47 protein-coding genes and 3 pseudogenes (1 of these 50 running past the window's edge) are annotated in these 57,671 nt (G+C 61.0%); 21 read left to right on the top strand and 29 right to left on the bottom strand.

Annotated features, from left to right (window positions below; translation table 11 throughout):
* The 3 genes in view from ACE10W_RS27630 to ACE10W_RS27640 are tightly spaced (at most 3 nt apart) and all read left to right on the top strand, a layout consistent with a single transcriptional unit that may run on beyond the window.
* Nucleotides 1–799, top strand: the 3' portion of a protein-coding gene (locus ACE10W_RS27630; RefSeq protein ID WP_110116763.1) for a class I adenylate-forming enzyme family protein. Its footprint begins 737 nt before the window's first position; 799 of the gene's 1,536 nt are visible here — the last part of the coding sequence; its start codon lies off the left edge, out of view; it ends in the stop codon at nt 797–799.
* The gene (locus ACE10W_RS27635) at nt 796–1,884 is read left to right on the top strand and encodes an NAD/NADP octopine/nopaline dehydrogenase family protein (protein ID WP_375762205.1); all 1,089 of its coding nucleotides are present in this window, start codon (nt 796–798) and stop codon (nt 1,882–1,884) included. The genes ACE10W_RS27630 and ACE10W_RS27635 overlap by 4 nt, the downstream gene beginning before the upstream one ends.
* A 3-nt stretch (nt 1,885–1,887) precedes the next feature.
* A complete protein-coding gene (locus ACE10W_RS27640) occupies nt 1,888–2,880 on the top strand; it encodes a 3-hydroxybutyryl-CoA dehydrogenase (RefSeq protein WP_110116765.1) in 993 nt (330 codons plus the stop codon).
* Here the strand turns inward: ACE10W_RS27640 and ACE10W_RS27645 are convergent.
* From ACE10W_RS27645 to ACE10W_RS27670, 6 genes are all read right to left on the bottom strand, one after another.
* The gene (locus ACE10W_RS27645) at nt 2,877–3,923 is read right to left on the bottom strand and encodes a peptidase M29 (RefSeq protein ID WP_060908321.1); all 1,047 of its coding nucleotides are present in this window, start codon (nt 3,921–3,923) and stop codon (nt 2,877–2,879) included. The genes ACE10W_RS27640 and ACE10W_RS27645 overlap by 4 nt on opposite strands.
* Nucleotides 3,924–3,961: 38 nt before the next feature.
* Nucleotides 3,962–4,729 (bottom strand): ABC transporter permease, encoded by a 768-nt coding sequence (locus ACE10W_RS27650; RefSeq protein WP_011088830.1) that lies wholly within the window; start codon nt 4,727–4,729, stop codon nt 3,962–3,964.
* On the bottom strand, nt 4,726–5,511 hold the full coding sequence (locus ACE10W_RS27655) for an ABC transporter permease (RefSeq protein ID WP_110116767.1): 786 nt from the start codon (nt 5,509–5,511) through the stop codon (nt 4,726–4,728). The genes ACE10W_RS27650 and ACE10W_RS27655 overlap by 4 nt, the downstream gene beginning before the upstream one ends.
* Entirely contained in the window at nt 5,508–6,353 is an 846-nt protein-coding gene (locus ACE10W_RS27660; protein WP_110116768.1) for an ABC transporter ATP-binding protein, read from the bottom strand. Before ACE10W_RS27660 ends, ACE10W_RS27655 begins: the two co-directional genes overlap by 4 nt.
* A 125-nt stretch (nt 6,354–6,478) precedes the next feature.
* Nucleotides 6,479–8,173 (bottom strand): dihydroxy-acid dehydratase, encoded by a 1,695-nt coding sequence (gene ilvD / locus ACE10W_RS27665; RefSeq protein ID WP_110116769.1) that lies wholly within the window; start codon nt 8,171–8,173, stop codon nt 6,479–6,481.
* Between the two features lie 77 nt (nt 8,174–8,250).
* Complete coding sequence (locus tag ACE10W_RS27670; RefSeq protein WP_161537025.1) at nt 8,251–9,234, bottom strand: ABC transporter substrate-binding protein; 984 nt, start codon at nt 9,232–9,234, stop codon at nt 8,251–8,253.
* Between the two features lie 177 nt (nt 9,235–9,411).
* Here ACE10W_RS27670 and ACE10W_RS27675 point away from each other — a divergent pair, with 177 nt between their 5' ends.
* Complete coding sequence (locus tag ACE10W_RS27675; RefSeq protein ID WP_162603682.1) at nt 9,412–10,320, top strand: NAD(P)-dependent oxidoreductase; 909 nt, start codon at nt 9,412–9,414, stop codon at nt 10,318–10,320.
* Nucleotides 10,321–10,345: 25 nt separating this feature from the next.
* Here ACE10W_RS27675 and ACE10W_RS27680 read toward each other — a convergent pair whose 3' ends face one another.
* The 5 genes and pseudogenes from ACE10W_RS27680 to ACE10W_RS27700 all read right to left on the bottom strand — a co-directional run bounded on the left by ACE10W_RS27680 (nt 10,346) and on the right by ACE10W_RS27700 (nt 14,629).
* Complete coding sequence (locus ACE10W_RS27680; protein WP_011088836.1) at nt 10,346–10,909, bottom strand: flavin reductase family protein; 564 nt, start codon at nt 10,907–10,909, stop codon at nt 10,346–10,348.
* A 9-nt stretch (nt 10,910–10,918) separates the two neighbouring features.
* Nucleotides 10,919–12,148: an acyl-CoA dehydrogenase family protein gene (locus tag ACE10W_RS27685; RefSeq protein WP_060908323.1), complete on the bottom strand. Its 1,230-nt coding sequence runs from the start codon at nt 12,146–12,148 to the stop codon at nt 10,919–10,921.
* Between the two features lie 185 nt (nt 12,149–12,333).
* Nucleotides 12,334–13,596: a CaiB/BaiF CoA-transferase family protein gene (locus ACE10W_RS27690; RefSeq protein WP_060908324.1), complete on the bottom strand. Its 1,263-nt coding sequence runs from the start codon at nt 13,594–13,596 to the stop codon at nt 12,334–12,336.
* A 220-nt stretch (nt 13,597–13,816) separates the two neighbouring features.
* A pseudogene (locus tag ACE10W_RS27695) lies at nt 13,817–14,251 on the bottom strand (GNAT family N-acetyltransferase).
* A gap of 78 nt (nt 14,252–14,329) precedes the next feature.
* On the bottom strand, nt 14,330–14,629 hold the full coding sequence (locus ACE10W_RS27700; RefSeq protein WP_097532519.1) for a hypothetical protein: 300 nt from the start codon (nt 14,627–14,629) through the stop codon (nt 14,330–14,332).
* Nucleotides 14,630–15,339: 710 nt separating this feature from the next.
* Here ACE10W_RS27700 and ACE10W_RS27705 point away from each other — a divergent pair.
* Complete coding sequence (locus ACE10W_RS27705; protein WP_271553629.1) at nt 15,340–16,935, top strand: FAD-dependent monooxygenase; 1,596 nt, start codon at nt 15,340–15,342, stop codon at nt 16,933–16,935.
* A 406-nt stretch (nt 16,936–17,341) separates the two neighbouring features.
* Here the strand turns inward: ACE10W_RS27705 and ACE10W_RS27710 are convergent, their stop codons facing one another.
* Both ACE10W_RS27710 and ACE10W_RS27715 read right to left on the bottom strand, forming a co-directional pair.
* A complete protein-coding gene (locus ACE10W_RS27710) occupies nt 17,342–19,156 on the bottom strand; it encodes a caspase family protein (RefSeq protein ID WP_028172959.1) in 1,815 nt (604 codons plus the stop codon).
* A 461-nt stretch (nt 19,157–19,617) separates the two neighbouring features.
* Nucleotides 19,618–21,462, bottom strand: coding sequence for a caspase family protein (locus ACE10W_RS27715; RefSeq protein WP_097532517.1), 1,845 nt, complete (start codon nt 21,460–21,462; stop codon nt 19,618–19,620).
* Between the two features lie 388 nt (nt 21,463–21,850).
* Between ACE10W_RS27715 and ACE10W_RS27720 the strand changes: the two genes are divergently transcribed.
* Nucleotides 21,851–22,294, top strand: coding sequence for a cytochrome c (locus ACE10W_RS27720; RefSeq protein WP_011090283.1), 444 nt, complete (start codon nt 21,851–21,853; stop codon nt 22,292–22,294).
* 593 nt (nt 22,295–22,887) lie between these two features.
* Here ACE10W_RS27720 and ACE10W_RS27725 read toward each other — a convergent pair.
* Nucleotides 22,888–23,919 carry an IS110 family transposase gene (locus ACE10W_RS27725; RefSeq protein WP_375762206.1) on the bottom strand — a complete coding sequence of 344 codons (1,032 nt, stop codon included), beginning with the start codon at nt 23,917–23,919 and terminating at the stop codon, nt 22,888–22,890.
* Nucleotides 23,920–25,519: 1,600 nt separating this feature from the next.
* Between ACE10W_RS27725 and ACE10W_RS27730 the strand changes: the two are divergent.
* Nucleotides 25,520–26,583, top strand: a pseudogene (locus ACE10W_RS27730) (IS110-like element ISBj4 family transposase).
* Nucleotides 26,584–27,239: 656 nt separating this feature from the next.
* On the opposite strand, the gene ACE10W_RS27735 reads toward ACE10W_RS27730, so the two are convergent.
* The 5 genes from ACE10W_RS27735 to ACE10W_RS27755 all read right to left on the bottom strand — a co-directional run bounded on the left by ACE10W_RS27735 (nt 27,240) and on the right by ACE10W_RS27755 (nt 32,867).
* The gene (locus tag ACE10W_RS27735; RefSeq protein ID WP_060908327.1) at nt 27,240–28,217 is read right to left on the bottom strand and encodes a peptide ABC transporter ATP-binding protein; all 978 of its coding nucleotides are present in this window, start codon (nt 28,215–28,217) and stop codon (nt 27,240–27,242) included.
* Nucleotides 28,214–29,242 carry an ABC transporter ATP-binding protein gene (locus ACE10W_RS27740; protein WP_060908328.1) on the bottom strand — a complete coding sequence of 343 codons (1,029 nt, stop codon included), beginning with the start codon at nt 29,240–29,242 and terminating at the stop codon, nt 28,214–28,216. Before ACE10W_RS27740 ends, ACE10W_RS27735 begins: the two co-directional genes overlap by 4 nt.
* A gap of 18 nt (nt 29,243–29,260) precedes the next feature.
* The gene (locus ACE10W_RS27745) at nt 29,261–30,172 is read right to left on the bottom strand and encodes an ABC transporter permease subunit (protein ID WP_060908329.1); all 912 of its coding nucleotides are present in this window, start codon (nt 30,170–30,172) and stop codon (nt 29,261–29,263) included.
* Complete coding sequence (locus ACE10W_RS27750; RefSeq protein WP_097532595.1) at nt 30,169–31,179, bottom strand: ABC transporter permease subunit; 1,011 nt, start codon at nt 31,177–31,179, stop codon at nt 30,169–30,171. Before ACE10W_RS27750 ends, ACE10W_RS27745 begins: the two co-directional genes overlap by 4 nt.
* An 86-nt stretch (nt 31,180–31,265) precedes the next feature.
* The gene (locus ACE10W_RS27755) at nt 31,266–32,867 is read right to left on the bottom strand and encodes an ABC transporter substrate-binding protein (protein WP_060908331.1); all 1,602 of its coding nucleotides are present in this window, start codon (nt 32,865–32,867) and stop codon (nt 31,266–31,268) included.
* Between the two features lie 351 nt (nt 32,868–33,218).
* Between ACE10W_RS27755 and ACE10W_RS27760 the strand changes: the two genes are divergently transcribed.
* The 4 genes from ACE10W_RS27760 to ACE10W_RS27775 all read left to right on the top strand — a co-directional run bounded on the left by ACE10W_RS27760 (nt 33,219) and on the right by ACE10W_RS27775 (nt 36,151).
* The gene (locus ACE10W_RS27760; protein WP_143279781.1) at nt 33,219–33,464 is read left to right on the top strand and encodes a hypothetical protein; all 246 of its coding nucleotides are present in this window, start codon (nt 33,219–33,221) and stop codon (nt 33,462–33,464) included.
* A gap of 128 nt (nt 33,465–33,592) precedes the next feature.
* Nucleotides 33,593–34,045, top strand: a complete 453-nt coding sequence (locus tag ACE10W_RS27765) for a hypothetical protein (RefSeq protein WP_060908333.1) — start codon at nt 33,593–33,595, stop codon at nt 34,043–34,045.
* Nucleotides 34,033–34,809 carry a lytic transglycosylase domain-containing protein gene (locus ACE10W_RS27770; RefSeq protein WP_049823476.1) on the top strand — a complete coding sequence of 259 codons (777 nt, stop codon included), beginning with the start codon at nt 34,033–34,035 and terminating at the stop codon, nt 34,807–34,809. The genes ACE10W_RS27765 and ACE10W_RS27770 overlap by 13 nt, the downstream gene beginning before the upstream one ends.
* A gap of 340 nt (nt 34,810–35,149) precedes the next feature.
* Nucleotides 35,150–36,151: an ABC transporter substrate-binding protein gene (locus tag ACE10W_RS27775; RefSeq protein WP_375762207.1), complete on the top strand. Its 1,002-nt coding sequence runs from the start codon at nt 35,150–35,152 to the stop codon at nt 36,149–36,151.
* A 99-nt stretch (nt 36,152–36,250) separates the two neighbouring features.
* On the opposite strand, the gene ACE10W_RS27780 is transcribed toward ACE10W_RS27775, so the two are convergent.
* From ACE10W_RS27780 to ACE10W_RS27795, 4 genes are all read right to left on the bottom strand, one after another.
* On the bottom strand, nt 36,251–36,892 hold the full coding sequence (locus ACE10W_RS27780) for a hypothetical protein (RefSeq protein ID WP_129557354.1): 642 nt from the start codon (nt 36,890–36,892) through the stop codon (nt 36,251–36,253).
* A gap of 78 nt (nt 36,893–36,970) precedes the next feature.
* On the bottom strand, nt 36,971–37,201 hold the full coding sequence (locus tag ACE10W_RS27785; protein WP_375762208.1) for a methyltransferase family protein: 231 nt from the start codon (nt 37,199–37,201) through the stop codon (nt 36,971–36,973).
* A gap of 397 nt (nt 37,202–37,598) precedes the next feature.
* Nucleotides 37,599–37,823 (bottom strand): DUF6894 family protein, encoded by a 225-nt coding sequence (locus tag ACE10W_RS27790; RefSeq protein WP_271553241.1) that lies wholly within the window; start codon nt 37,821–37,823, stop codon nt 37,599–37,601.
* 461 nt (nt 37,824–38,284) lie between these two features.
* Nucleotides 38,285–41,623 carry an AAA family ATPase gene (locus ACE10W_RS27795; protein ID WP_375762209.1) on the bottom strand — a complete coding sequence of 1,113 codons (3,339 nt, stop codon included), beginning with the start codon at nt 41,621–41,623 and terminating at the stop codon, nt 38,285–38,287.
* A gap of 396 nt (nt 41,624–42,019) precedes the next feature.
* On the opposite strand from ACE10W_RS27795, the gene ACE10W_RS27800 reads away from it, so the two are divergent.
* The 3 genes from ACE10W_RS27800 to ACE10W_RS27810 all read left to right on the top strand — a co-directional run bounded on the left by ACE10W_RS27800 (nt 42,020) and on the right by ACE10W_RS27810 (nt 45,241).
* Nucleotides 42,020–42,259 (top strand): hypothetical protein, encoded by a 240-nt coding sequence (locus ACE10W_RS27800; protein ID WP_162603685.1) that lies wholly within the window; start codon nt 42,020–42,022, stop codon nt 42,257–42,259.
* Between the two features lie 571 nt (nt 42,260–42,830).
* Nucleotides 42,831–43,574: a Crp/Fnr family transcriptional regulator gene (locus ACE10W_RS27805; protein WP_304564191.1), complete on the top strand. Its 744-nt coding sequence runs from the start codon at nt 42,831–42,833 to the stop codon at nt 43,572–43,574.
* Between the two features lie 1,490 nt (nt 43,575–45,064).
* Nucleotides 45,065–45,241, top strand: coding sequence for a hypothetical protein (locus ACE10W_RS27810; protein ID WP_171463796.1), 177 nt, complete (start codon nt 45,065–45,067; stop codon nt 45,239–45,241).
* 791 nt (nt 45,242–46,032) lie between these two features.
* On the opposite strand, the gene ACE10W_RS27815 is transcribed toward ACE10W_RS27810, so the two are convergent.
* Complete coding sequence (locus tag ACE10W_RS27815; RefSeq protein ID WP_271553190.1) at nt 46,033–46,362, bottom strand: hypothetical protein; 330 nt, start codon at nt 46,360–46,362, stop codon at nt 46,033–46,035.
* Nucleotides 46,363–46,837: 475 nt separating this feature from the next.
* Nucleotides 46,838–47,776 (bottom strand): metallophosphoesterase, encoded by a 939-nt coding sequence (locus ACE10W_RS27820; protein WP_097532616.1) that lies wholly within the window; start codon nt 47,774–47,776, stop codon nt 46,838–46,840.
* Nucleotides 47,777–47,990: 214 nt separating this feature from the next.
* On the opposite strand from ACE10W_RS27820, the gene ACE10W_RS27825 reads away from it, so the two are divergent.
* Nucleotides 47,991–48,479 carry a CDP-archaeol synthase gene (locus tag ACE10W_RS27825; protein WP_097532615.1) on the top strand — a complete coding sequence of 163 codons (489 nt, stop codon included), beginning with the start codon at nt 47,991–47,993 and terminating at the stop codon, nt 48,477–48,479.
* 6 nt (nt 48,480–48,485) lie between these two features.
* Here ACE10W_RS27825 and ACE10W_RS27830 read toward each other — a convergent pair whose 3' ends face one another.
* The gene (locus tag ACE10W_RS27830) at nt 48,486–49,424 is read right to left on the bottom strand and encodes a metallophosphoesterase (protein WP_097532614.1); all 939 of its coding nucleotides are present in this window, start codon (nt 49,422–49,424) and stop codon (nt 48,486–48,488) included.
* A gap of 274 nt (nt 49,425–49,698) precedes the next feature.
* Here ACE10W_RS27830 and ACE10W_RS27835 point away from each other — a divergent pair, with 274 nt between their 5' ends.
* The 3 genes from ACE10W_RS27835 to ACE10W_RS27845 all read left to right on the top strand — a co-directional run bounded on the left by ACE10W_RS27835 (nt 49,699) and on the right by ACE10W_RS27845 (nt 51,279).
* The gene (locus ACE10W_RS27835) at nt 49,699–49,905 is read left to right on the top strand and encodes a hypothetical protein (protein ID WP_271553192.1); all 207 of its coding nucleotides are present in this window, start codon (nt 49,699–49,701) and stop codon (nt 49,903–49,905) included.
* Nucleotides 49,906–50,068: 163 nt separating this feature from the next.
* Nucleotides 50,069–50,260: a hypothetical protein gene (locus tag ACE10W_RS27840; RefSeq protein ID WP_271553193.1), complete on the top strand. Its 192-nt coding sequence runs from the start codon at nt 50,069–50,071 to the stop codon at nt 50,258–50,260.
* Between the two features lie 716 nt (nt 50,261–50,976).
* Nucleotides 50,977–51,279, top strand: a complete 303-nt coding sequence (locus ACE10W_RS27845; protein ID WP_060908346.1) for a hypothetical protein — start codon at nt 50,977–50,979, stop codon at nt 51,277–51,279.
* Nucleotides 51,280–51,418: 139 nt separating this feature from the next.
* On the opposite strand, the gene ACE10W_RS27850 is transcribed toward ACE10W_RS27845, so the two are convergent.
* Nucleotides 51,419–52,255 (bottom strand): choice-of-anchor tandem repeat GloVer-containing protein, encoded by an 837-nt coding sequence (locus ACE10W_RS27850; protein ID WP_333937963.1) that lies wholly within the window; start codon nt 52,253–52,255, stop codon nt 51,419–51,421.
* Nucleotides 52,256–52,437: 182 nt separating this feature from the next.
* On the opposite strand from ACE10W_RS27850, the gene ACE10W_RS27855 reads away from it, so the two are divergent.
* Nucleotides 52,438–53,466 carry an IS110 family transposase gene (locus ACE10W_RS27855; RefSeq protein WP_182872211.1) on the top strand — a complete coding sequence of 343 codons (1,029 nt, stop codon included), beginning with the start codon at nt 52,438–52,440 and terminating at the stop codon, nt 53,464–53,466.
* A 264-nt stretch (nt 53,467–53,730) separates the two neighbouring features.
* Nucleotides 53,731–54,474, top strand: a complete 744-nt coding sequence (locus ACE10W_RS27860; RefSeq protein ID WP_271553199.1) for an SOS response-associated peptidase — start codon at nt 53,731–53,733, stop codon at nt 54,472–54,474.
* A 28-nt stretch (nt 54,475–54,502) separates the two neighbouring features.
* On the opposite strand, the gene ACE10W_RS27865 is transcribed toward ACE10W_RS27860, so the two are convergent.
* On the bottom strand, nt 54,503–54,751 hold the full coding sequence (locus tag ACE10W_RS27865; RefSeq protein ID WP_027545907.1) for a hypothetical protein: 249 nt from the start codon (nt 54,749–54,751) through the stop codon (nt 54,503–54,505).
* A 353-nt stretch (nt 54,752–55,104) separates the two neighbouring features.
* Between ACE10W_RS27865 and ACE10W_RS27870 the strand changes: the two genes are divergently transcribed.
* The gene (locus ACE10W_RS27870; RefSeq protein WP_271553197.1) at nt 55,105–56,127 is read left to right on the top strand and encodes a methyltransferase; all 1,023 of its coding nucleotides are present in this window, start codon (nt 55,105–55,107) and stop codon (nt 56,125–56,127) included.
* Between the two features lie 95 nt (nt 56,128–56,222).
* Here the strand turns inward: ACE10W_RS27870 and ACE10W_RS27875 are convergent.
* Nucleotides 56,223–57,658 (bottom strand): annotated as a pseudogene (locus ACE10W_RS27875) (IS1182 family transposase).
* Between the last annotated feature and the right edge of the window lie 13 nt (nt 57,659–57,671).

Genomic DNA, 57,671 nt, shown 5'->3' on the forward strand with positions numbered 1-57,671 from the left:
CCCCACGCTGACGGTGATGGTGCCGGCCATCATTCAGGCCGTCAGCGAGCATCCCGCCTGGACCACGGCCGATCTCTCATCGCTCAAGGCCGTGGCCACCGGTTCGACCATCGTGCCGCCGCACCTGATCGACCGCTTTGTCGCGCGCGGCGTTCCCGTGCTTCAGGTTTATGGCTCGACCGAAACCTGCCCCATCGCGATCTATACGCGGCTTGGCGGCGATCTCTCGCGAGAGGGATCAACCGGACTTGCGGGCCTGTGCTGCGAAGCGCAAGTGATTGATCAGGCCGGCCGTGAGGTGCCGGCGGGCACGCCAGGGGAGATCGCGGTGCGCGGCCCCAACGTGTTCTTCGAATATTGGGGGAATGCGGACGCCACGCACGATGCGCTGAGCGATGGCTGGTATCGCACCGGCGATATCGGCCTGTGCGATGCCGACGGCTATTTCTGGATCCGCGACCGCAAGAAGAACTTGATCATTTCCGGCGGGGAGAATGTCTACCCGGCCGAGGTCGAGCGCGTCCTGTTGGAACACCCCGATGTCAGCGAATGCGCCGTGATCGGCAGGCCGGACCCGCGCTGGGACGAGGTACCGATCGCCTATGTGATCCGGCGATCCGGCTGTCGGCTCGAAGCGGAGGAACTGAGGGCGCATCTCCAGGCGCAGCTTGCTCGCTTCAAGGTTCCGCGCGAGATCGTCTTCGTCACCGACCTGCCGCGCACGGCGCTGGGCAAGGTCCAGCATTTTCTGCTGAAGCAGCTTGACGCGCAGTCGCGCGCACGGGGAGAAACCTCTTGAAGATTGCAGTTCTGGGCGGGGGAAACGGCTCTTTCGCGGCCGCGGGCGATTTTGCGCTGTCGGGACATGAGGTCCGGCTCTGGCGCCGCGACGCGGATCAGGTCGCCGCGCATCGCGCCGACGGCTCGCGCATCCTGGTGAAGGACCATAACGGCCGCCACGACATGAAGCTGGCGCTGGTGACGACCGACATCGCCGAAGCCATGGACGGTGTCGAACTGATCCTGTGCCCTGCCCCTGCCTTCGCACAGCCGGATATTGCCAGGCTCGTCGCACCGCACCTGCGGGACGGCCAAGTCGTGTTTCTGCCGCCCGCGACATTCGGCTCGATGATCTTCGCGAAGGCCGCGCAGGACGCCGGCAACCAGGCCAAGGCGAGCTTTGCCGAAACCGGCACGCTGCCCTGGCTCACCCGCAAGCACGGGCCGTTCGAGGTCGCGATCACGATCCGCGCGAAGCGGCTACCGGTTGGCGTCTTTCCGCTCGACCGGGCGCCGCACGCGCTCGACGTGATCGGACGCGCCTTCCCCGACGCAATCGAACCATGCGGAGATGCGCTGTCCGGCGCGCTGATGAATGCAGGTCCCATCATCCATCCGCCACTGATCGTGATGAACACCGGCCCGATCGAACATTTCGAGCGATGGGACATCCACAAGGAAGGAACGCAGGCCTCGATCCGCCGGGTGACCGACGCGCTCGACGCCGAGCGGATCGCGGTGCGGGAGGCGCTCGGCTACGGTGCACCGCATTTCCCGCTCGCTCACCACTACGCGAAGGAGGGCGAAATCTGGATGTATGGTCGCGGCTCGCATGACCGGCTGACGGACTCCGGCGACTGGCGCGAACGCATCGTGCTGACCGAGCACCGCTACATGCGTGAGGATTTGCGGCTTGGATTGTCGCTGCTGGTGTCCGTCGCCGGCCTCGCGGGCGTGGCTACGCCGCTGGCTAAGGCTTTCCTCGCCATCGGTGGCGCGATCTGCGGTGAAGATTTTGCCCAAGGCGGCCGAACCCTCGATACGCTGGGTCTCGGCGGCCTCGGCAAGGCCGAATTGCAGACGCTGCTTCGCAATGGATTCTAATCGATGACCAGTCGCGCCAACATCGCATGTCTCGGGGCCGGCCGCATGGGGCGCGGCATCGCCGTCGCGTTCGCCTATGCCGGGCACAGGGTCACGATGATCGACGTCAAGCCCCGTTCCGCCGAGGACTTCGCCAAGCTCGAAGCGGATGCGCTCGGCGAAATCAGGAAGACATTCGCGAGCCTCTCGAACCTGGGGCTGCTGACCGAGGCAGATGTCGATCCGCTCATCGCGCGCGTCTCGGTTGTGACGGCTAGCCAGAGCGGCGCAGCGCTTGCCGACGCCGGAATGGTTTTTGAGGGCGTCCCTGAAGTCGTCGAACTCAAGCGGGAGGTGCTGGGGGCGGCCTCAAGACAGGTAAAGCCCGACACGATCATTGCATCGACCACGTCGACCATTCTGGTCGACGATCTGTCCGGCGCGATCGTGAACCCTCGCCGCTTTCTCAACGTCCACTGGCTCAACCCGGCCTATCTGATCCCGCTGGTCGAGGTTTCGCCCGGCAAAGCCACCGATCCAGCCATCATCGAGGAGGTCAAGGCGCTGCTTGAAGGGATCGGCAAGGTTCCGGTGGTCTGCGCGGCGACGCCCGGCTTCATCGTCCCGCGCATCCAGGCGCTGGCCATGAACGAGGCCGCGCGCATGGTCGAGGAAGGCGTCGCCAGCGCGGAGGAGATCGACAAGGCGATCCGCTACGGCTTCGGCTTCCGCTACGCCGTGCTAGGGCTGCTCGAGTTCATCGACTGGGGCGGCGGCGATATCCTCTACTATGCGAGCCGTTATCTCGAAGGTGCCCTCGGCAACGACCGCTATCGCGCGCCGGACGTCATCTCGCGCAACATGCACGAAGGCCGGATCGGCCTGCGAACCGGCGCAGGCTTTCTCGATTATTCCGGGCTCGATGTCGACGCCTATCGGGCAAAGCGGCTCCAGGCCATGGTCGACCTGCTCCGGCATTTCGAGCTGGCTCGCCCGCCAGTGCTCGACCGCGACTAGCCGAAGACGTCCTGAAGCACGCCGTCCCGCACAACCGCGACGCCGTCCAGCTCGATAGTGGTTCCCATCATCGGCAGGTCGAAATGACCTGCGGTGTAGCGGCCGGCGAATTCGTTCGCGCCGGTCGAGAACAGGAAATTGCCGGAGACCGCACGTATCTCCGTGCCATTGGTGTCGCGCTGATCGTACATCGACAGCGCTTCATAGCGCGCGCCAGGGTTCATGCCGAAACCGACATGCGATACGGCGTAAGCCTCGCGATCGCCCCAGGCCGCGAGATAAGCACGCATCATTGCGGCATCCGTGCCCTCCCCTTCCAGCTCGACGACGTAATCGTCCTTCAACGTCATCTTCACAGGTGACGTCAGGTAGCGCTTGAATGTCAGGTTGATGTCGCCGGGCGCCATCACCAGCGTACCGTTGATCGTCCCGCTCTTGGGAAAGCTGACGACGATGCCGCCCGGCCAATGCGCGAGCGTGCCGGGCTTGTCGGTCCAGCCCCACACGCCGACCGTTGAAGCACCGATCATGTCCACGTCGAGCGCCGAGCCGGCTTTCGAGGTGACCCGCATCCGCTTGGTCCCGCGCAGCATCTTCGCCGCCGCGCGAACGCGCTTCTCGAGTGCGGGGTCCGGCACCATCCGCTCCAGCGCCTCCGGGTGCTCGTTGGAGATCACCAGGATCCGCGCGCCTGCCTTGAGGATCTCGGGCGTCTCCACCGCGTGCATCAGGCCCTCGATGGTGCAATCAACCACAAAGCCGGCCTGCTGAAGCGCGCTTATTACCGGGCCGAGCCGTTGGATCGCCTCGCTCGCGCCTGTCGAACGAACCGGAACGATATTGCGATTGCGCGGCGTCGGCATCACCACATGAAATGGCCGCGCGCCCATCCGCAGCAGCGCGAGTTCCGCCAGATGTACATTCAGCGCACGCGATTGCGTCTCCGAGAGGATCGCCGCGGTATCGCCGGCCTTGACGGCGCATCGTTCGAAAATCTCACAAAATGCGTCGATCCATTTTGCTTCGATGCGATCAGCCAGCATGGTTCACTCCCGGTATCGTGGTTTCTTGTTCCGTCAGATCACGCTTCGGGAAAGCCCCGTAGGAGGTACGATCGCACGACGCCCAGCAGCGCGTTCAGGATCAACCCGAGCAGCGAGATCGTGATCAGCGGCACGAACATGTCGACGGCCTGGAACGTCCGGGCCGCCGTGACGAGGGCATGGCCCAGCCCGTCCGTCGACGTGATCATCTCGGCCAGAAACACCACGATGCAGGAAATGACAAGGCCGATCCGGCAGCCGGTCAGGATCGACGGCATCGCCGCCGGCAGCACCACCTTGAAAAGGACTTCATAGCGCGGCGTTCCCGCCGCCATGGCCGACCAGATCAGCTTCTGCTCGACGGTCGAGGCGCCGTAATAGGTGGACAACAGAATAGGGAACAGCGCATCCGCGGCCACCAGCGTGATCTTCGATCCGTGGCCGAAGCCGAGCAGCAGCAGGAGCGCCGGATAGAGCGCAACCTTTGGCAACGGCGCCAACACGCGGACGATCGGCCGAACCACAGCATCGATCGCGGGACTGGCAGCAGCAGCGATGCCGATGCTGACACCAAGTACGACCGCAATCGCGAAGCCGGCAAACAACCGGATCAAGGTCGCCGCGATCTCCTGCTGAAATGTCCACGTCACGAGCTGCTGGAGCAACCGGCTGAAGACGAACCCGGGCGGCGGCAGCAGGACCGCAGGCGCAAAGCCGAATGACACCAGGCCTTGCCAAACCGCGATCACCAGCACGATTGGCGCGATTCCGAGAAGGACATTTGATGGGAGAATACGCGGCGTCATGAGAAGCTCAACGGTATGTCGAACTGAGGCTCGGACCAGCGCACGAGCCTTGCGCGGACCCGCTCGAAGATCGCATCGAGGCAGATTCCCATCGCTCCCACGATGATGATCATCGCAAAGACGGTGTCGTATTGACCCATGTCGAGCGCGTTGAACAGGATGTTGCCGGCGCCGGACTGGCGGGCAATCATTTCGCTGGTGATCATTGTGATCAGCGCCAGCACCAAGCCCGTGCGGCAGCCAGTCAGGATCTCCGGCAGCGCCGCCGGCAACACGATGCGAACCAACCGTTGCAAGGGCGAGAGCCCCATGGCCGCACCTGACCACAGCATCTTCTCCTCGACCGCCCTGGCGCCCTCGAAGCTATGATAGATCACGGGCAGGCTGACGCCGAGGAAGATCACCAGCGTCTTGGCGATATCACCGACCCCCAGCCACAGCATGATGATCGGCATCAAGGCCGCTTTCGGTACCGGGTAGATCACCATCAGAAGCGGATTGAAGAAGGCCGCAACTGCGCGGCTGCGTCCCATCAGCAGGCCGAGAGGAATCGAAACAAGCACTGCAACACCGAACCCGATTGCCATGCGGCGGAGCGAGGCCAGGATATTGATCAGCGACTCCTTGTCGCCGAGAATATCCGGAATCGCCCGGATCGCCTCGATCGCCGTCGGAAAGCTGTCGTTCTTCAGCGCGAGCGAGGCGACCTGCCATATCGCCAGCAGCCCGATGCAGGCGAACACCGGGGCAGCACGTCTGGCGGAGGTAGCCAGCAATGTCATGACGGCGATCCGGTCTCGTCGACCTCGTCGAACATGCGCTCGATGTCGACGACGTACTTCTGGTAGCGCGGATCGAGCAACAGCTCGTTGCGGCGGCGCGGCCGCGGCAGATCGATATCGATCACCTGCCGGATGCGGCCGGGCGACTTCGACATCATCACGACCTTGTCCGACAGAAAGACGGCTTCGTCCACCGAATGTGTGACGAACAGCACCGTCTTGCGGTCGCGCTCCCAAATGTTCAGGAGATCGTTCTGCAAGCGCGTCCGGGTGTGGGCGTCGAGCGCGCCGAACGGCTCGTCCATCAACAGCACTTCGGGATGGTAGGCAAGCGTTCGGGCCAGCGCCACGCGCTGCTTCATGCCGCCCGACAATTCCTTGGGATAGAAGTTCTCGTAGCCCTTGAGGCCAACCATCTCGATCAGCGCCCGGCTCTGCGCTTCGGCCTCAGGGGTCCGCACGCCCTGCTGACGCGGCCCGTACATCACATTGCCCAGCACGGTCTTCCAGGGGAAGAGCGCAAACTCCTGGAACACCGGCCCGCGATCAGGACCGGGTCCTGTGATCGCCCGTCCCTTGATCTTCGCCGCGCCGCTGGTCGGGCTGACGAAGCCCCCGACGATGTAGAGCAGTGTCGACTTGCCGCACCCCGACGGACCAAGGATGGAGACAAAGGCGCCCTCGGCGATCGTCAGCGAGATGTCAGATAGCGCCAGATGATCCTTGCGCGCCGAGGTCTGAAAAACCTGCGAGACGCGGTCGATCTCGATGATCGCAGAAGCCGGCTTTTGTGACGTCACCGGTCCCACCCATTCGCTCGATCTCGAAGGCACGACCTTCATCCCGTCTCCCACTTCACCCGCGCACGAACGTCGCGCAACTTGTCTGCTGGATGTCCTCCGTCAGCGGCAGGAGCTTAGCAAGAAACTTGCCAGACAGGTGGCCGTTCTCGCACAGGTACGCCGCGTCATTCGAACCAGGGCCATTCTGCCGGCCCCTCATGGGTAACCGCTCCGCCCGGCGCCTGGCCGACCAGTCGCGCATATTTTGCGAGCGCGCCTGCGCGGTGACGCGGCGGGCGTGGTTTCCAATCACGTCGGCGCGCCGCGAGCTCCGGCTCGTCGACCAGCATATCCATACGCCGATTTGTAGCATCAATCCGGATCTTGTCGCCGTCGCGAACGAGGGCCAACGGACCGCCAACGAATGCTTCGGGGGACACGTAGCCGATGCACATGCCGCGGGTCGCGCCGGAGAACCGCCCGTCGGTGATCAGGGCCACCTTTTCGCCCATGCCCTGCCCGTAGATCAGCGCGGTGACGCCGAGCATCTCGCGCATGCCGGGGCCGCCGACCGGCCCTTCGTTGCGGATCACCAGGACCTCACCTGCCTTGTAGCTGCGGTCACGAACCGCTGCGACACAGGCCTCCTCGTCCTCGAAAACGCGCGCGACACCCTCGAAGAACTGGCTCTTCAAACCTGCGACCTTGATGACCGCACCGTCCGGACAGAGGTTGCCCTTCAGCACCGCGACACCGCCATCCGGCATGATCGGCGCACTTGCCGCGTAAACGACCTCGCCGTCCGGCGCGTTGGCCGCGCCATATTCTTCGGCAAGCGTCCGGCCGGTGATGGTGATGCAGTTACCGTCGATGTGACCGCTTCTGATCAACTCCTGGATCACCACGGCGGCGCCACCTATGTCGTAGACATCCTTCGCCGTGTATTTGCCTCCGGGCCGCAGGTTTCCGATCAGCGGCGTCCTGGCAAAGACCTCGCCGACATCGTCGATCGTGAATGCGATGCCGGCCTCGTTCGCGATGGCGGGCAGATGCAGCGCGGCGTTGGTCGAGCCGCCCGTAGCGGCGACGATCGCCGCGCCATTCTCCAGGGATTTCCGCGTCACGATGTCCCGTGGCAGAGGCCCGCCACGTTCCAGCATTTCCATGATCAGCCGCCCGGCGCGTCGCGAGATCTGCGCGCGCTCGGCGTAGACACCAGGCACCATCGAGACGTTGGGAATGGTGAGCCCCATCGCCTCCGACACCATTCCCATGGTGTTCGCAGTAAACTGGCCGGCGCACGCACCGATGGTCGGCAGGCAGGCGCGCTCGATCCGCTCCAGTGTGGCGCCGTCGATCTCTCCGGTCATGAAGCTGCCGACAGCCTCGTAGGAGTCGAGCACGGTCAGCGTTCGCCCGTCCACGCGCCCCGGCAGCGAACTGCCGCCGTAGATGAAAATCGACGGCACGTTGCAACGAACCATGCCCATCATCACGCCGGGAAGCGTCTTGTCGCATCCGCCGTATCCGATCAACGCGTCATAGGCGAGACCATGAACGACAGCCTCGATCGAGTCGGCGATCAGCTCGCGCGAAAAGAGGGAGAACTTCATTCCCTCGTGATTCATGCTGATCCCGTCGGAGACCGACACGGTGGAGAATTCGCGCGGCGTGCCGCCGGCCTCCTCGATACCCGTCTTGGCCGCGGCCACCTGGAAGTCGTGGGTCATGTTGCAGGGCGTCTGCTCGCCCTTCATGCTGACAATGCCAACCATCGGCTTGGCGATTGCCGCATCGTCCAGCCCCATTGCGCGCATGAATGCGCGGTGCGGGGCCCGGTCGAGGCCGTCGGTCGTTATCCGTGATCGCAACTTCTTCATATTTGCATCATCTTCGTGCGATGTCCCACACGCGGCGGGACATTGCCACTTCGTCTCTCAAAAGACGGCGCGAACACTTATTGCAGCGGTGCGACGATCGTCGGATGTTTGAATTGTGCGACGTCCAGCTTCGGCAGCATTCCTGTCTCCGCGTAGATGTCCAGCATCTTCTGGATCGCGGGGAAGTTCGGTGCCGCCCCCGGATCACGGCCAAAGTCGTTGTCCTTGAGCAGGTAGGTCTCGAGCACCGGAACAGGCGCTTTCAGCACCTCGGACACGACCTTCAGGGTCTCTTCGCGGTTCGCCAGCGCCTTCTTCATGCCCGAAGTGATGTCGCGAACATAGGCTTTGACCAGCTCCGGGTTCTTGTCGACGAAATCGGCACGGCAGGCTTCCAGGATGTGCACGATGTTCGGCATCGCCTGGGACAGCGAGAACAGTTTCCTTGTGCCACCCTTTGCTTCAGCGCGGGCGGCAAACGGCTGATTCATGTTGACCGCGTCGACGCGGCCCTGGCGCAACGCGTCCTCGGAGACGGCAAAGCCGACCTCGACCAGCTTGATATCCTTGGCCGGATCGACGCCATTCTGCTTCAGGAGCAGGTTGAAAGGCCCTTGCGTGCCGCCGCCGATCACGGAAATGCCGACGGTCTTGCCCTTGAGATCGGCAATGGTCTTGATTGGCGAGTCATCCATGACAGCCCAGTAGACCGAGAAGCCGCCGGGCTTCTCAAAGACGTGCTGAGCCACGATGTAAGCCTTGAGATTGCCGCCGACCACGCCGTTGGAGAGCGACAGCGGTGCCTGCGTCGCGCAATCCAGTGCGCCTGCCGCCAATGCCTGCGTCATCGGCGCGGTGCCCTGAAATTGGGTCCATTCAATGTTGTAGGTCTTGCCGATATTGGGAAATTCAGCCGGCCTGCGCATCATCCAGTATTTGGATTCCTCGGCCGGGATGGTCCAGCCAACGCGGATCGTCTGCTGCGCCCGCGAGGGGCTTGCGCCCGCAATCAGGGCCGCCACCGCCCCCGTCGCCAGCATCAACCTCGAAACCGTTCGCATCGCGCCCACTCCGTTGCTCCGGCGCCGACCGGCGCCACCCAACCCGACCGGCCCAAATGTTTCATGGTTCAAACAATCAGGCAAGCCATGCAAGCGGTCCGGTTTCGCCGCGGGACGCGCCATGTATGGTAAAGCGGCGGTCGCGTGACGTTGTGCTGCGACAGGAGGAGGCAACCTATGGCTGATGCGAGCAAGGCAAACCCGCAACGCGACGAGCGGTTCGGCTATCTCGGCCTTGGACTCATGGGAACGCCCATGACCCGGCGCCTGCTCAAGGCCGGCTATCAGGTCAGTGTTTGGAACCGATCAGAGGGCAAGGTCGCTCCACTCGTCGAAGCTGGCGCAAGGCACGGAGCCAGGCCCCGCGACGTTATGGCGAGCTCGGACATCGTCTTCATGTGCGTGACGGATGCCGCGGCCGTGGAAGAGGTGATTTTCGGAGCCGAAGGTCTTTCAACCGCTCCCGGCGCGGGCAAGCTCATCGTCGATTTCTCGTCAATCCATCCCGACGCCGCGCGCGACCTCGCAACGCGACTGAAAGCTGCGAACGGCGCAGGCTGGATCGATGCACCGGTGTCCGGTGGCACCAAGGGCGCCGAGGAAGGCACGCTTGCCATCATGGCCGGTGGAGACGCTTCCGACATCGAGAGGGTGAGGCCCTATGTGCTGACTATGGCCCGCAGGTTCACTCACATGGGCCCCACCGGCGCCGGCCAGACCGCAAAGCTCTGCAACCAGGTGATCGTCGGATGCGCCATGGCCGTTCTCGCGGAAGCAACGCGTCTCGCCGTGAACGCCGGAATTGATGCCAATAGGCTGCCCGAAGCACTCGCGGGCGGATTTGCGGATTCGATCCCGCTTCAGCTCTTCGTCCCGAGGATGGTCCAGGGCATTCACTCACCGCCGCTCGGCCATATCGCCACGATGCTCAAGGACCTCGATACGGTTGCCGATGTTGCGCAGACGACGTCGACACCGGTGCCGATGGCTACGCTTGCGGGACAGCTCTTCAGGCTGGCCAAGGCCGCGCGAGGCGCGGATGCGGACGCGCTGGAGATCTACAAGCTTTCAGCAACGGAATATTGAGCCACCGGGTGCGACCTGAAACGCGTTACGGTGTTTTCTTGCGTTCATCGTTGGCCACGAACCGGCCATACGCCCCGCGTGCAAACAGCAATGTATCCTTGGCATTGTAGGCATAGGCCTCGACCGCCCCAAGAAAGATCACATGATCGCCGCCATAATAGCGGTTGACGGAACGGCATTGAAAATTGGCGACGCTCTCGGCAAGCACGGGAGCGTTGCCGAGCCCTGGCGTCCAGTCGACGCCAGCGAATTTATCGTCGGACGATTTCGCGAATATATTTGCGAGCGCCTGTTGCGAAGCGCCGAGCACGTGGACGGCAAAATGGCTCGCGTTCTGAAACACGGTCAGGCTCGAAGAATAAACTCCGAGGCTCCAGAGGACGAGAGGAGGATTCAAGGAGACCGATGCAAAGGAATTGCAGGTGATGCCATAGGGTCTTCCGTCGGGGGCCACGGCAGTGATGATCGTGACGCCTGTTCCGTAGGTGCCGAGCGCGCTACGAAAATCACGGGGATCAATTGGCGAGCTGTCGCTCGCGAGCTCGTTGGCTGGATCTGGAACGGCCGGCTGCTTCGGCAGATCATTCATCGGCCGGCCTCACAGCGTGAGATTCTCGGACGGCAGGCCCAGTGCCACGCGTCCATAATTGGTCCCGGCCGCATCGAAATTGAATGCGAGATGCGAGTTGATCGCGTGCGCATCGCGAAACTGCCGCTGCAACACGCCCGCCGTGAAGAGCCCGCGCGCCCCGCTCGCCGCAAATAGCATTGAGACCGCGTCGGTACATAGATTGACCGAGAAAGCACCGTCACGTCGGTACCTGGTCTTGGTCGCCATGTCTGGAATGTGGCTGCGTCGTGCATCCTCCATGGCATCGATACACGCCGAACGCATGGTCCGACGTGCAGCATCGATCTTGGCCGAGGCCTCCGCGATCTTGATCTGCGTGCTTTGGAAGTCGCTCAGCTTGGCGCGGTTGTAGGTGGAAATGCGATGACGGACGACCTCGATATAGTCGTTCAGGCACGCCTGCGCGTTCCCCAGCGCGACGCCGGACAGGACGTAGGGAAACAGCGAGAACACGGGTAGCGCGTATAACGGATTGGGATTGACCTTGCTTCCGGGCGTCGGGCCGCCGGCAAGCTCACCGACGGCAACCGTCATATGGTCGGCCACGAAGGCTTCCCTGACCTCCACGTCGCAAGACCCCGTACCGCGCAATCCTGCGACATTCCAGGTGTCGAGCACCTTGTAGTCATGTTTCGGAAGCAAGAAGATCCGGTATTCGATGCCGTCTGCTTCATCATCAGAGGAAACCACGCTTGCGAGCATGTTCCATTCGCAAGACGCAACGCCCGAGGAGAACGGCCAGCTTCCGTGCAATTGGTATCCGCCCTCGACCCTCGTGGCGCGGCCCGCAGGAAAGATGAATGAGGATGCAATCAGCACATCCGGGTCGCTGCCCCAGACCAGATCCTGCGCCTTTTGCTCGAACATGCCGAGCATCCAATGATGGCTCGCCAGATTGGCGAGATTCCAGGCCGCCGACGCGTCCGCTTGTCCGAGAAGATCGGCGCAATCAATCAGGGCGACATAGTCGAGTTCGGCGCCGCCAATGCGCTTGGGCTGGAGCATCCGGAACAGGCCGGAGTCGTGCAGATCCCGTTCGGTCTCGGGCGGAAGGTAGCGTAGCTCTTCGGTTCGGGCTGCCCGCTCTCGCAGTCGTGGCACGAGCGCCCGAGCCTTCGCGATCATTGCCGCATAGGCGCGTTCGCCGGATTCCGGCCCCGCAGGCTGGCCCACGCTGGGTTCTTGACCAGGCGCCATTCGCATCCCTCGCTTTCCCACACTTATGCGGCGGGAACCTTGCCAAATCAAGCCGATGCAACACTAACACAGTGGCGTCGCCTGAACCCGGGCTGCTTGAAAGGATGCGATGTCGCGAACAGCCGTGTTGCAAAGCAGCGATCGGTACGCCGCGATGCCCGCCCCTCAAGGTTAACCACTCGGGCTCAGACCGAGGGCTTGCCTGATCCAAAGACACCCCTCTGGGTGAGCTCCGTGATCCGACGCTGGTCGTAACCCAGCGTGTCGCGCAAGACGTTCTCGGTATGCTCGCCCAACAGGGGGGCGGCAACCGGATCAATCGCGCCGGTCAGACTCATGGAAATCGGCGTTTCGATGTTGGGGACCCAGTCTGCTGTAGGATGCGGAATCCGGCTCAAGCGATGGCGGTCGCGGGCCTCGGGTGCATTAAAGCCCTCTTCGACGGTGCGGAGATAGCCGACCGGAATATTGGCCAGCTTCATTTTCGTCATCCAGTTCTCGAGGGTATCGCTCGCAAAGACCTCCGCAATGGCTGCCCGCAAGAGCTCCTTGTTCTCGGAGCGTGCTTTGCGCGTCGCAAATTGCGGATCGGTGATGAGGTCGGGCCGGTTCAGCACCTCGACGACCAGCCGGCGATAGAGCCGGTCGTTGGCGCAGGCCATGTAGAGCGGTCCATCGGAAGCCTCGTAGACGCCGACGGTGGGAGACCCGCTCGGCGAATTGCCGAACCGTCCGGGGTTCTCACCGTTGATCAGATAGGCCATGCCGTAGAAGCTCGTCATCGCCATGGCGATGTCGAACAGGGCCACCTCGACATGCTGGCCGCGGCCGAACCGATCCCGCGCCAGCAGGGCCAAAAGGATAGCGTTACAGGCCGTCATCCCCGTCGCAATATCCACGATGGGCGGGCCGGTGCGGACTGGAGGACCGTCGGCAAATCCGTTGAGGGACATGAAGCCGCTTTCCGCCTGTGTGATCGGGTCAAAACCGGGACGCGAAGCGAACGGCCCGGTGCGCCCATAGGCGGAAATCGAGCAATAGACCAGCCGAGAATTGAGCGGCGCGACCGCTTCGTAGTCTAGGCCAAATTTCTTCATGACCCCGCTCGAAAAATTCTCGACGACCACGTCGGCTTTGCGGATCAGATCCAGCGCGATCTCGCGGGCTTCGGGCACGGCGAGGTCGAGTGCGATACCGCGCTTGTTGCGGTTCAGGCTGAGATAAGCGGCGCTCTCGCCGCCGGTTTCGGCGTGTTCATACGCGCGCGTGTCGTCGCCGCCGTCCGGGTTCTCGATCTTGATGACGCGCGCGCCGAAATCGGCAAGCGTCTGGGTGCACGCCGGCCCAGCAACCACCCGCGTGAAGTCGACGACCAGCAGACCATCGAGCGCCGTAGGCCCTCCCGCCACTCGCGACGAACGTTCCGGCAATTGAGGCTTGGTGGACATCGATAGCGCTCCCTTACATCGGCTTATAATCGCCGAATTTCCTGCAAGGGGAAACTTAAAGCCCGGCGCCGCCGACTTCGCAAGTGCTTCAGCCACGTCGTCTGAAAACGCAAAAAGGGCCCGGCAGCTGTCAAGCTGCCGGGCCCTCGACATTATGGGCGTGCAGGCCGGCACCGCGTCTCGCGCGCCCAGTTCTACGCCGCGACCGCCGCGTTCCGCATCACGGGAAACACCGGCGCCCCCAAACTCGGCGCAGCCGTTTTCGCCAGTAAAGCGTATGCGACCAGGCCCAGGGTACCTCGGGCTCATAGAGCCGATAGCCAGCCTGCCGGGTTGTCCGTTGTATCCGAGACGATGCTGCCCCATCCGATGCGCCGCCCCCTCGCCTCGATCGCCCGCATCAGCCTGAGTTGAAGCCCCCGCCCCCAATGCCGACGTAGGACACCGACCTGGAGAAGTACCCGCTGTTTCGCGCATACGTCGACGTCAGAACGCCGGCGAAGGCGACCGGATCATCATTGTGATAGGCGAGCCACCACGTACCCAACTCGAATTGCGGCATGACGGCACAATCGAAGAATGTGAGCAGGTGCAGATCGCCGAGGGTTTCGGCGGTCTCCTTGTCGTCCGCATGGACGATGCGAATTCTGTACATCGAATGCCCATACATCGGTTGCCCAACGGGATTGGCTGCTCCTGAGCGCGAACGACGGCGGCCTCGCGCCGTGTACATCTATTTGCCCAATACGACCTTGACGCCGAGCCAGACGGCCCCCATCAGACCGGTGGCAATCACCGTGATCACCGCCTTGAATGTGTAGCTTTGCGCCTGCTCCACACTCTTCCGCCAGCGTCGCAGGTGCTGAAAATCCGCCCGCAACTCCTTCCGGTCATCATCTTCGATTCCAAAAGTAGCCAGCACCGACGCCACCGCCTTCAATACGATCGCATCGATGCTGTCCTGCTGGAATCTGTGCTGCTCAGCCAGCGTTTCGACGACAAGTGCCTTGATTTCGTCTTCCGGCATCTTCACCGCTTGATGATCCTTGCAACATTTTCGAAGCCGCGCTTGGCGAAGTAGAAGGAGACCACGAGATTGGCGGTAATCGCCGCAAAGCCCGCCAGAGCATCAGTGGAGCCAAAGCCAAGAACAGACCGGGAGCTTTGCGAAATAGAGCGCCACGCAATAGCCCATCAGCTTGCCCGGCTCGTACCAGTGCCCGATCTCCGCACCCCAAAGGTCGCAGCGGCGCGGCGCACGTTGCTCGCGCCGCGGGCCGGCACGTTCGCGCGTGCACGGCCAGCAATGGTTCGGACGACGGCGCGCCGATCGGCGCTCCAGGTTTGTCGAGTGCGTGGCCGCAATGCGTTGCCGCCGTCCGATTCCGATCGAGAACGAAAAAACCCGCGGCGGATGCTCTCCGCGCGGGTCAATCAAACTCGTCTCGATGATGTCATTCTGCCGGTGTCTTGCCCGACGAGTCAAATCCTGTGTTGAACGAAATTGTCGTCACACCAGGTGGACATGAAAAAGCCCGCCGCGGATTGTCCCGCGCGGGCCGAACCAAACTCGTTTCGATGATGGCATTCTGCCAGTGTCTTGCCCGACGTGTCAAACACCGTGGGCCGCAACAGGAGAATGACCTTCCTCCCACTTAGATATGTGGTGCGCCAGGGGCTTGCTTCAAGTCCCCGACCTTCGCGTACAACCCCCGCCCGAGCAACAAGTCGAGGGATCACGACATGCCCGTACTGCTTCCGACATCCCGCTCACGCGGCCGGACCGAGCAAGCCCGCGCCGGCAACCCAGCGCCGACCGATCATGCCGTGGTGATCGCCGGCGGCGGCCCGACCGGCCTGATGCTGGCCGCCGAGCTCGCGCTCGCGGAGGTCGACGTCGCCATCGTCGAGCGGCGCGCGGATCAGGCCCTCGTCGGCACGCGCGCCGGCGGGTTGCACGCCCGCAGCATCGAGATCCTCGATCAGCGCGGCGTCGCGGATCGCTTCCTGCGCGAAGGGCAAGTCACGCAGCTCGCCGGCTTCGCCTGGACCAGGCTCGACATCAGCGACCTCCCCACCCGCCACGCTTACGGGCTGGCGCTGCGGCAGAGCCACATCGAGCGCATCCTGGCCGACTGGGTCGGCGAGCTCGCGGTCCCGATCTATCGGAACTTCGAGGTGACGGGCTTCGTTCAGGACGAGACCGGCGTCAACGTCGCGCTGTCCGGCGGCGAGACGTTGCGGGCGAACTATCTGGTCGGCTGCGACGGCGGCCGCAGCCTGGTGCGCAAGACCGCCGGCATCGATTTCGTCGGCTCTGGTCCCACGCTCAGCAACCTCATGGCCGAGGTCGAGATGAGCGAGGCGCCGGCCTGGGGCCTGCGTCACGACGCGCTCGGCTTTCACGGCCTCAGCAAAACGGAGAGCGGGCGCGTGCTGGTCGTCGTGACGGAAGCGACACTCGACCGCAGCGGCGAGCCCACGCTTTCCGATCTCAGCGAGGCCCTCGTCGCCGTCTACGGCAACGACTCCGGCCTCAAGAATCCCGCCTGGATCGCCCGCTTCACCGATGCGGCGCGGCAGGCCGCCTCCTATCGCAGGGGACGCGTGCTGCTCGCCGGCGATGCCGCGCATATCCATCACTCCGTCGGCGGCCAAGGCCTCAACACCGGCGTGCAGGATGCCGTCAATCTCGGCTGGAAGCTGGCGCAGGTCGTCAAGGGCACGGCACCCGGCAGCCTGCTCGACAGCTACCATGCCGAACGCCATCCCGTTGCCGCGCGCGTGCTGCGCAACACCATGGCGCAAATCGCCCTGCTCCGCCGCGGCGACGACAGCCTCAAGGCCGCGCGTGAGGTGGTGTCCGACCTGCTCGGCATGGACGAGCCGCGCAAGCGCTTTGCCGCGATGATGAGCGGCCTCGACATTCGCTACGATCTCGGCGAGGGCCATCCGCTGCTTGGGCGCCGCATGCCCGACCTCGACCTCGTCACACCAGGCGGTTCGCAAAGACTGTTCACCCTGCTGCAGGGCGCGCGTCCCCTGCTGCTCAATTTTGACAAGCCGGGCTGCATCGCCATCGCACCCTGGGCGGATCGCGTCGGCGTCGTCGACACCAGCTACCAGGGCCCCTGGGAGCTGCCAGCGATCGGGCCGGTCGCAGCGCCCGAAGCCGTATTGGTGCGACCCGACGGACACGTGGCGTGGACGGGCGACGCGCGCCAGCGCGGGCTTGAGGACGTGCTGACACTATGGTTCGGGCCGGCAGCGCGACATAGCAAACCGAACTCATGCGCCCCCTCGAAACGAACAAAGCCCGCGGCATCCCCGCGGGCTTGATCCAAATTCATTTCGACGATGCCATTCTGCCAGTGTTTTGCCCGACGAGTCAAACCTTGGCTGCCAGCACACCCTCCAGGATGTCCGGTTTGCATTCTCGAGTGGACGCAAGGTCAGTTACCCGCCTTGTCAGCGAAGGGCCAATAGCTGACATTCCGCTTATTCCATCGCTTCGTCGGCCCCGAGAGAGGTGCGCAGCGGAACAGTGATGTCTGCTCAGCGCTCGTTTACACCGAGAGGGTCGGCGGTTCGAATCCGTGACCGCCCACCATCACGCCCATTGCAGCCCAAAATCATAATGTGATCAGAGTATCCAGAGCCTTGCGGAAGGCAAGCCGCCGATCTGTCACAGGGATCACTCCTAAGCAAGGCGTTTGCATGCCGACGAACGCGGCCGGCGCGATGGTCAGTCGCACACCTCGCGTTGAATGAGGATACCCGATCCGTTGCCTGGGCTGTATCCACTCGCTATCCGACAGCCTTTGCCCACGGGCCTGCATCCCGCACCATTGCAAATCATCTGACCAGACGCTTGTGGCTTGGCTGGCGCTGTTTCTGTCCGCTTCCGCTGCTCATCACGCTTGATTGCCTCATCCCGCGTCGCGACCGGCTTCTTGTCCTGCAGCTTCTCGCATTCATTGTCGTCATTGACGCGATAGCCCGCGCGGCAGGTGATCTTCACGCAGGCATCGCCGTCGGCCCTGAAACCGTGGTCGCAGACCAGCGGGCAGACGCGACCCGGCTTCGCCTTGATTGCATCCAGCGCATCGAAGCTCGCGAGCTTGGCGTCGAACTTGGTGCCGGCGTATTTGTTGAACAGCGTCAGCGAGCGTTGTGACGCCGCATTCCAGTCGCCGTCCGCCGAGCTTGTCAGACAACCGACGCGGCGGAGTTCTGACTGCACCAGCTTCGTCGTTTCCTGGGGCGACATCGCCGGCGGGGTCGAAGAGGGCACTACGGCCGCGACCTTTTGCTCGGTGTTGGCGGCGATTTGTTTCTCGCCAGCCTGCTTGGCGGTTGCCTCGGCCGCCGCCTTGTCGGCCGCTTGCTTCTCGGCGAGCGCTTTGGCAACGGCGGCCTCGGCCTCCTTTCTTCGCTGCTCAGCGGCGGCGGCTTTTGCCTCCTCGATCTGCTTAGCCCTCTCAGCGCCCAGACGGGCATCCTCGGCGGCCTTGGCGGCTACCGCTGCCTTTTCCTGCTCGACCTTTTTGGCACGGTCGGCCGCGAGCCGGGTTTTCTCCTCTTCGGCCTGTCGAGCCTTGTCGGCGGCCGCAGCGCGTGTTTCCTCGGCGGCAATTTTCTTGAGCTGCACCTTTGCCAAGTCGGCATAAAAGCCGTTCGGGAAGGCCCTGAGAAACGCCTCCCATGCGTCAAGGTCGCCCGCCTGAAGTGCGAGTTCGTAGCCCCTGCGGATTGCATCATCAGGGCTCGCCTGCGGTCCTGTGGCCGCCGGCTTCGCAGGCACGAGGGAAACGTCGTCACCACCCAGCGAGCCATAGACATACGGCTCCTGCTTGTAGCCGGTGTTCTTGAGGACGTCGTCGCGGACGAAGCCGAAAGCTTTACGCAGGTCGAGCCCCGGCGTTGGGAGGCGCTCGACCAGGGCTGCCGCAAATGGGCTGTTTCTGGAGTCCCCGTCTGAGGCCGTCGAGCCGGCTTTCGCCGCGAAGGCGATCATGGTGTTCGGGCTGGTCGGCTCGACCTTGGCAAGGCCGCGGCCGATGGCGCGCGCGGCAATCGTCCGCTTCATGGTTTTGGCGAACGGGTTATCGCGGCAGGCATCGAGGATGACCAGGCGGAGCTGCTTGGCCGGCTCGACCGCGAACAGAGCGCGGTCCAGCGGCAGCGTCTCGTCGAGGACATCGCTGTCCGTCTCGAGCGTGGCATCGGTGGGGATCAGATAATTGGTGCCGTCGAGCTCGATGCCATGACCGGCATAATAGACGACGGCCACATCGGTCTCACGCGCCCTGCCGCCGAAGTCGCGGAGCGCGCGGCGCATCTCGGCGGCATTGAGATCGAGCTTGATGTCGACCTGGTCGAATCCGGCCTTCTTGAACATGCCACCGATCAGCGTGGCATCATTAACCGGGTTCGTAAGCCTCGGCACGCTCTTGTAGGCCGAATTGCCAATAACGAGCGCGACCCGACGCTCGGCGTGCGCCGAACCGCAGGTTAGCCAAACGACAAATAGCAATGAAAACCAGCGAAATGCGCCCATCACAGCCCCGAACATCACGTGCGCAGCGTATGCGGAGCCTGCCGAAAGGCAAGTATTGGATCTGTGATGCTGATCACTCAGGACTTCGGCATGTCGCCTATGGGTCATGAGCGCCCTTCGGAGGGGCGGCCTGTTGCTTCCGGTTTACCCCCATGAGCCGACGGCCGGGGACGCTGCTTAGACTTCGCATTTGGGCCAGCAGGCGACATCAAAGCGAGCGCATGAAGCATCTTCTGGCGCGCTCATCGCCGAGCTGAGTGCAGCAGGCCAACAACTCAATGGACAGCGCCCGGGTGCTCGGTCGACGCAACAGACTGCAGTCACAACGATTTCGCGTGGAACGCCACTTGCGGCCGTCACTCACCGACCCCACACCAGTCGGCAGCCGCTTCGTATTCGACGGTAGCTACCTCGATTGGAGCCAACCTGCGCTGCTCTCGTGGAATTCGAAGCAGAACGAGTTATCTACAGGGATTGCTGGTCCCGCTCGCATGCACGGCGCCATTTCCAATGCCCCCTCGGTACTCCAGTTGGCACCCTTTCGGCACCGGCCTGCATCCTTGCATGTCACAGAAGATCTGGCCACTCGCCTGCTGCTTTGTCGGCGCGCTTTCGGTCTGCCTTCGTTCCTGATCTCGCTTCGCCTCATCTCGCGTTGCGACGGGCTTCTTGTCCTGTACCTTCTCGCATTCATTGTCGCCATTGACGCGATAGCCGGCGCGGCAAGCGATCTTCACGCATGCGTCGCCATCCGCCTTAAAGCCATGGTCGCAAACCAGCGGGCAGACGCGACCCGGCTTGGCCTTGATGGCGTCGAGCACGTCGAAGCTTGCGAGCTTGGTGTCGAATGTCATCCCGGCATACTTGTTGAACAGCGTCAGCGAGCGCTGTGACGAGGCGTTCCAGTCGCCGTCCGCTGCGGCCGTCAGGCAGCCGACGCGGCGCAGCTCCGACTGGACCAGCTTCGTCCCCTCCTGCGGCGACATTGCCGGAGGAGTTGTGGTGGGGGCGACCGCCGCCACCTTCTGCTCCGCGGCGACGGCGGCTTGCTTCTCTGTTGCCTGCTTCGCGGCGAGCTCGGCTGCGGCCTTGTCGCTGGCGAGCTTGTCAACCAAGGCCTTCTCGGCGGCTTGCTTATCAGCCAGCGCCTTGGCCGCGTCGGCTTCCGCTTCCTTGCGCCGCTGTTCGGCTGCGGCGGCCTTGGCCTCCTCGATCTGCTTGGCCTTCTCAGCCGCGAGCCGCGCATCCTCGGCCGCTTTGGCGGCGGCCGCCGCTTTGTCCTGTTCGGCCTTCCTGGCGCGCTCAGACGCCAGCCGCGCCTTTTCCTCTTCTGCCTGGCGGGCCTTGTCCGCTGCCGCAGCACGGGCGTCCTCGGCGGCAATCCTGCTCAATTGCCCCTTGGCGAGGCTCGCGTAGAAGCCGTCCGGGTATCTTGCCAGGAAAGCCGACCACACCTCCCTCGTGCCGATCTGCAGAGCCAGTTCATAGTCCCGGCGGATCGCATCGTCTGGGCTCGCCTGCGGCCCGGTCCCAGTTGGCTTTGCCGGCACCAGCGGGACATCATTGCCGCCGAGTGAGCCGTAGACATAGGGCTCCTGCTTGTAGCTGGTGTTCTTCAAGACGTCGTCGCGCACGAAGCCGAACGCCTTGCGCAGATCAAGACCGGGTGTCGGCAGTCGCTCGACCAGTGCTGCGGCAAACGGACTGTTCTTGGCATCCCCGTCCGACGCCGTCGAGCCGGCCTTGGCGGCGAAGGCGATCATGGTGTTCGGGCTTGTCGGCTCGACCTTGGCAAGGCCGCGTCCGACCGCGCGAGCAGCCACAGTTCGCTTCATCGTCTTGGCGAAGGGATTGTCGCGGCAGGCGTCCAGAATGATGAGCCGAAGCTGCTTCGCGGGCTCGACAGCGAATAGCGCCCGATCAAGCGCCACAGTTTCGTCCAGAACGTCGCTGTCCGTGTCTAAGGCCGCATCGGTCGGGATCAGGTAATTCGTCCCCTCCAACTCGATGCCGTGGCCGGCATAGTAAATGACGGCGACCTCAGCCTCTCGTGCTCGTCCACCAAAGTCGCGCAGAGCCTTGCGCATCTCGGTAGCATTGAGATCGGTCTTGATCTCAATCCAGTCGAACCCGGCCTTTTTAAACATGCTGCCGACTAAGTCTGCATCGTTTGCGGGATTGGCAAGTCGCGGCACGCTCTTATAGGCGGAATTGCCGATCACCAACGCAACGCGGCGCTCGGCGTGGGCTGAACCGCAGGTCAGCCAGATGAAAAACACCAATGAAAACCAGCGAAATGCGCCCATGGTAGCCCCGATAATATGTGCGCAGGGTAAGCGGAGCCTGTCAAAAGGCAAGCTTCGACTCCGTGATGGCCGTCACGTTCATTCGGGCGACGGCGGCTACGGGTCATTTGCGACCGACATGGGTTATCCGCTCCATGTCCGATCTATCCCCGATAGCGACCGAACGGCGGACGCGCCCAGACCATGCGGGTGGTAGCAGAGCAGCGCGAGATCGGCGAGCACGGCATCACTCTAGGGCGCGGGCTCTTAAGTCCGATCAGCCGGCGAAAGCATGCCACTCCCAGAGCCTTCACAAGCCTAAGCCGGAAGCCAGTCTTGATATGCGTCAATCTGTCGGAGCGCAAAGCGGCTAGTAGTAAAGCCTTTCTAGCCAGCGTCGGAGCGCGACATGGTAAAGTGTGGTTGGTTGATAATTGCCGGCCTTACCGCTGCTTTCGCTGCCGCGGCTCAGGCTGAAGACCTCGACATCGGCAAGTCAGAATTTCAGTCTTCGTGCGCGAGTTGTCATGGCGCGGATGCAAAGGGCAAAGGACCGGTCAGCGACCAGCTCAAGATCCCGCCTCCCGATTTGACGGTGTTGGCCAAGAACAACAACGGGGTCTTTCCCACGAACGCTGTCTATGAAACCATAGATGGATCGAAAACAATTCCTGCTCACGGCACTCGTGAGATGCCAATTTGGGGGGAACGATTCAACCCCATTGTCAACTTGCCTCACTATGTTGATCCGTCTTATTGGAAGATGGCCGGGCCGGAGCAAAGCCCCGAAGTCGTCGTGCGAAAACGCATCCTCGCTGTTGTCGATTATCTCAGCCGCGTTCAGCAAAAGTAGCAACCGACGAGCATAAGATTACTTGCCCGTCCCGCTTAGCGCCCGCTAAAGCGGAAAAAGTTTGCTTGCGCCACAACCGACGAAGCAGCTGCACCACCAACCAGCCCGATGAACTCCCGCCGCCTCATATTGCCTCGTGATGCGCCCGGGAGTCTTACTGCCCTGCTTGCCAAACCGCGATGTCCGAAGCGGGTCGAGGCCGACATCTGCCCGGCCCGATGCCGTGCCTTCTTGGAGTCAAAACGCGGAAAACTCAACGTGAGCAAGCTCAGTCCGCTACGCCCCATTGAACGGACCTCAATGAGGCGTGCTACCACTTCGCTGATGGGCCATGTGTGGACGGCTCCTGGTTGGCAAGGAGAATCTTCACTTTGCGGCGTTGGTCGGAGCGGCCATGTGTTCGGCCTGTTAGCGCGGTTCACGTGACCGCTGGCCATAATGCCCTCCGCGGATCAGGTCCCGGTCAAAAGCACGCATTCGAAGATGCCATGGCCCATGTGGGTTGTCCTGATCGCCGGATCGACCGGCGCTGCATTAAGTGCTGTTCGCCCTTCCAACCGTTACGTCACACCGGGATATCCGGCGCGTTTCCTTTATGCCGCGAGTGCGGCCGGCTCCCTGTAGCGCTCACCCCTGGCCATCATGGCCCATGCCATGCGGGCGATCTTGTTGGCGAGCGCGATCGCAGCAACCTTGGTCGGTCGACGCGCCAGCAGCTCCGTAAGCCAAGGCCGATGCCCTGTGCCATGGATCTTGGCATAGCGGATCACCGCGAGAGCGCCAGCCGTGAACAAGCTGCGCAAATAGCGATCACCTTGTTTGCTGATACTGCCAAGCTTGTCCTTGCCCCCGCTCGAGTTCTGCTTCGGCACGAGCCCAACCCAGGCCGAGAAATCCCGACCCGATCGGAAGGCCTTGGCATCGGCAACGCTCGCGACCAGAGCTGTGGCCAGCGCCGGCCCGACGCCAGGGATCGCGTCCAGCCGTTTGCTCGTCGCGCTTGATCGATGCCAGACGATAATGCGTCGATCGAACTCCAGAATCTGAGCCTTCAGTGCCCGCAATTGACTGCCGAGAGCCGCAAGACATGCGCGGGCCACCTCCGGGAGCCGGCGGTCGGCTGTATCGGCGACGACTTCCAGCAATTGCTCGACACCCCGGCGCCCGACGGGAGCGACAATCCCGAACTCGGCAAGATACGCGCGGATCGAATTGATGACGGCGGTCTGCTGGCGAACGAACAGATGGCGCGCTCGATGAAGCATCAGGCCGCTCTGTTGCTCGACCGTCTTGGTCGGCACGAACCGCATGTTGGGTCTCGTGACCGCCTCGCAAATCGCCTCCGCATCGGTGGTGTCGTTCTTCTGCCGCTTGACGTAGGGCTTCACATAGGCCGGAGGCATCAACCGCACCGTATGCCCCAACGCCTGCAGTTCGCGGGACCAATAATGAGATGACGCGCAAGCCTCGATCCCCACCAAGCACGGTGACAACTTCTCAAAGAAGGACAGCACGAAACGGCGCTTGAGCTGGCGGCGGATCACCACCTGACCGGCTGCATCGACACCATGCACTTGAAAGACCGACTTCGCGATATCCAGACCAATCGTCGAAATTGACTGCATAGGCTGCTCCTCCGAATCGTGGGAGCCTCAAACGGCGCCCACTCCTTGGCACTCTCGTGCCCGTGGAGGAGCCGTCCACAGCATCACAAGCGGACATAGGTGCGGGATGTCTCGTCACTGACTGGTCTCGTTTTGTCTTCGGATCAGAGACATATCCGAGACGCGGGTAGTGATGGACAATCCATGCTGTCTAAGACCACTCCATCCGACCCATAACCCGACGAGGCCGAACAAACTGGCCGCAGGAAGAACCCAGGTCATTCTTCTGGCGCCGAACGCAGCGGCTATCGCAGCGCAAAATACAGCGACTAACACAATAGGAAGGACATATGGCCAGTTTCCGACAACTCCGTCCAACCCCCTTCGGCCAATAAGCAATACCGCAATCACTCCGAAGCAACTCATGCCTAAAAGGAGGACATTCCCGCCGATGTCCAACACAAGGCTTACCCCGTGCTGTGGGATGGATCGGCCCCCGAGCACGTGTTCGTAAAGACGAACGCCCGAAGCATAGGTCATAAGAAGACAGAACAACCCGAATACAAAGCCGATCGTCTTGAAGAGAGGCCTTGCTGTGTGTACTTCCATGCCGGGCACCCATCGCGCCTGTGAGGCGTTATTGAAAACAACCTTAGTTCTCGGCGAAAGAGTCGAGGAGCGCACGAAACCGTTTCCTGATCTCGTCCGCTTGGTAAACGTATTTGCGACTAAATTCCAAATTCAGAACGCCGTATTCCGCGCCGGTGTGCTCGGCGAGAGTGCAATAAGGATTCTTGTCGGAGATCTTGTTGCAGGCAAAAATCAGAGGCCCCTCGGTCGTACCTCTCATAAATAGATCGGAATCCGCCTGGCATAGCGGATTCGACCTCTCGAAACTCGCCTTGGCCTTTCTGTTCACACCGACGCTCCCACTGTCCCTTTCGCTCGGAAAAATCCAACTCTTCCTGTCCTCCTCGGATCGTTGCGCTCACCTGATCATGGAAGCCGTCGCGATATGGATGCTCGATAAATCTATCAGCATTGTTCGCGTTCCTAGGCGTCAAGCCGGGGAGCAGGACGTGAATTTCGAACGTCGTCGTTCGAGGATTGGGGGCGACAGCTGATCGATCAAGATCCACGAGGTAATTGCGCGGCACCCTGTATACCTTGTTGCCAAAACGGATCGAAACCACCGCGGTGCTAATGGACGGATGCTGAAGTAGTTGATCTGCGCTAAATGCATTCCGTTGTACCATCTCTGCAAATGACCCCCGTTTATTCAAAAGTGGATCTGGATTGCCGGGATGAATGAGCAATCGGTAACTGAAGAATAGGCCAGCTATCAGCACCGCGACCGCGGAAGAAATGACCCACTTCATCATGTCGGATGTTTCGGCGCGGGTCTCGCGGTATTGCCTACGTCCAAATTCGGGCATGTTCCCTGCTCGGCTCGCCCCCACTGAGGCACACTTTCTTGGTTGCAGTTCGTCGGTCGTCAACCAAGAGCCGGGCAATTACTCAATTTTCCATGAACAGCGTGGTCCGCTAATGGGATGGTCCGGCCGTGCTCCTGCCCCGCCAGCGATAAGCTGGCCAGGGGCGCCAAGACAAGGAGCACGCCATGTCCCAGACACCCAGTACCGCGATCGCCGTGATCGGCATCGATATCGGCAAAAACTCGTTCCACGTCGTGGGCCACGATACGCGCGGCACCGTCGTGCTGCGGCAAAAGTGGTCGCGTGGCCAGGTCGAGGCGCGGCTCGCCAATATGCCGCCTTGCCTGATCGGCATGGAAGCCTGCGTCGGCGCACATCATTTGAGCCGCAAACTCGCATCGTTAGGTCACGATGCCAGGTTGATGCCGGCCAAATATGTCCGCCCTTATAGCAAAGGACCGAAGAACGACTTCAATGACGCCGAAGCGATTGCCGAAGCCGTGCAGCGCCGACGATGAAGTTCGTGGCGACCAAGACCGCGGAGCAACTGGATCTGCAGGCGCTGCATCGGGTGCGCGAGCGGCTGGTGTCGCAACGCACCGGCATCATCAACCAGATTCGCGCCTTCATGCTGGAACGCGGGATCGCGGTGCGCCAGGGTATCGGCTTCCTGCGCACAGAACTGCCCACCATCCTTGCGACGCGCACCGATGCCCTGTCGCCACGCATGTTGTGTGTCATCGAGGAGTTGGCAGGCGACTGGCGTCGGCTGGATCAGCGCATCGATAGGCTCTCCGGCGAGATCGAAGCACTGGCCCGTCAAGATCAGGCATGTTCGCGCCTGATGACGGTGCCTGGCATCGGGCCGATCATTTCGAGCGCCATGGTGGCCGCGATCGGCACTGGAGACGTCTTCTCCAAAGGCCGTGACTTCGGCGCCTGGCTCGGGCTGGTGCCCAAGCAGATCTCGACGGGAGACCGCACGATCCTCGGCAAAATCTCAAGGCGCGGCAATCGCTACCTCCGCGTTCTGTTCGTCCAGGCGGCATGGGTGGTGCTGGTCAGGATCAAGAACTGGGAACGTTACGGACTCAGATCCTGGATCGAAGCCGCCAAGAAGCGATTGCACCACAACGTGCTGGCGATCGCACTCGCCAACAAGCTTGCCCGCATCGCCTGGGCGGTGCTGGCTAAAGGACGCGCCTTCGAGCTGACAAGGACCAACGATGCAGGCGTCCGACCCGCTTGATCGTCGCGCCGTGCTCGGCGCGGTCAAGGCGCGGCCTGGCAACGCCGGAGCCAGCCGCAAGCCAAGCGCAACGACCGGCCTTGACCGCCCGTGCGCGCGACGCGACGCACGTCCTGCGGGCCGGGACGAAGGAACGGCCCCTGGCTCGAACACAGGAACTGCGAGGTAGGAGGAGCAAGCGATGACGTAACCCCATCAACAGGTTCCAGCCGAGGTCTGCGAGAGGATGAGACGAGATGGAGGTTCGGTCTTCCCGGCGCATGCGAACACTGGTGACCCAAATGGCCCAATCGAGGCCTGTCCGCTAATGAGAACGCGCGCGCGCTGATATCCATGATGGCCCGGAGCAAATGCTCCAATCAAAGGCCGGATACATTGATGCAAGACCACTCACCACCTGATCGACGAATCTCTTGCTACGCACGGCCGGACCATACATGTGGGTCAAACTCGGAAGTCAGGCCGTCCGGCTCCTACGTCTGCTTTATCCTCGCGAACGGACATCGCCAGACGCATTCTTTGGGCATCCTGCTCGCCTCGTCATAGCGGCGCAGCGCAACCGTCTTCGTTCTCTCGCACGAAGCAGCGTAGCTTGTCCGGCGTAGCCGCTTGCGAAGCCGGACGCTCAGTTCATCGCTTGGCACGGCCAATCGGCTCTAAGCCGCCTGTACTTCCAGGAAACGCTCGGCGTAGTGGCAGGCGACGAGCCGGCTGTCGAGCGGGCGCAAGAGCGGACGCTGCGTGCGGCAGAGATCCGTCACATAGGGACAGCGGGTCGAGAACACGCAGCCTTTCGGCGGATCGAGCGGCGAAGGCAACTCGCCCTTCGGAACGATGCGCTGGCGTTTGCGACCGAGGCCCGGCGTCGCGTCAAGCAAGGCCTGAGTATAGGGATGCAACGACCGCGCAAAGATGCGCTCTTTCGGCCCATGCTCCACTGCGATCCCCAGATACATGATCATCACGTCTTCGGCAATGTGACGCACCACGGCGAGATCGTGCGAGATGAAGAGATAAGCCAGCCCCAGTTCGCGCTGCAGATCGACCAGGAGGTTGAGAACCTGCGCCTGCACCGACATGTCGAGCGCGGACACAGGCTCATCGGCAACGAGCAGCTTCGGCCGCAGCATCAAGGCGCGCGCGATTGCGATGCGCTGACGCTGGCCACCCGAGAACATGTGCGGATAGCGGCCATATTGCTCCGGTCGCAGCCCGACCTTCGCCATCATGTCGAGCGCCTGCGCCCGCCGGTCTTGCTTGGAAAGTCTGGTGTTGATGATCAGCGGCTCTTCGAGTATGTGGCCAACGCGCTTGCGGGGGTTGAGCGACCCATAGGGGTTTTGAAACACGATCTGCACAGTGCGGCGCAATGTCTTCACAGCGCTGGCCGGAGGATTGACCGCATCGACGCCGTCGAGCATCAGCGTGCCGCCGCTCGGCTTCTCGATGAGAGTCACAAGCCTTGCGAGCGTCGACTTGCCGCAGCCGGATTCGCCGACGACCGCCAGCGTCTTGCCGGCTTCAAGCGCGAACGATACTCCGCCCACGGCCTGCAGATGCGCCGGTGGGCGAAACCAGCCCTGCTTGATCTCGTAACTGCGCCTGAGATCGGTGGCGGTGACAAGCGCCGTCATGACACGGACTCGCGCTTGAGGATCGACGCGCCGCCCCCATCGGCCGCGATGCGCTCATCCCGTGTCGGATCGCCGAGCGGATAATGACAACGGATCAGGCCGTCCATCCAGGGGCGCAGATCGGGACGCACCTTGTCGGCCAGCGGCGTTGCATGGATGCAACGCGGACTAAACAGGCACCCCGGCGGTCGATCATTGAGCCCCGGCACCACGCCAGGAATGGTGGCGAGCCGTCCGCCATCACTCGCCTCCGGGCGTGCCGCCAGCAACGCGGCTGTATAGGGATGCTGCGGCGACGCAAACAGGCTCTGCGTCGGGCGCTGTTCCATGATCTGTCCCGCATACATGACAGCGACTCGCTCAGTCGTGTCCGAAACCACACCCATGTTATGCGTGATGAGGATCAGCGCCATGCCACGATCGCGTTGCAGAGACAGCAGAAGATCGAGGATCTGCGCCTGAATGGTGACATCGAGCGCCGTCGTCGGCTCATCCGCGATCAGGAGCTTCGGATTGCAGGCGATCGCCATCGCAATCATGACGCGTTGATTCATGCCGCCCGAGAGCTGGTGCGGGTAGGCCGACAGCCGGCTCTCCGGGGCCGGAATGCCGACTTGCTCCAAGAGCTCGATTACGCGGCGCCGCGCGGCCTTGCGATCCATCCCTTCATGGACGTGCAACGTCTCGGCCAACTGATAGCCGATCGTGAAAGAGGGATTGAGCGATGTCGTCGGCTCCTGGAAGATCATCGCGACGTCCTTGCCGGTGAGCGCGCACCGCTCGCGGTCGGACAAAGTCTGCAGATTCCGCCCCTCGAACAGCAGCTTGTCGGCTCGGACACGCCCCGGATAGGGCACGAGTCCCATCAGGGCCAACATGCCGACGCTCTTGCCGGAGCCGGATTCGCCGACGATTCCCAGCACCTCGCCTTTTTCGAGCGTGATGTTGACGCCATCCACGGCGCGCACCATCCCGTTCTGGAATGGAAACTCAACCGATAGATTTTCAATCTCGAGCAGCGGCATCAGATCGACTTCAGGAAGCTATCGCTTGAGCTTGGGATCGAGCGCGTCGCGCAATCCGTCGCCCAGAAGGTTGAAGGCCAGCACGGTCACGAGGATCGCCAGGCCCGGAAGCGTGACGACCCACCAGGCCCGGAGTACGAATTCGCGCGCGTCCGCCAGCATGGTTCCCCACTCTGGCAGGGGCGGTTGCGCACCGAGACCCAGAAAGCCGAGCGCGGCCGCGTCCAGGATTGCGGTCGAAATGCCGAGCGTCGCCTGCACGATCAGGGGCGCTGCGCAATTCGGCAATACCTCCCTGAACATCAACCGAAGCCGGCCGGCTCCTGCGACTTTGGCCGCGGTGACGTAGTCCTTCGACACTTCGCTGATCACGGCGGCGCGCGCGATCCGCACGTAGTGCGGCAGCAGCACGATCGTGACCGCCAGCATCGCATTCATCAGGCCCGGCCCGAGGATCGCAACGATCACGATGGCGAGCAAAAGGCTTGGCAGCGTCAAGGTGATGTCCATCAGCCGCATGATCGCGATCTCGATCAGGCCGCGGAAAAAACCCGCGACCAAACCGAGAATCGTCCCGGCGACCACCGACAACGTCACCACCGCGATGCCAATCAGAAGCGAAAGCCGTGCTCCGTGAATGAGACGGGATAGAATATCGCGGCCGATCGCGTCGGTACCGAGCGGATAGACGGTCGATCCGCCCTGCTGCCAGAAGGGGGGCTTGAGAAAGATGGTACTGTTAGTGAGGATCGGGGAATGTGGCGCAACGAAATCGGCAAAGAGCGCGAGCAGAACCAGAACCACGATCACGACGAGGCCTGCCACGGCACCGAAATTTGCTTTGAAATCTGACCAGAATTGCAACAGCGGATGCGGCGGCGCGTTTTCTTGCGCCACGACGACGGGAGTTTCCAAGACTTCGGCGGTCATCTTGTGTACCGGATGCGGGGATTTATCAGCCCATAGGCGACGTCAACCAGCAGATTGACGATCATGACGATCGCACCGATCAAGAGCGTGCCGCCCTGCAGCACCGGATAGTCGCGGCGGTTGATGCCCTCGATCAGCCATTTGCCGACGCCCGGCCAGGAGAATATGGTCTCCGTGAGGATCGCGCCGGTAAACAGGACGCCGACCTGCAGCCCAATCACCGTCACCACCGGGATCAGCGCATTGCGCAATGCATGGATCGCTATCACCCGGGAACGCGGCAACCCCTTGGCGCGGGCGGTGCGGATGTAATCTTCGCCCAGGACCTCCAGCATGGCGGACCGCGTCATACGGGCGATTACGGCGAGCGGCACCGTGCCGAGCACAATCATCGGCAGCACAAGGTGAGACAGGGCCGAGCGGAACGCGCCGAAATCACCAGCCAGCAGCGCATCGATCAGCAGGAAGCCGGTCACCGGTTCGATGTAGTATTGCACGGCGATCCGGCCCGATACCGGCGTCCAACCGAGCTGCACGGAAAAAAGCAGGATCAGCAGCAATCCCCACCAGAAGATCGGCATCGAATATCCGGTGAGCGAGATGCCCATCACGCCGTGATCGAAGATGGAGTTGCGCCGGACCGCCGCGATAATCCCGGCTGGTAACCCGAGGCCTAACGCAAACAGGATCGCGCAGACCGATAGTTCGATCGTCGCCGGGAACAACGTCCCAAATTCGGTAATCACCGGCTCATGGGTGACGATCGAGCGGCCGAGGTCACCATGCACCAGCCGCGACAGATAGAGGCCGTATTGCACCAGAACCGGCTGATCGAAGCCGTACTCCTTGCGCAATTGCGCGTGCCGGGCCGGATCGATGCCGCGTTCGCCCGCCATCGTCTCGATGGGGTCGCCGGGGATCAGGCGGATCAGCACGAACACAAGCAGCGTAATCCCGATAAAGGTCGGAACCACGAGGCTCAGTCGGGTAAAGATGAACCGGATCATGCCGTGCCCTGCCACCCTCCCCCGGAAAGGAAAGGGTAAAGAAAAATGGGCGGAGTCATGCCAAGCTACTCCGCCCCTGTCTCCTGCTATTCCTTGACGTCGACGCCGTAGAAGTTGTGGCGCCCGAACGGCGACAGCTTGAAGTCAATCACTCTCTTGGTGACGGGCTTCAACTGCACCGCGTGCGCGATGGTGAACCACGGCACCTGCTCCTTGAAAATCACCTGCGCCTGCTCGTACAGCTTGGTCCGCTCGGCCTGATCACTGACCGTCTTGGCCTTCACGACCAGGTCGTCGAACGGCTTGTAGCAGAATTTGGCGATATTCGAGCCCGATGCCGTTTGCGCCGAGGCGCAGCCCAGCAATGTGTGCAGGAAGTTGTCAGGGTCGCCGTTGTCGCCGGTCCAGCCGAACATGCCCATCTGATGCTCGCCGGTCTGCAACCGCTTGCGGTATTCGCCCCATTCAAACGACTTGATCTCGGCCTTGACGCCGATCTTGGCGAGGTCGGCCTGCATCAACTCGGCAATGCGCTTGGCGTTCGGATTGTAGGGGCGCTGCACCGGCATGGCCCATAGATCGGTTTCGAAACCGTTCGGGTAGCCGGCGTCGGCCAGAAGCTTCTTGGCTTGCTCCGGATCAAAGGGATCGTCCTTGATGCTGTCGTTGTACGACCACATGGTGGGCGGGATCGGGTTCTTGGCCGCGATGCCGGTCGACAGATAGACGGCATCGATGATCGCCTTCCTGTCGATCGCCATGCTGATGGCCTTGCGCACGCGCACGTCGTCGAAGGGCTTCTTCTGTGTCTGGAACGCGAGATAACCGATGTTGAGGCCGGGCTGCTCCAGCATCGTGACGTTCGGATCCTTCTTGATCGCGTCGATGTCGGCCGGGTTCGGATAGGGCATCACGTCGCATTCGCCCTTCTGGAGTTTGGCCCAGCGAACGGATGCATCCGGCGTGATCGCATAGACGAGGTCGTCGATCTTGGCCTTGCCGCCCCAGAATTCAGGGAATGCCTTGTAACGAATCACGGCGTCCTTCTGGTACTGCACCAGATAGAATGGGCCGGTGCCGATCGGATCCTGGTCGATCTTCTCAGGCGTGCCGGCCTTCAGCATGGCATCCGCATACTCCTTCGACTGGATGGCTGCGTAGGGCATCGCGAGATCGGCGAGGAAAGGCGCTTCCGGCTGGTTGAGCGTTATCTTGATGGTGTAGTCGTCGAGCTTCTCGACCGACTTCAACAATTTCGGCATGCCCATGTCGCCGAAATAGGAATGGTTCGGACTCGTTACCTTGAAATACGGATTGTCGTCCTTCCATTGCCGCTCGATTGAGAATAGGACGTCGTCAGCATTGAACTCCCGCGTCGGCTTGAACGACTTCGACGTCGCATGCCACTTCACGCCCTTGCGCAGGTTGAAAGTATAGGTGACGCCGTCAGGCGAGATCGTCCATTTTTCCGCGAGGCCCGGCACCACTTTCGTGCCGCCGCGCTCGAATTCGACAATGCGGTTGTAGATCGGCTCATTGCCGTCGAACGACGTGCCGGTGGTGTTGACGCCGGGATAGAAGTTCTCTGGGCTGCCCTCCGAGCAGTAAATCAAGGTTTTGGCAGACGCGGTCGAGGCCACAGCGAGCGCCGCAGCGCAGACGCCGGCGAGCAGGGTTGATCTGTTCACTGTCGGAACTCCTGGTGAATTCTCTCGGCGCGGTTGACGCAGGCTGCGCCAAAGACGTCAGAAACGAGATTGCGATTGTGTATTGCAGCTGTCAATGCGTCCTGGGGTGACGGGATGACGTTTCGAAGAAAAGTCATCCGACTCTGAAATCGTGCGCAGGTGGGACAGCGGCGATTTTCTGCTTTAGGCCCGAAGGCGGACAAGAACCCGACCCGGTACGATGGGGTCAAGGCGGCGGTCGAGACAAGCGCCCCTCATGTCCGGACCAGCTCAGACAGCCGACATCGTGAGAGTTAGAGCGCCGTTCGGCTCTGGGCCGATGCTGTTGAAGAAGTCAGTTGAGTTGATGAGGTGATGGGGCGCCAGCGGGCGGGTCAGGCCCAGTTCTCCTACTCTTTCCATTTGGAGGAGCGCGTTCCGGCCTCCGACCTCCTACGCAAGATCGATGTGTTCGTCAGTCAGGCATTGGCAGACGTTCATCGCGAGATGGCTGCGTTCTACAGCCATATCGGTCGCCCATCGATCGATCCCGAGTACGGTCTTTTCAAGCCGGCCAGCTCGACCCGCGTTAACCCTGTCTCTGATCTTCTCACGTAACCGCGCCTGCAGGTTCACTTCTGCCGCTAAGCCGCCTTATTGGATGTTTGCAATTGTTCGCCGATTTTCGGGAGCTTATTTCCGGCAGGCTTTGAGCGAGGCTTCTCGTTCGGAAAGCGTGAAATCAGATGAGAGTGGCTCTCATCCTTGTTGGCCTCGGTACACTCGCGGTGATGGAGCTCGAGACACCACCGCGCACCACAAAGCCTGTGAACGAGCCGCCCGCTCAGGCAACCGTCGGGTTACGCGCCTCACACGATACACTGACGACGGCAGACCGGCTCGAAATCCCGCACATGCAATTTGAAGCGCTGCAGCCCTCGAGCGAGCCGATGCCTCCGCCGCATCTAACAGCGATTGTTGCGCAAGAGCCGTCGAAGATCATCGAGCAACACAAGCGCAGCGCAAGCGAAGAAAAATCCGCAGTCATGCTGCCCAGACCTCGGCCTCGGCAGGAAACTTCCAAGGCAACTGCGAATGCCAATCGCGCCAAATCGGTCGCGGAGGTCAAGCCCTGCCGGTCAGCTGCCTTCGAAGGCCTATTCAAAGCATTGAACCTGTCAACGGGATGCCAGACCTAGCCCAACGATTTCCCTTTATCGGCGAGATAGCCGACGGCAATCCGCGGCTCCTCGCGCGTTCGTCAGAGCAAACAAGCCGTGCCGACGAAATCCGGCCGCCTCGCCCCGATGAGCGTGGATCCGTTGTCGCCGCGCGGGACTGGCTGTCGGCGGAATCCATCACGCTCGTTCTTGGAGTGGCGATCGGCGTGGCTTTCGTCGTAAGTTTCGTCCTGTTTCGCGACGCGCATTTGAACGGAAAATCGATCGACAGGACGGCCGCCAAGGCGTTGGTCGAGCGCATTATCATAGCCGAGTCCAATGGTGACCCGAATGCAAGGAACAAGCGGTCGAGCGCGACTGGCGCCGCCCAGTTTCTCGATGACACGTGGCTCGAAGCCGTTCGAAGGCACCGACGCGATCTGATCCAGGGCCGCACCGACAAGCAAGTGTTGGACTTGCGGCGAGATGCCGAGCTTGCGCGAGAGATCGCCGCACGGCTGGTCGAGGAATATGCCGCGATGCTGAACAAGCGCAGTCTGCCGATCACACCCGGTTCTCTCTACCTTGCCCATTTCGCGGGACCGGCGGGCGCCGTGGCGCTATTGGCCGGCGCAGAAAGTGCCGATGCTGCTTCCCTTATGGCCGCTGCTGACGCGACGGGTCGGACCACGCGCGAAAAGCTGGTCAACGCCAATCCGTTCCTCAAGGCGATGACGGTCGGCGATATCAAGAGCTGGGCCGAACGCAAGATGGCAGTAGGCAACTCGGCGGGGCGCTCGTGAAGGCCACGTTTCAAGTACTCCACACGTTCCGACCGTTCAGGGTCACAAGCTGCGGTCGATGCACGTTCAGCTCGGTGTCCGGTTTACCAGCGACAGCGGACATCACGGCGTCTCAGGCGCTCTTCGGCTTAGGGTCAATAGGCGCCGTCCTGACCGCCGCCGGTCACGTCTGGTCTATCGCGACAACCGGACGATTTCAGAGCCGGTCTGGGCTTCGCGTTCGGGCCAATAGGGTGCATCGCGTTCGTGCAAGATATTCCATTCCCACGGTGGTCAACCATGTAAGATGCCGCACCATCAGACCGAGAAATCCAAACGATCATCTTCGGAAGGAATTGCCATGAATCGGCGTAGCATTCTAATGGGTGCCGCGGCGTCAGCTACAGGGCTAGCCCTGACCTTGGGCACGTTGCACGCCCAGCAAGCCGGCAAAGTATATCGGATTGGCGTACTCCTGAACCGTAACAACCCCAGCCCGGAAACCGAATCGCTTCGTACTGGTTTGACGCAACTCGACTATGTCGAAGGAACCAATGTCTTCTATGAGGTGCGTGCTGCTGAAGGACAGCTCGACCGCCTGCCTGGCTTCGCCGCTGAATTGGTCAGCAAGGGCGTAGACGTCATTGTCAGCTATGGCGGTCCGCCAACAAACCCGGCGCGAAAAGCGACCACGACGATCCCGATCGTGTTTACCCTTGTCGCCGATCCGGTCGCCATTGGCGCCGCGACTACGCTTGAGCGGCCTGGCGGAAACCTCACGGGAGTCACCAACAACGATCCCGAACTCCCCGTTCGGCACATGGCACTCCTCAAGGAGATGATTCCGAAACTCGCCCGGGTCGCGATTTTCAGCGACGCAGACATTCCCGGCGCCGACGCCAACGGTTTGGCGCCCATCGACCGCGCCAATGTGGCCGCCGCCAGCGCGGCCGGCCTCAAGCCTCAGGTCCTGAAATTGCGCGGCCCAAAGCCCGATTTTGATGCTGCGTTCAAGGCCATAGCGAACGAGGGCGCCGAGGCGCTGGTGGTGCTGGAAGTCCCAGCCGTTTTCGCTATTCCTAAAACCGTCGCGGAATTGGCCACGTCGCGGCGCATCCCGACGATGTTGTGGGGTGGACAGGCGGACGCGGGCGGCCTGATGTCCTACGGTACAAGTTACACGTCCACATATACGCGCGTACCGGTGTATGTCGACCAGATCCTCAAGGGCGCAAAGCCCGCGGACACCGCGATTGAAGTCTTCTCGAAGCACCAGCTCGTGATCAACCTCAAGACCGCGCGCGAACTGGGAGTGACCGTCCCGGCCGACATGCTGAAACGCGCCGACCGCGTCATCGAGTGAAGATGGGCGTGGATGTTGCCGGTCGTCATGAAGGTTGGATTGCGCAGCGCATGACGAATTAACATTTGTTGCCGCCAGAGACGAGCCGTCCGTTTCGGGTCATTCGCGTCGATTTAGCATGCCCGCAACTACGTCCGGTCTTCCCCAAACAGCCGACGCCAGAGTGAACGTCACGGTTCGATGCTGTGGGCCACTTTCAGACATGGCTCGCTTGCTTCCTCTCTGAGATGGTAACGACCCGGATTGGTGAGCAGCATGCTTTCCCAAGTGAGGTCTGGCTCTCACCAAATGCCCGGAACGAGCCGCCATCGGACCCGCGCGGCGTAATAATGCGTAGGGCCCCGTGGTGACGACGTGCTGGCCGCGGTCGGTCTGGATGCGAATGGCAGAGGAGAAAAACCGGTTCACGCGCATGGCCCATAGTGCCAAGGCATAGCCGGCTGCGAACGTGAACAGGCAAACCCCTTGCAGCCAGTCAGGCACGTTGTCGCTCCAATGGAAACGGCCACGATCGAGCCCCGCAACGATCCAATGCATAAACAGAACGAGCGAGAAGACCCTCAACGCGAGCGGCGGCTTCTTGCCGCCCGGCCGCATGCGTTCGCGCAGGAGGTCCGGATCGAGCGCCGCAAACGAAACGATCATGACGACGGCGAAAATTGCGAGATACGCCCAAAAGCCCGGGATGGCGACCGTGCCGGCTGCCGCGAACAATGCGGCGGCTGCGGCAACCACGAACAAGCCTGCCTTGAGGTAAGCCGAGACTGGCATCCGCTAATTTACCATTTCGGAGGAAGCGAAGTGGTGCCACACGTGACCCTAGCTCCACCGCCGCACACGCCCGGCGTAATCCGCATAGGTCCTCCCGAATCGCGCCTGGAGATGCCTTTCCTCCCTCTCGATGGCGAGCTTTTGCACCGCGAAGGCAGCGAGGACGGCAAGCAGCAAAAACCACGCGATCCCTGAGACCAGTCCAATCCCCAGTACAAGTATCGTGCCGGCGAGGTAGAGCGGATTGCGGGCAGCTGATCTACCTCGGATTTTCCGCAAAACAGACGGCCCCAGCTAGGCTGGGGGGCGGGGCTGGGGCCGCCATTCCGCACCGGATGGTAATCGGCGGTAAGGCATCCGGTGAACTGGACCAACCCCCGGTGGAACCTTTGGTTCCCAGGTGTTCGATTCCCTCCGCGAGCGCTGCCAGCATCGAACATACACGGACATACCTACCCCTTTAGAGGTAGAAGAGCGTCACAAACGCGAACGCCCGCAGACCATGGGCAGAACTTGAAGTGGCCGCATTAGGGCAGCACCCGGGATCCGCGAAACGCCCTCCAGCCCTTGGTCATTTAGTGTTTCGATACCCTCGCAGCAACCGTTGGTTGGCTTCACTCGAAGTCCGGGCGGACAAGCGACGTCCCTGACCGCCCGCCGGTTCACGCTGGCGGGCTTAATCAGCCCATTTATTATCCAACGGAATGGTGCAAACAGCTGCGCCATCATCCTTAATCACAGAGACCGAATAGTGATGGCCGATCAGCTCCGGGCGAGTTTCGCGCAGCGACCGAGCAAGCCTGATAGCTTCTATCTGCGCCTCCGCTTCGCCTGGAAGTTCATGCACTCCGAAATCCGAGACAAGGCGGGTATTGATGAGCTTGAATGAATACAGAGGCATGGAAAATGTCCGACGAACGCCAAAGCCCCTGCTACCGATAGGAAGCAGGGGCTCGCGGATGGATGGTCCGAGGCTGGGATGTTCCAGGTGTCGCACCAAGGACCCGCGTGATCAGAACGCTTTCGCCGCACAGATGGCCCGCGGAAATGTTGTGCAATTCGCGCAAACAATAGGCCCGGCGCCTCTTTGCCGGGTGAGAAGCGCCGGGCCGATCGCCAACAACGCCCTGATCAGCCTTGACCGCCCCGTCGGCGCGAGCTCCCACACGACTTCCGGTGCGCCCCGGCGAGCGGACATGTTCAGTGCCCATCGTAAGGTCTCAAACGGGCCAACAGGCGACATCATCGCAGGATCTGTTTCTCAGGAATGGGCGCTATGACTTCCACGGGGAATCGGCATCACCCCGTCGTTGAGGACGCATCTGCTAATGGCGGGAAACTGCATCTATTCACATTGTGGTGTCACCCCAATTCCTCCAGTAAGGCCTTCGCCTCCTGCAAATCCGGCGTGTCGAACCCCTCGGTGAACCAGCTGTAGACCGGCGTGAGGAGTTCGCGGGCTTCGGCGTAGCGGCCCTGATCGCGGTGGAGCCGGGCCAGGTCTGCGGCGGCGCGCAGTTCGAGCGACCGGGCTTTTTGACTCTGCGCGAGCGCCCGCGACTCTTCGAGCAGTTTTTGCGCGTCGGTCAACACACCGGGTCCACCTTCGATGACCAGTGCGCGTGCCTTCTGGCGCAGGAGCTCCGCTTCAAGAAAACGCTCGCTCGTCTGCTCGGCGGTTGCCAAACCCTTGCCGACGATTTCTCGGGCGGACATCAGCTGACGCCTTGCCAAAAATGCCTGCGACAGCAGGGCGTAAAGCGCCGTGCTGCTGATCTGATAGCCGGTGCCGACGAACTCGGCCAACTCGCCGCTCACTGCTGCCAGCGAATCCGACGACGGGTCGAACTGGTTCGCGCAAATTCTGCGAACGGCGCGTGACCGGTTGCGCCACAACTCGAAGCCGTGCTCTTCCGACAATGCGAGGCAACGCTCGGCGTGCGCGTGCGCAACGGCCGGCGCGCGGCAGAAGGCGTGGAGAACGGATGCGTAATATGCGCCATAAGCCTCGGTGTGCGGATGCCCGATCGCCTCGGCGCGCTGAAGGGCTACGCCCATCCTGGCCCTGGCCATATCCGGGTAGCCAAGCGCCCACAATGTCCAGCTCAGCTGCAAATTGCCCGCTACACCGGCATCCCAAGCGGTCGCCCGAGTCGCCAAGCTTTCGGCTTCGTCGCACATATCGAACTCGGCGAGACTGCGCTCGAGCATCCGCCGTCCTTCGACGAGACGTCCCATAAACAGCAGCGTCGCTCCGACTGTACGCATCGCGTTGACCGCAGCCGGCCGGTTTTCGGCCGCTTCGGCAAGCCCGAGCGCAGCCGTGAATCCGTCCAGCGCCTGGGGCAACTCGGCGCGGACGAAATGCATATATGCTGACCACTGAATGACGTGCGGATACTCAGGCGTATCACCGAGCCGCTCACAAAGCTCGCGGGCGCGAGTGACGGTTGCCGCATAGGCGTTCGAGCGCACACCTTGGGTGGCGATCAGGCAAGGTCCCAGCACGAACTGCAAGTCGAGCTCGAGCCGGTCATTGGTTGCGCCGCTTGGGAAGCGGCGGACAGCCTCGATGCCCCGGCGCATATGGGCGATCGCCTCGATATTGGCATAGCGCGAGGCGGCGATTTTGCCGGCGCGCAGCCAGTAACCCGCCGCCTTTTCGGGCAGCCCCGCCTCGGTCAGATGATGTGCCAAGGTTTCCGGCTCGGTCTCGACGAGGTGCGCGAAGGATTGCTCGATAGCGCGGGCGATGGCTGCGTGAAGCTGCACGCGGCGGCTCTTCAGGAGCCCGGCATAAGCGGCGTCGCGGACAAGAGCATGCTTGAAGCTGAATAATTCGCCAGACAGCCCGCGGGGGATCACGAGCTCGGCGTGCCGCAATGCCTCGAGGGCGGAACGGAGGCCGTCTTCGGGCATGCCCGAAACCGCCGCGAGAAGATCGTAGTCGAAATCACGCCCGATACAAGCCGCGATCTGCGCCACCTCCTTGACCGGCGCCAAGCGATCCAGCCGGGCCATCAACGAATCGTGCAGGGTCGTCGGGATGGCCAGCGACGGCAGCGGCCCCGCCATCGTGTATCGATCACCCATATCGATCAGCATGTCGCCTTCGATGACAGTCTTGGTCAACTCCTCGATGAACAGTGCGACACCATCGGTGCGGGCGAGGATCTGCTCCAGAATCTCGTCCGGCAGCACCTTGCCGCCAGTGATCTGCTCAACCAATGCCACACACTCACGCCGGCTCAGGCGGGTCAGCGACAATGCCGTGACGTGGGCGTGGCTAGGCCAGGGCGGCATAAACTCCGGACGGGCGGTCGCCAGCAGCAGCACCGGCAGACGCTGCACCCGATCGACGATCGCCGTCAACAATTCGAGCGAGGTCGGGTCGATCCAGTGCAAGTCCTCGAACAAGATCAGCACCGGCTGCTCCTGCGCCAGTCCGTCGACTTGGGCGAGCAATGCCGCGAGCGTCTTCTCCTTGCGCTGCTGCGGGCTCGGCTCCGGTGCAGGGTGGCGCGCCGGCAAAGACAGCAAGTCGGTGATCAGGTCGACCGCCTCGGGCTCGGCGGCTGCGCGAGCCAGCAGTAAATCGAGCTTAGCCAGCTTCTGCTCGGCGGTGTTATCGCGGAGGAAGCCGGCGGCGTGCTCGATCTGGCTGATCACCGGGAACGAGGCGCTGTTCCGGTGATGCGGCGAGCAGAAGTAGCGCAGTCGGAGGTGCGGCTCGGCGGCCAGCCCCTCCAGCAGCGCGCGGGTCAATCGCGACTTGCCGATGCCAGCCTCACCGACCAGCAGCACCACTCGGCCTTCGCCCTTCTCGGCTTGACGCCAGCGGCGGCGCAGCAGCTCGACTTCCTCCTCACGCCCAATCAGCGGGGTCAGCGCGATCTCGTGCTGTGCCTCAAATCGGCTTTCGACCGCGCTCTCGGCCACCACCTGCCAAGCGCTGACAGGTTCGCCAAAGCCTTTGAGCGCGACGCCGCCAAGCTCGCGGTAGTCGAAGTAGCCGCCGGTCAGCCGTCGCGTGCTCGGCGCGATCACCACCATGCCGGGCTGCGCCAGCGTCTGCAGGCGGGCGGCGAGATTGGGGGTTTCGCCAACGACACCGCGTTCCTGCGCCTCGCCCGATCCGGTCAGATCGCCGACGACGACAAGACCGGTAGCGATGCCGATGCGGACCTGCAGGCCACATTCGGTGATCAGCTCCAGCCTCGGTACCGCTTCGACCAATGCCAGACCGGCGCGGACCGCCCTCTCGGCATCGTGTTCATGGGCTCGGGGATATCCGAAATAGGCCAGCACCCCGTCGCCCATATATTTGGCAACGAACCCTTCGAACCTTGCAATGATCTCGGCGACGGCACGGTGGTACGCACCGATGACGTCGCGCAGATCCTCGGGATCGAGCCGCGCGGACAGTTGTGTCGAGCCGACGAGATCGCAGAACATCACCGTTAACTGCCGCCGCTCGGCGGATGCGGCAACTGGAGCGATCGGACAGGCCGCCGCAAACAGCGGCGCCTCACGGGTGGTCGAGGCTCTCGCGGTGAGAGGCCTGCCGCACTCGGCGCAGAACTTGGCATTTGGACGGTTTGCACTACCGCAGAAGGGGCAGCGCGCTTCGACCGCGGCGCCGCAAGCTATGCAGAACTTGCCGGTGTCCGGTGTGTCGGAATGGCAATTTGGACACTCCATGAGCGCCCCCTATCCGACGAGCCGTGTCTACTGTTTCAGAGTTATTGTGGCGCGGCAAGCCAGGACAACTGAGGGCTGCCGCATTCCTCGGTTTCTCAGCATGGCTCCTGCTTTATCGGCTAACTCGGATTCGACGTCCATTTTCGCGGAATTCGCGGCCAGGATCTTTGCATTGCGGGATGTCGGTTTAGGGTCATTTCGGGCTTGGGCACGCTCTGTTGCGAAGTCCACTTTACCCCGATGAGCTGACATCGCGAGTGTCAGCTGCAGCAGGATATCGGGTGCCAAGCTTGCGATCGAAGGTTCGTGCCTCTCGCAAGTGGAACCCGAATTGCGCTTGTTCTGTTAGGTATAGGGCGCGCGGCCCCCAACCAGTAAGATTTCCGAGCGAGTCCTATGCCCAAGATCCGCGTTTCAATCCAGGAATTGCAGCGTCGAGCGTTGTTAGAAGTGAGAAAGCAGCCTGGCTGTCATAACGTCCTGGAAATAGCGATCAATCGCGTTACAAAGCACGCTGAAAATAACTGGTCGCTCTGTGTGATCGTAGCGGGCGCGGCAGATGCCAATACCGCCGCGCGCGCCGCGGTTCACGTCCAAACTGTTTTGCGCCGGGACTATGATCTGCTGACGGATTGATCTGCAGTCCAGCAAGGGAAGGCGGACATCAAATGGACCGCTAGTGTCCGCTTTGCTGCGCATCACGGACGCAATGCGGACATCGCGCGAGGTCCAAGAAAGGTGCCACTTTCGGACCAAACGACCACCTCGTCGGCATGCGCGGGGAATGCCGCGCATCGTCTGTCTCGGCGGGGCGTGCTGGCAGAATTCCAAGACGTAAGCTTCCAGTAGCTTGTGCGCATCATCGTGCAGAACGCGACGATCGCGGTCCGGGGCATGGTTCGCGCACACTCTTCCGACATCGCCGCGGCGTTTGCCGCGCCCCGGAAATTGGAACTCCCTATGATGTTACCCATACGCATCTTGCAATTGTGCCGCGTAACGCTGGAATCTAAGTCCTCAATGATCCTGCGAGACAAAAATTCGCCTCGCGATCGCGTGTGTTTGGAGTTCAATTTTTGACATTGAGAGCTTCCGCAGCTGAATTGGATTTCGGGGGGCGAAGCGTAGGCGGATTCAAACAAAGTTCGAGGTTGCCGCCCTATGCCGCTCGAAATGCGATGCGGCGGATGGTTCGCGGCGGGCTACAGTGACGCTTTCCAGCGGGATCGGTAACCGACTTTTGGCAGCACTACCGGCGGCGGATCTCGATCTGCTGGCACCCGACCTAGAGATGGTCGCGCTCGATCGGGACTCGGTCGTCTCGCGGGCGGGTGACCAGACCGAGCACGTCCTCTTCCCCCATAGTGGCGCCATTTCTGTGATGATCGACATGGCGAACGGGCAGACGGTCGCCAGCGCCGCAATAGGGCGCGAGGGAGCAGTAGGCACTCTTTCCGTGCTCGGGCCGTCTCCTGCGGCCGTTACCGCCATCGTTCGTGCCGCGGGCACCGCCTCGCGGATCCCCGCATCGCGATTCCACGCCGCTTTCAGCCGGAGCCCCGCGATCCGTTACGCAGTCCAGATTCACTTCAAGGCGATGCTGATACAGCTACAAATCGGCGGGGCCTGCAATGCGCTGCATCCGGTCCAAGCCCGCATGGCGCGCTGGCTGCTCCATCTTCGCGACCGCGTCGACCACGACGTCCTCCCGCTCACCCAGGAGGCGCTTTCGCAAATACTAGGTGTGCGACGAACGACGGTGACGCTCCTGATGCGGAATCTGCGCGCCTCCGGAGCGATCATATCTGAACGGCGAGGCGAGATCGAGATCGACCCTTCGCGGCTCGCAGCGCTGGCGTGCGAATGCCGCGACACCATGCATCTCGAAATCGAGGAGATCTTCTCTATGAATGCAACCCAATCTCGCGTTTTGGTTCTGCCGACGCAGTAAATGAAACGGGCGATGTAGCCGCTTCGGCGCGGCCGGTGAAGTCGGCGAAGACGGTGCTGGATAGCGGATCCTTCGGGCCGATCAGGCCGCCGCCCCATGCCTTGAGCGGGACCTCCCACCTAATGTCCGTTGCGGGGTCAAAAGCGGCGGTCGGGCGTTCGCATGCGGCAGGTCCGATCTACCTTTCATAGCGGGCCTACTTACGCCCGCGACGCCAACTATCCGTGCGCCGATTCGATCCCCAATAGAGTTCACGCAATAGTCGGGACGCCGCACAAGCCCCTCTCGCGAGGGCCAAATCCGCCGTAGCGCTGAGCCTCGTGATGGAAGGCATGATCCCTAAATTTCCCAAGTGTTGGCAACTAGGCGCGCTGGTTAACTCGGCAGGTTCTGAGCGCCGTACCCATGAAAGCACCGAAGCCAAAGCAATGGGCCCAGCAGGAGCTCCGACGATTGATTAGGCTGGCGCGGCAGGGAGTTGGCGCGTCAAAGAGAGCCGCCGAGCTGGGCCGCCACGCCGGATCAGTTAGGCGGATGGCCCGAACGGTTGGAATACTGGTGAAGAAGTAGCCGTCGCACGCGCTGGTGTGATGAACGAGGCGCTCGCGTGCGGTGCCTTGTAACCCAAAGCCTCGGCTGATCTCCCGCACAAGCCTGATCGCAGCATCAGTGCTGCGGCCATAGAAGAGCGCCCGATCAAATTGCGAAAAATGCTTATTCCAAATAGCGCGATGGCAATGCCCTTGAACATGCTCGTGGACCGGGCTTGAACGATTTAGTCAAAGTTCAAAATGGCCCCAGCCGCAGGATGGGGGCAAACAGCCAGGGCCGGCATTCCCATTCCAAATGCCGCAAATCGGCGATGAGCGGCACTTTATATTTCAGGCACACAGAAGCTAACGAACTATTTCGCAGGAGTCTTTCGCCGGGGCACTCATCTCACACGGGCCGCTTCCGATTGCGTGGTACTCCGCTCTCCGGTTGGCTGAAGCGATGGACCAACTGAGCATTGTTCGAAATAATCGAGGCGCGCATCATTGGCCAAATGCTCCCAAAACTCAGCTTCGGCGAGCAGTTTCCAACTTCGATCAGGGTGATGCGCGGCGGTCTGACGGCACAGCGATGCCATTGCGCGCAGGCGACTTACAGTATCCACCACTACTCCTCCCATTATTTTGTTTTTTGCACCCTATTTTCTATTTTTGCGTCGGAGTCATTATAATTATTACGCAGAACCAATTTTTACTTCTCGAAGCGCGATTCGGCTTTCGTTGCGCTTCAAATCGCGTCCCGAAAACAACGGGCGCAATCCGGCGCTTCTTATTCGCGCTCAATTGTCGAGCGGCGGCCAAAGGTGGTTGTCGAGCATGCCGCATATGCAGTGCAAAGGCCTCGTCATGGCCCGTAATTCTACGGAGATTGCGCATCCGTAGCGTTTGGCATCTACTTCAGATTGTTTTTATGACGATTAGCTTTTCAGGCGAGAGGTAATGAGCGTTAAAGCCATGATGGCGACGATCCTCCAGAACCAACTGGCATTGCGCGGCGTGCATTCACTGACGCCATCTGACTGTGAAGAGATCGTGGAGCAGTTGGTCGAACAGCTTAGAGAGCTGGAGCTTAGCTTGGCTGCTCGCGAATTGGCTGGCAAGCAAGAGCCGAAGTAGCGTGATCGAAGGCTAGCACCGCCGATGCGGTTGGTCAGTCACGGCGACGCAATGGTATTGCTCGCCACCATGAAATACACTTCAGCTCGCCCTTTAGCCAATCCGGAAAAACGCCGCTCCCAAGCTGGTTGAGATCGCCAGCGGCATCCAATCCGTTCAGGACGGGCGCGTCTTGGTGCAACCACATAGGGTCACAAGCGGTCCTCGACCCGTTGCGCACGGCAGGTCGGCCATGGGCCAATAGGCGACTGTCGCTGATAATCAGCGCGATTTGAATTGAGCGATTAAGTGACGTGAAAGATCGTTTCGCCTATAGGTTGTCAGCGTAGCGTCCCAGATTGCGTGCGATACGCAGGACTGAGCGAGGGGTCAATGCATAATGCGCGTAAAATATTTTTCGCTCGTCGGGGCTATTCGCTTGGGGTTTCCCGATCCTTCTGCCACGACCAAAATTCGGGCTGAGACACTGTAATGAGATGGCCTCTGCCGTATCCAAAGCGCGGCGATGTGATGGGCGTTCTATTCATCGTCGCTCTGCTTTGCCTTTTCGCTTTCAGCTTCTATTGGTTTCCGACTTCTAAGCCGAATAACGGCTTCGGTCCGGATTGGGATTGCACCCCTGTCCCTAATGGCCAACCGATTTGCATCAAGAAGCTAGGTCAGTGAACGCGGATCGCTGACGGTACCAGCCATCGAAATGTCGGAAGTGGGTCAAACTGAGAAGTACTCAACGTGGGCAAATTACGGCCTGCTCTGCCTCACTAAGCAGACTTCGATAAGACGGGCTGAATTCATCGTCTTTGCGTGAGAATCTCGGGGAATCGCTGTATCGCAATCAGCTTGGGCCCAAGCTGAGCATCATGCTCGAGCGTTCCGGCCGCGAAACCATGTCCTACGCCAATTCTGGAGCAAGTGCTAAGGTAGGTAACTACTTTTAACGCGTCGCTATCGAGTGTTCCCCTGACGACTCTTTCGACACGAGCATTCATCACTGCCAATGGAGTATGGTTCGGAGAGCGAATATCAGTTTCTCTGCTGACGATCGTCACCTCGACGATTACTGGCGCGTCGATTTCTTCGGGAATATGGTCAAAGAGCACACCACTTTGCGAACTCGCCACCGCGCAGGCCTCTGCCCGGTCGAATACAAGACAACCAACAATCAAACAAAGCGCGCAAAGCCCTGTGGTCTACCGCGACAACCGGACGATTTCAGAGCCGGTCTGTGCTTCGCGTTCGGGCCAGAAGAGACTTATGCATTGAGCAGATTGCGAGTTGAATGACAGCGCCCCATTCATCGCACTTTCGTGCCGTGGAGGAGCTGTTCGCAGGACCCAACCTCACACTGGCCTGTGACTTGTTCGATCGCCTCGTTTCGAAAACGGCGTCAGCGTGGGAAAGCAGGAAATACTTCGAAACGAAATGTCAGGCAGCACGTGCCATTCTCCCCGTCACCGGTGACATAGGGCCGGTTTAGAAGGAAGTCTCGGTTGCCGAGAGCTGCCTCGGGTGTTGGGGTATTTTTAGTCGGCGAGCTACTTCCCTCCTGACTCTTGTTTCAGGCTCATGTACGTGATGAACCGTATGAGGTCAGCGTCAGCCGCGGCGTAGGCTGTGCAAGGTAATTTCCGGCGGGCAATTGATGCGCACGGGAACGACGCTCGAGCCCGCACCAACGGAAGTATAGCCGGTCATATCTCTGTACTGCCAAGGCCCAGCCCCCATCCGTCTTGGTAGCACCGCCTCGAGCTTGATGGGAATGGATCCGGGGAGACAAATCTGACCGCCGTGGGTGTGTCCGCTCAGCATCAGATCAAAGTTGGCATGCGCAGCCTGACGATAGACCTCCGGTGTGTGAGACAACAAGATCGAGAACTCACCGCGGGGTATCGAGAGAGCGGCCTTTTCGATGTTGTCCACTCTGAAGAAATGTGCATCGTCGATTCCCGCCAGATAGATCCGTTGGTCCTTGCGAACGATTGTTTCGCATTCGTTGAGCAGCACGCGGATGCCCATAGCTTCAAGACCTGGGACCATTTGAATCGTATCGTGGTTGCCGAGCACCGCATAGATTGGCTGTTTCAGATGAGTTGCCACTCGCGCGACGCCATCCAGCGCGGGCTGGAACGGCCCAACAGTCCGCCCCCGATAATCGCCAGTAAGGACACACACATCGTACTGCATGCTGCCAACCAGCTCGATGAGCCTGCTCATGGCAACTTCATTCATATCCACGTGAAGGTCGCTAATGTGCAGAATGGTGAAGCCCTCAAAGAGGGGCGGTAATGTCTTAAACCTCATTTCGTTTCGTTTGACGAGAATGCGTCCTGCGTTCTGTCGTGCACGCCAGTAGAGCCCTGTTGCCTTCAGAACATTTCGAATGATCCACTCGGCCCAAGATGAGTTTTCAAGGTGAAAAAATGTGAGGCCCTGGCCAAATACCTGAGCTTCGTGATCTCTTTCAATCCCCAATCGCTGCCGGGCGTGGAGCGGCCCGAGACGGATCTCGAGTTTGTGCAGAATGTCTTCGTCCACCAGCTAGTCCTTTCGAACGGCCTCCGGGCAGATATGGCGAATTCTCATGAGGCCAAGGTCAACCCAACAGTGGCTAATTCCCACGCTTCCATTGAATGTCGCGCTGGGTCATTTGGCTCGTGCACTGCAGCAAACTGCATCGCTATTCGATCACGTCGGCGCAGCCGAGCAGCGACGGCTTCAAGGATGAGCAACTATAAGCTAAGCTGAAGAAATGCAACTTCTGCATATTCTGCAATTATTAGTTTTAATGACGTTAGCGAACGGCGCACCGATCGTTGCAAAGAAGATTTTTGGCCCACGGTTTTCCTTTCCGCTGGATACCGGCACCGTATTTTTTGATGGGAGGCCGTTGTTTGGGCCATCGAAAACCATCCGCGGTATTTTGATTTCAGTCCTCATCACGACAGCAAGCGCCCCGCTTATCGGTCTGGATCTGACGATCGGTGCAATCGTAGCGGGCGCGACTATGGCGGGCGATTTGTTCTCCAGTTTCGTGAAGCGCCGCCTAAACTACCCGCCGAGCAGCCAGGCGCTCGGGCTCGATCAGGTTCCCGAATCCCTATTTCCGATGCTGGCATGCCGCGACGCGCTTTCATTGACGATCGCAGACATAGCGCTTGGCATCGGGATCTTTTTTATCGGCGCGCTACTTCTGTCTCGTTTTCTATTCCGAGCCCACCTGCGCGACGAACCATATTAGCCCCCGTTAGCCCGAACGAAGGCAGTGCAGGGTGATTTCTGGTGGACAGTTGAGACGAACAGGAACGACGCTCGATCCAGCCCCCACAGAGGTGTAACCAGCCATGTCGTGATACCGCCAAGCTCCTGCCCCCATCCGTCGAGGCAATACTGCATCAAGTATGATCGGAATAGATCCTGGCAGACAGATCTGCCCACCGTGCGTATGCCCGCTCAGCAACAACTTAAAATCGGCATGAGCCGCCTGACGATAGATCTCCGGTGTATGTGACAATAAAATGGAGAACTCGCCATACGGGATTTGCAATGCAGCCTTTTCGATATCGTCGGCCTTGAAGCAGTGGGCGTCATCGATCCCGGCTAGATAGATTTGCTGATCGCCGCGCACAATCGCCTCACTCTCGTTGAGCAGCATACGTATTCCCATGGCCTCCAGCCCCGGAACCATTTGGATGGTATCATGGTCGCCCAGAACTCCATAAACGGGCTCCTTTAGATGAGCTCGCAGTCGTGCGACGCCGTTCAAGGTTGCCTCGAACGGTCCAAAGTTCTTCCCCCGATAGTCGCCGGTTAGAACACATAGATCGTAGCGCATGTCGCCGACGAGTTCGATCAGGCGCTGCATGGCAGCTTCATTCATGTCCACATGCATGTCGCTAAGGTGGAGTATGGTGAAGCCGTCGAAAAGCGGTGGCAACTCCTTGAATATAACATCATTGCGTTTGACGAGAATGCTTCCTGTATTTCGGTGTCCGCGCCAGTAGAGACCGGTCAGCTTAAGTGCAGTTCGAATGACCGAATGGACTGGATACCAGCTCCTTATGTGAAAGGAGAGGAGGCCTCGGCCGAAGATTTGTGCCTCGTGGTCCGTCTCGATACCCAATCGCTGTCTGGCATGGAGCGGTCCGAGACGCTCCTCCAATTTGCGCAAGATCACTTCGTCCATGGAACAACTTCCTCCGAAATCGGCTCGACCTTCCATAGACTTGCGGTACCGGCGCACGGTTTCACGCTGCCTTGAGCAGGCCTCGGTTGATATAGTCACCGAGATGGCAAAGTCTGGCTCTCCTTTCCGCGCAATAGACATCGTGAATTCATAAGCCATCAGCTCCGGTCCGCTTTGGTTTACCAGATCCCTTAAGCCTTCTCGTCCGCGAGCATGCAATGGTGGCTGCAGATCGGGGACAAATCCCGACAGGGAAGCGCCAGGGTCAGGCCGCATGGCGGCCTGGCCCGCCATCTCTGAAATGCAATGCCTACAAAACAACGCCACAAACGTCAAAACGCAAGAAATCAAAAGCGCGCTCGTTGCCATCCTCCTCGGCACCGATGCTATCGGTGCCACGCGAAACCTGATTAATATGGTCGCAGTATCCATCGTCTCGGGCACAGTTCTGCTCGGGCTTCTTGCTGCCAAGCATTTTTGACGAGCTGCAATCGCGTATGCTTTGTTATGGCAGAACTCTGCCTTTGGGCGACTAGTCGCGTTCTCATCTTGACCGGACTGCTTGGGCTGCCACTATCGAGGTGGGGTTAACCCCTTCATTTTTACAGAAAATAATTGCGACTACGCCCGTCGGGAGATGGACGATGACCGAAGAAAGAATTGCTCGTCTACGGACCCATAAGAACAACATCGATCGGTATCGGCGCTTGCTCAAGACCAAGTTGAGTGAGGTTGAACGGCAATACCTCGAAAAGAGGCTTTCCGAAGAACAAGCTGCAATGAGAATACATTTGAGCGCGGCTGAGCCGCCACCGATTATGGTCGCCCCGAAATGACCACCTCCGCTCGAATACGATCTTACGTTAGCCACACCACGATCTGCACCGCGGGCAAGCGTCCCGCTGCATACATACGGCTCGGTACGCCCCTCTTTAATCACGATCTGAGCCGCGTCGCGCCCGGCGACCGTTAGCACTCCGCAAAGGCGCCCGTAATTGCAGAGCTTTGTACCCTCCAGAGCCGGTTTGCATGCGCAAGCGACGCGGCTTAAGCGCGCATCGCTCGTTGCGATGAGAGCTTTCAGCCGATGAGTAGCGGCATCCGCTCTTTTCCGCTCGTCGTCGCAACGAACCAGATCGCCCGTTTCTGGAGTGTTAAAGCCGACAAGACGGTAGGTCCTACCTTCAATCCTTACGGTCTCGCCGTCGATCACCTCGATTGCTTGAGATACTCCGTCATAGCGCGGTGTCGCGCGAGGCGTATCTGGCCAGGCCAAGAACTTTGCGACGGCAACAAACGCGAAAACGCTCGCGGCTGACGCGCCTAAGATTGTGAGCCAGCCTAGGAATGTGCGGCGGCTTCGAAAGGGAATCACGGTCATTGTTTGCCATGCTGATCGGGGCCTCTGCAAGAAATTCTGGCCGTCTCTTCTCTGATAGCTAGATAAGAAACCGCCCCTGCTTTGAGTACCTCTTAATGGTACGCGCACGGTCTACCGTTTGTGCGCCACGAGCGGCATGATGGCGGCACAGTACGCCTTGAGGTAACGACCATGGCCAACGACCGCCTCGTGGAGCCGCCGCCGATCCCCCGCATCCGCAAAATCGGCATCGTCGGGACTGCACTCCTCTTGCTCGTGCCAATGGGCGCCTCCAGCGATCTTGGCGCGGGAGCGCGCATTTCTGAAGGGTTCGGACCGTTCGAGAAATCAGCGAATGAGCGCGTCGCGCATGCCTTCGATGAGTTTAAGGATCTCACATCTATCCCTGACGAGCTGAAGACTGCACTGGCGTCGCTGAGCGAGAGCTTTCAGAGCCCGAAGAAACCGCAGGTTCAGGCTGAAGGCAATGAATGACCTGATCTGAAGGCTGCTACCGTTCGCACATCAGATGCCTTGGAAGAAGTGGCCCATTGGACGACTCGGGACAGCTGAAACGTCCGCTACGCGCGCGTACTGCGATTGCCGCATCTAACTCAGAAGCAGACATCGGATTTCACCTTTCGCGAGTCTGAGAAGGGCCCAATAGGCGACCTCGGATTAACTTCCGAACATGCCCGCGGCAGCGATCTTGAATACTGTACCGTCGTTGGACACCGCTCCTTGCGCCACCTTCGGTCGTGCCAAACACGTTTCCGGAAGCGTCGCGTATCAATGTTCCTGTCGGCCTTCCGCCATCGGCGGATCCCGTAAAACAATGCAGCACGACCTCACGCCAGCCTGTCGGTGTAGGGACCAATTTGAAGACCGTGCCAAAACCGTTCATATCGGGCTTGTCGCCCCCGGATTTGGTCGTGCCGTAAAGTGCGCCGGATTCCCCGACAACGAGCCGACTGTTCGGGACCTGGCCATCGCCAACTTCGCGCTTGAAATGATAGAGCACCTGTTCGGACCACTCGCCGCTGACAGATGGCGTCAGCGAAAACCCGACACCCCCGCCAAATTTGCCGCCGCCGCCTGTCGTGCCATACAGCGTTCCGCCAGTGCCAAAGGTCAGTCCCGCCATTGGTAGGCATCCACCAAAGCAATTTGAACCATCCAACTGCCGAAATGTTTGGATCACCGATTCCTCCCATCCGTGATCAGTTGGAGTGAGTTTGAAGACGGTGCCAAGCCCATCCTTCCCGCCGCCGCTCGTCGTGCCGTAAAGTACGCCTGTACGGTCCATCGCAAGACCACCGTTCGGATAGGCCCCGTCGTTGTCACCGGCAGAACGATGGAGGACCGTCATCGTCCATCCCTCCTGGCCGGGACTCAGCTTGAAGACGATGCCGGCATCCACTCCGCCCTGGCCTGTTGTCGTGCCATAGAGCGATCCAGAAGTATCGGGGATGAGTTCAGGACGCGCAGTCCCAGAGCATCACGCCATACAAGTGGGGGTTCACCCAAACGAAGAGCGCTAGAGTCCCAAGTGTCAGACCTTCCAAGTAGGCAGTTATGTGCTGGTGTGGACGGCCTCTCATCCCCACGGTTCTATGGCGCTCCGGCGTCATAGCTAGATGAGAGGAAAGTCTGATGAATCTTCCCATTCGTATCGGTATGGATACTTCCAAGTCGGTCTTCCAGCTTCACGGCGTTGACGAGAACGAGGCGGTAGTTGTCCGTCGGCAGTTTCGGCGAGCCGAGATGATCCGCTATTTCGAGCGGCTTCCGCCGGTCCTCGTCGCCATCGAGTCCTGCGGCAGCTCGCATCATTGGGCGCGCCTACTGCAATCATTTGGTCATGAAGTGAAGCTGATCCCTCCCCAATATGTGAAGGCTTACGTGAAGCGCGGCAAGAACGACGCGGCCGATGCCGAGGCGCTGTGCGAGGCGGTCACGCGACCGAGTATGCGTTTTGTGCCAGTGAAGTCGAAAGAACGACAAGCGGCCTGCATGTTGATGACCGTGCGGGAACGCTTGGTCAGCGTGAAGTCGCAGCTTTCCAATGCCTTCAGGAGCTATGCGGCAGAGTTTGGTATTGTCGGTCCCGCCGGTCGGCAGAACGTCACAGCACTTATCAAACGGGTGCTCGAGGATGATAATTTGCCCGAAATGGCGCGGGATCTCTTCCGCCTTCAGGCGGAGGAGTATGCCGCGGTCGAAGCTCGCCTGGCAAAGATTGAAGCCAAGCTGATGAAGTGGCACCGTGAGGATGATGTCAGCAGGCGGATCGCGACGATTCCCGGCGTCGGTCCAATCGGGTCGTCCATGCTAAGCATGAAGGCGCCGCCGCCGGAAACGTTCAAATCAGGTCGTGACTTCGCGGCGTGGCTCGGACTGACACCCAAGGATCATTCAACTGGCGGCCGGCAAAGACATGGGGGTATCACAAAAGCTGGCGATTCAATTCTCCGATCGACGTTGATTGTCGGCGCGACCGCGCTGCTGAGGCACATTCGAAAGGGCCGTCATAAGCCGACACCCTGGCTCGCTTCTCTGCTGGAGCGAAAGCCGCCGAAGTTAGTCGCGGTGGCCTTAGCCAACAAGTTCGCCCGCATCGCCTGGCGCTTGATGATATCGGGCGGCGTATACAATCGGCCGGTAACCGCCGCGCCCATCTGATCTGAAATCGGTGTACCGGTCGAGATTGCTCGCCGGATAGCCCACGAACTTGCAGGACGCAGTAGATGGAAGGACCGATCGGTCGATACGCGCGAGCTTCCGTAGATTACACTGGCATCACGAATGTCGCCTATGTGCTTGGAGCGTGCGTAGCGAACACCATCTCGGCCAGCGGGCTTCATCCGCGCAAACAGGCCGGACATCTGATAGCAAGCGATCTGGCCAGAAGTCTGCTATAATCCTGACAAGCGGGGGGCCGTCCACATCTGCAATCTCTATTCGATCGCCACCAACCAGGCCGCGATCGCCGACCTCTTCCGAATCGTCCGCCGTTATGAAGGCAACCTGCCGCCGATGCCGGGCGTGTTTCCGGATTACCCTGCGCCAGTCATCCGCGATGCAGGCAATGGCGAACGCGAACTGGCGATGATGCGATGGGGCATGCCGCCGCCGCCGCGCACCGGCGGACCGCCCGTGACCAACATTCGCAACACCTCGTCGCCGCACTGGCGCGCTTGGCTCAAGCCGGAGCACCGCTGCCTCGTGCCGGTCAACAGCTTTGCCGAATACGCTCCGGAGCCTAATCCGGAGACGAAGAAGAAAGACGTCGTGTGGTTCGCGCTCGCGGAGTCGCGACCGCTGTTCGCGTTCGCCGGCATCTGGACGACCTTCAACGGTGACCGCGGCACGAAGTCAAAGCCGATCCCCGGACCGCATCAGGTCTATGGCTTTCTCACCACGACGCCGAACGCGATTGTCGTGCCGATCCACCCTAAGGCGATGCCGGTGATACTAACTACAGTTGAAGAGCGAGAGATTTGGCTGCGGGCGCCTTGGGATGAAGCGAAGGAACTGCAACGGCCCCTCCCCGACGAGCGGTTAACGATCGTGGCTCGCGGAGCCGATAAGGAAGATGTGGCGGCTATTGGTGTGGGAAGCTGGCCCAAGTGCAGATCGCCGGCCCCGCCTCGATGGCAGCGAGCGCGGCAGTATTGGAGCAACGGGTGATGTGCGGGAACATTGGCCGCGGACGTCCCTACTCCTCCGCCAGCTTCCGCTCGATATAAGCGTCCACCGTTTCGGCAAACGAGCGCTGCACGCCGACCGCGAGGTCGTGCTGGTCGAGCGCATCGCGCTGGAGCACACGCAGGCCGCGCCCGCGGGCGCTGACCGGCGCCGTGTTCAGATATTGATCGATGGCGCCCTTGGCGATCGGGATGGCCTTCGGATCTCCCCTTGCGATCAGGAGCCGCAAGAGGCTCTGGCATTCGGCCAAGCCGGGCATGGGATCAGCGCCTTCAGCCTTGCTGTGATTTCGGCTTCGGCCGCTTGACCGGCTGGGTGTGGGTGCCGAACAGCGCCAACAGGAACGCGACTTCTTCCTTCGAACCGATCTGGATCATGATTGTCTCCTTATCGCTTGGTTGGTCGAGGCCGACGGAAAAGGAGTTCAGGACAATCGGGTTTCAGGATTGTTTCAGGCGTGTTTCGTCGGGGCCGCCACGTTGCAGATGGCCGCCTGGAGACAAAGCGGAACATCCGCACCGTCGGCCACCACGTCCGCCAAGGACCACGGGCGGAAGTAGTCGGCGACCCGGCAGCCGTGTATGCTGGTTGTTTTCGCTTTGGAGAATTGCCATGACCGCCAATACTCTTGAACAGCTGCCGCCGCACATCCAATTGATCCAAATGGGAGCGGCGGCTACTTCAAGAACCGTTTGCGTCGCTGCAAAGTTGGGACTAGCCGATCAGCTCGCATCTGGGCCGAAGAGCGCTTCGGAACTAGCTGGTCCGATGCAGGTGCATGCACCGTCACTGCATCGATTGATGCGCACTCTAGCGAGCCTGGGCATCCTGACAGAGCAATCGGCGCAGCGTTTTGCGTTGACTACCTTGGGCGAGGCTCTGAAGACCGGTGCGCCGGGCTCTGCAAGATCGTCCCTGCTTGTTTTCGGGAGTGCCTGGCAGCGCGGTGCTTGGGATTATATGGAATACTCTGTTCAAACGGGCAAACCAGGCTTTGACAAAGCGCACGGTATGCCATTTTTCGAATATCTCGCACATCATCCAGAGCAGGCATCGCTATTTAGCGAGACAATGATCGGCCTCCATAATCAGGAACCTCCTGCCGTCGCTGCTGCATATGGATTTTCGGCTTTCAAGACCATCGTTGACGTTGGCGGTGCGACCGGCAACATGCTGGCCACTGTGCTTTCCCGTCATGATGGACCGCGCGGCATCCTGTTCGATCGTCCGCATGTCGTGACTGACGCGCCGGCATTGCTAACTGCCCGGGGTGTAAGCGACCGGGTGACGATAGTGCCTGGTGATTTTTTCCAGAGCGTCCCTGCCGGGGCGGACGCCTACATTCTTTCGCACATCATTCATGACTGGGACGAGGACCAGTGTCTCACGATCCTTGGCCACGTCCGCAAGGCAATGCCCCCCGACGCACGGCTGCTTGTCGTCGAAATGGTTCTTCCATCCGGCGATGCAGCTCATCAGGGAAAGATGCTCGATATGGCAATGCTGGTGCTGCTGGGAGGGCAGGAAAGAACGGAGTCCGAGTATGCATCACTTCTTGGCAAAGCCGGTCTTCGCCTGACGAGGGTCGTGCCCACCAATTCAGCGGCAAGCATCCTCGAAGCAGTGGTGGCTTGAGCGAGAGACGTTTGACGGATGTCCGCTGTGGGTCTTGGTCGTGTAAAAACACCGTTCCCTGGGGAAGTCGGTGAGAAGCTAGGACCGGCTTGGTCTCAGGCCACGATCGCAGCCATCAGCTGCTTGCTCCCGACGATGTTCAAGACTCGCGTCAGATTATAGGCCAGGACCGAGAGTGCCATCTCGGCGGCTACTTTTGGGAGGGTTTTGGTGAGGAAGTGTGTCGCTCCCATGCGAGCCTTCATCGTGCCGAACGGATGCTCGACTGTCCTCGCGACGCTGTCGCATGGCCTGTGGGTTTGCATCGAGTCGCTGCTGCACCGCCTCGAGCAGATGCTCATGCTCCCATCGCGTAATCCGCCGCTCTGGCCCGGTCGTACATCGCGATTTGAGCGAACAATTTTGACAGACTGTGGTCCAGTAACGCCGCAGCATCTTGCCGTCTTCTTCGTTTGTGTAGCGATACGGCAGTCGCTCCCCAGCTGGACCGCGATAGGCGTCCTCCCCTGGCAAATACGCAAAGTCCTGCTTACCGAAGCGCCCTTCGGATTTGGCGCCAGACGTCTGCGGCTTAGGCAGCGTTACCGTGATGCCGGCCTCGTGGCACGCGAGAATCTCCGGGCTGTTGAAGTAGCCGCGATCGGCTACAGCTTCGAGTGTCTCGGTCTTTAGAACAGCCTTCGCCTGCTTGGCCATATTGGTGAGTTGTGCCCGATCTGAACCGCTGTTCGTCACCTCGTGCGTCACGATCAAATGATGTTCGGTGTCGACGGCGACCTGCACGTTGTAACCGACGACGCCGGAGCCGCGGCCGCTGGTTGCCATCGAGCGGCTGTCGGGATCAGTCAGGGAGATTTGCTGATCCAGCGAAGCAAGCATCTGCTTCTCGTAGACAGCAAGCTTGCCCATTTCCTCCTTCAGCTTCGTCAGCTTCTCGGTCAGCCTCGTCACCTTGGCGGCCAGCGCCTCCGTCGGCTCCTGCCGGTCGGCCACGTCAAGTTGGCTCAGTTAGCGCGCAACGCTCTCCTCCAGCCGGGCTCGCCGCCGCTCCACCTTCGCCCGCGTGAAGTTCTTGTTCCCGGTTGTTCGCCGCTTTGAATTTGCTGCCATCGATGGCGACGCTCGATGTCGCGAGGAGACCCATTTCACGGCAGAGTTCGACGAAGCGTGCACATACCTTGCGCCAAGCCATTGTCTTTGCGGAAGTCCGCGATCGTCTTGTGATCGGGAGTGAGCCGGCCCAGCAGCCACATGGCCTCGACATTGCGTCCGGCCTCTCGTTCGAGCCGTCGGCTCGACTGCACCCGGTTCAGATAGCCGTAGATGTAAAGCTTCAGGAGAACCGAGGGATGGTATGACGGCCGACCGGTCGCCGCCGGCGCCACTCCCTCGAAGCTTAACTCGGCCAAATCGAGCGCATCGACGAATACGTCGATCACGCGAACAGGGTTGCTCTCGTCAATGAAATCATCGAGGCATTCGGGCAATGCGTCCGCTGCCCACGATCCGCTCGCTCAACGAAGCGCCTCATCAGCTTCCCCCGC

It is taken from the genome of Bradyrhizobium sp. B025, assembly GCF_042257955.1.
Classification (GTDB): domain Bacteria; phylum Pseudomonadota; class Alphaproteobacteria; order Rhizobiales; family Xanthobacteraceae; genus Bradyrhizobium; species Bradyrhizobium diazoefficiens.

What these genes read in the sequence shown, in the direction of transcription:
- ACE10W_RS27870 (WP_271553197.1), top strand. Translation starts at nt 55,105, where the DNA reads ATGACCGCCAATACTCTTGAACAGCTGCCGCCGCACATCCAATTGATC.
- ACE10W_RS27740 (WP_060908328.1), bottom strand. Translation starts at nt 29,242, where the DNA reads ATGCCGCTGCTCGAGATTGAAAATCTATCGGTTGAGTTTCCATTCCAG.
- ACE10W_RS27660 (WP_110116768.1), bottom strand. Translation starts at nt 6,353, where the DNA reads ATGAAGGTCGTGCCTTCGAGATCGAGCGAATGGGTGGGACCGGTGACG.
- ACE10W_RS27710 (WP_028172959.1), bottom strand. Translation starts at nt 19,156, where the DNA reads ATGGGCGCATTTCGCTGGTTTTCATTGCTATTTGTCGTTTGGCTAACC.
- ACE10W_RS27825 (WP_097532615.1), top strand. Translation starts at nt 47,991, where the DNA reads ATGCAACTTCTGCATATTCTGCAATTATTAGTTTTAATGACGTTAGCG.
- ACE10W_RS27865 (WP_027545907.1), bottom strand. Translation starts at nt 54,751, where the DNA reads ATGCCCGGCTTGGCCGAATGCCAGAGCCTCTTGCGGCTCCTGATCGCA.
- ACE10W_RS27655 (WP_110116767.1), bottom strand. Translation starts at nt 5,511, where the DNA reads ATGACATTGCTGGCTACCTCCGCCAGACGTGCTGCCCCGGTGTTCGCC.
- ACE10W_RS27650 (WP_011088830.1), bottom strand. Translation starts at nt 4,729, where the DNA reads ATGACGCCGCGTATTCTCCCATCAAATGTCCTTCTCGGAATCGCGCCA.
- ACE10W_RS27685 (WP_060908323.1), bottom strand. Translation starts at nt 12,148, where the DNA reads ATGGCGCCTGGTCAAGAACCCAGCGTGGGCCAGCCTGCGGGGCCGGAA.
- ACE10W_RS27675 (WP_162603682.1), top strand. Translation starts at nt 9,412, where the DNA reads ATGGCTGATGCGAGCAAGGCAAACCCGCAACGCGACGAGCGGTTCGGC.
- ACE10W_RS27800 (WP_162603685.1), top strand. Translation starts at nt 42,020, where the DNA reads ATGCCCAAGATCCGCGTTTCAATCCAGGAATTGCAGCGTCGAGCGTTG.
- ACE10W_RS27845 (WP_060908346.1), top strand. Translation starts at nt 50,977, where the DNA reads ATGGCCAACGACCGCCTCGTGGAGCCGCCGCCGATCCCCCGCATCCGC.
- ACE10W_RS27670 (WP_161537025.1), bottom strand. Translation starts at nt 9,234, where the DNA reads ATGCGAACGGTTTCGAGGTTGATGCTGGCGACGGGGGCGGTGGCGGCC.
- ACE10W_RS27705 (WP_271553629.1), top strand. Translation starts at nt 15,340, where the DNA reads ATGCCCGTACTGCTTCCGACATCCCGCTCACGCGGCCGGACCGAGCAA.
- ACE10W_RS27855 (WP_182872211.1), top strand. Translation starts at nt 52,438, where the DNA reads ATGAATCTTCCCATTCGTATCGGTATGGATACTTCCAAGTCGGTCTTC.
- ACE10W_RS27795 (WP_375762209.1), bottom strand. Translation starts at nt 41,623, where the DNA reads ATGGAGTGTCCAAATTGCCATTCCGACACACCGGACACCGGCAAGTTC.
- ACE10W_RS27645 (WP_060908321.1), bottom strand. Translation starts at nt 3,923, where the DNA reads ATGCTGGCTGATCGCATCGAAGCAAAATGGATCGACGCATTTTGTGAG.
- ACE10W_RS27715 (WP_097532517.1), bottom strand. Translation starts at nt 21,462, where the DNA reads ATGGGCGCATTTCGCTGGTTTTCATTGGTGTTTTTCATCTGGCTGACC.
- ilvD (WP_110116769.1), bottom strand. Translation starts at nt 8,173, where the DNA reads ATGAAGAAGTTGCGATCACGGATAACGACCGACGGCCTCGACCGGGCC.
- ACE10W_RS27770 (WP_049823476.1), top strand. Translation starts at nt 34,033, where the DNA reads ATGCCAGACCTAGCCCAACGATTTCCCTTTATCGGCGAGATAGCCGAC.
- ACE10W_RS27745 (WP_060908329.1), bottom strand. Translation starts at nt 30,172, where the DNA reads ATGACCGCCGAAGTCTTGGAAACTCCCGTCGTCGTGGCGCAAGAAAAC.
- ACE10W_RS27720 (WP_011090283.1), top strand. Translation starts at nt 21,851, where the DNA reads ATGGTAAAGTGTGGTTGGTTGATAATTGCCGGCCTTACCGCTGCTTTC.
- ACE10W_RS27775 (WP_375762207.1), top strand. Translation starts at nt 35,150, where the DNA reads ATGAATCGGCGTAGCATTCTAATGGGTGCCGCGGCGTCAGCTACAGGG.
- ACE10W_RS27725 (WP_375762206.1), bottom strand. Translation starts at nt 23,919, where the DNA reads ATGCAGTCAATTTCGACGATTGGTCTGGATATCGCGAAGTCGGTCTTT.
- ACE10W_RS27835 (WP_271553192.1), top strand. Translation starts at nt 49,699, where the DNA reads ATGGCGGCCTGGCCCGCCATCTCTGAAATGCAATGCCTACAAAACAAC.
- ACE10W_RS27830 (WP_097532614.1), bottom strand. Translation starts at nt 49,424, where the DNA reads ATGGACGAAGTGATCTTGCGCAAATTGGAGGAGCGTCTCGGACCGCTC.
- ACE10W_RS27640 (WP_110116765.1), top strand. Translation starts at nt 1,888, where the DNA reads ATGACCAGTCGCGCCAACATCGCATGTCTCGGGGCCGGCCGCATGGGG.
- ACE10W_RS27750 (WP_097532595.1), bottom strand. Translation starts at nt 31,179, where the DNA reads ATGATCCGGTTCATCTTTACCCGACTGAGCCTCGTGGTTCCGACCTTT.
- ACE10W_RS27680 (WP_011088836.1), bottom strand. Translation starts at nt 10,909, where the DNA reads ATGAATGATCTGCCGAAGCAGCCGGCCGTTCCAGATCCAGCCAACGAG.
- ACE10W_RS27810 (WP_171463796.1), top strand. Translation starts at nt 45,065, where the DNA reads ATGAGCGTTAAAGCCATGATGGCGACGATCCTCCAGAACCAACTGGCA.
- ACE10W_RS27790 (WP_271553241.1), bottom strand. Translation starts at nt 37,823, where the DNA reads ATGCCTCTGTATTCATTCAAGCTCATCAATACCCGCCTTGTCTCGGAT.
- ACE10W_RS27690 (WP_060908324.1), bottom strand. Translation starts at nt 13,596, where the DNA reads ATGTCCACCAAGCCTCAATTGCCGGAACGTTCGTCGCGAGTGGCGGGA.
- ACE10W_RS27765 (WP_060908333.1), top strand. Translation starts at nt 33,593, where the DNA reads ATGAGAGTGGCTCTCATCCTTGTTGGCCTCGGTACACTCGCGGTGATG.
- ACE10W_RS27735 (WP_060908327.1), bottom strand. Translation starts at nt 28,217, where the DNA reads ATGACGGCGCTTGTCACCGCCACCGATCTCAGGCGCAGTTACGAGATC.
- ACE10W_RS27840 (WP_271553193.1), top strand. Translation starts at nt 50,069, where the DNA reads ATGACCGAAGAAAGAATTGCTCGTCTACGGACCCATAAGAACAACATC.